The 57,671-nt window shown below is 31.9% G+C and carries 47 protein-coding genes, 2 tRNA genes, 1 riboswitch and 1 other annotated feature (1 of these 51 running past the window's edge); of the genes, 5 read left to right on the plus strand and 44 right to left on the minus strand.

Annotated features, from left to right (window positions below; genetic code table 11):
* Positions 1–28 precede the first annotated feature (28 nt).
* The 4 genes from LQ609_RS08850 to LQ609_RS08860 form a co-directional block, all read right to left on the minus strand.
* Positions 29–1,378, minus strand: a complete 1,350-nt coding sequence (locus LQ609_RS08850) for an Ig-like domain-containing protein (RefSeq protein ID WP_239734596.1) — start codon at positions 1,376–1,378, stop codon at positions 29–31.
* A 518-nt stretch (positions 1,379–1,896) separates the two neighbouring features.
* Positions 1,897–3,117 (minus strand): MFS transporter, encoded by a 1,221-nt coding sequence (locus LQ609_RS08855; RefSeq protein ID WP_239734597.1) that lies wholly within the window; start codon positions 3,115–3,117, stop codon positions 1,897–1,899.
* A gap of 16 nt (positions 3,118–3,133) precedes the next feature.
* Positions 3,134–3,256: a hypothetical protein gene (locus tag LQ609_RS12695; protein WP_275584148.1), complete on the minus strand. Its 123-nt coding sequence runs from the start codon at positions 3,254–3,256 to the stop codon at positions 3,134–3,136.
* Complete coding sequence (locus LQ609_RS08860; protein WP_239734598.1) at positions 3,243–3,548, minus strand: hypothetical protein; 306 nt, start codon at positions 3,546–3,548, stop codon at positions 3,243–3,245. The genes LQ609_RS12695 and LQ609_RS08860 overlap by 14 nt, the downstream gene beginning before the upstream one ends.
* 1,077 nt (positions 3,549–4,625) lie before the next feature.
* Here LQ609_RS08860 and LQ609_RS08865 point away from each other — a divergent pair.
* Together LQ609_RS08865 and LQ609_RS08870 are read left to right on the plus strand one after the other, a co-directional pair.
* Complete coding sequence (locus tag LQ609_RS08865) at positions 4,626–4,895, plus strand: hypothetical protein (RefSeq protein ID WP_239734599.1); 270 nt, start codon at positions 4,626–4,628, stop codon at positions 4,893–4,895.
* Positions 4,896–4,914: 19 nt separating this feature from the next.
* Positions 4,915–5,094, plus strand: a complete 180-nt coding sequence (locus LQ609_RS08870; RefSeq protein WP_239734600.1) for a hypothetical protein — start codon at positions 4,915–4,917, stop codon at positions 5,092–5,094.
* Between the two features lie 419 nt (positions 5,095–5,513).
* On the opposite strand, the gene LQ609_RS08875 is transcribed toward LQ609_RS08870, so the two are convergent.
* The 13 genes from LQ609_RS08875 to licT all read right to left on the minus strand — a co-directional run bounded on the left by LQ609_RS08875 (position 5,514) and on the right by licT (position 24,161).
* Complete coding sequence (locus LQ609_RS08875) at positions 5,514–6,983, minus strand: glycoside hydrolase family 1 protein (protein WP_239734601.1); 1,470 nt, start codon at positions 6,981–6,983, stop codon at positions 5,514–5,516.
* Between the two features lie 42 nt (positions 6,984–7,025).
* Positions 7,026–8,936, minus strand: coding sequence for a beta-glucoside-specific PTS transporter subunit IIABC (locus LQ609_RS08880; RefSeq protein WP_239734602.1), 1,911 nt, complete (start codon positions 8,934–8,936; stop codon positions 7,026–7,028).
* Between the two features lie 145 nt (positions 8,937–9,081).
* Positions 9,082–9,936 carry a PRD domain-containing protein gene (locus tag LQ609_RS08885; RefSeq protein ID WP_239734603.1) on the minus strand — a complete coding sequence of 285 codons (855 nt, stop codon included), beginning with the start codon at positions 9,934–9,936 and terminating at the stop codon, positions 9,082–9,084.
* 280 nt (positions 9,937–10,216) lie between these two features.
* Positions 10,217–10,768 carry a DUF488 domain-containing protein gene (locus LQ609_RS08890; protein ID WP_115336992.1) on the minus strand — a complete coding sequence of 184 codons (552 nt, stop codon included), beginning with the start codon at positions 10,766–10,768 and terminating at the stop codon, positions 10,217–10,219.
* Between the two features lie 193 nt (positions 10,769–10,961).
* Entirely contained in the window at positions 10,962–12,287 is a 1,326-nt protein-coding gene (gene gtfB / locus LQ609_RS08895; protein WP_239734604.1) for an accessory Sec system glycosylation chaperone GtfB, read from the minus strand.
* A complete protein-coding gene (gene gtfA / locus LQ609_RS08900) occupies positions 12,280–13,785 on the minus strand; it encodes an accessory Sec system glycosyltransferase GtfA (RefSeq protein ID WP_208143435.1) in 1,506 nt (501 codons plus the stop codon). The genes gtfB and gtfA overlap by 8 nt, the downstream gene beginning before the upstream one ends.
* Positions 13,786–13,822: 37 nt before the next feature.
* Positions 13,823–14,011, minus strand: coding sequence for a hypothetical protein (locus LQ609_RS08905; RefSeq protein WP_078357243.1), 189 nt, complete (start codon positions 14,009–14,011; stop codon positions 13,823–13,825).
* Positions 14,012–14,171: 160 nt separating this feature from the next.
* Positions 14,172–14,732 carry a TetR/AcrR family transcriptional regulator gene (locus LQ609_RS08910; protein ID WP_239734605.1) on the minus strand — a complete coding sequence of 187 codons (561 nt, stop codon included), beginning with the start codon at positions 14,730–14,732 and terminating at the stop codon, positions 14,172–14,174.
* Between the two features lie 295 nt (positions 14,733–15,027).
* Positions 15,028–19,233, minus strand: a complete 4,206-nt coding sequence (locus tag LQ609_RS08915; RefSeq protein ID WP_239734606.1) for an Ig-like domain-containing protein — start codon at positions 19,231–19,233, stop codon at positions 15,028–15,030.
* Positions 19,234–19,555: 322 nt separating this feature from the next.
* Positions 19,556–19,819, minus strand: a complete 264-nt coding sequence (locus LQ609_RS08920; protein WP_239734607.1) for a TDT family transporter — start codon at positions 19,817–19,819, stop codon at positions 19,556–19,558.
* A 23-nt stretch (positions 19,820–19,842) separates the two neighbouring features.
* Entirely contained in the window at positions 19,843–21,270 is a 1,428-nt protein-coding gene (ascB, locus tag LQ609_RS08925) for a 6-phospho-beta-glucosidase (RefSeq protein WP_078357240.1), read from the minus strand.
* Positions 21,267–23,141, minus strand: coding sequence for a PTS cellobiose/arbutin/salicin transporter subunit IIBC (ascF, locus tag LQ609_RS08930; protein ID WP_239734608.1), 1,875 nt, complete (start codon positions 23,139–23,141; stop codon positions 21,267–21,269). Before ascF ends, ascB begins: the two co-directional genes overlap by 4 nt.
* Before the next feature lie 177 nt (positions 23,142–23,318).
* Positions 23,319–24,161 (minus strand): BglG family transcription antiterminator LicT, encoded by an 843-nt coding sequence (gene licT / locus LQ609_RS08935; RefSeq protein ID WP_078357238.1) that lies wholly within the window; start codon positions 24,159–24,161, stop codon positions 23,319–23,321.
* Positions 24,162–24,332: 171 nt separating this feature from the next.
* On the opposite strand from licT, the gene LQ609_RS08940 reads away from it, so the two are divergent.
* Together LQ609_RS08940 and LQ609_RS08945 are read left to right on the plus strand one after the other, a co-directional pair.
* Positions 24,333–24,809 (plus strand): nucleoside deaminase, encoded by a 477-nt coding sequence (locus LQ609_RS08940; protein ID WP_239734609.1) that lies wholly within the window; start codon positions 24,333–24,335, stop codon positions 24,807–24,809.
* 108 nt (positions 24,810–24,917) lie between these two features.
* Complete coding sequence (locus LQ609_RS08945; protein ID WP_239734610.1) at positions 24,918–25,880, plus strand: tRNA dihydrouridine synthase; 963 nt, start codon at positions 24,918–24,920, stop codon at positions 25,878–25,880.
* Positions 25,881–26,052: 172 nt separating this feature from the next.
* Here LQ609_RS08945 and LQ609_RS08950 read toward each other — a convergent pair whose 3' ends face one another.
* From LQ609_RS08950 to LQ609_RS09005, 12 genes are all read right to left on the minus strand, one after another.
* Positions 26,053–27,030, minus strand: a complete 978-nt coding sequence (locus LQ609_RS08950) for an alpha/beta hydrolase fold domain-containing protein (RefSeq protein WP_411815213.1) — start codon at positions 27,028–27,030, stop codon at positions 26,053–26,055.
* 414 nt (positions 27,031–27,444) lie between these two features.
* Positions 27,445–29,172, minus strand: coding sequence for an NERD domain-containing protein (locus LQ609_RS08955; protein ID WP_239734611.1), 1,728 nt, complete (start codon positions 29,170–29,172; stop codon positions 27,445–27,447).
* 275 nt (positions 29,173–29,447) lie between these two features.
* The gene (locus tag LQ609_RS08960) at positions 29,448–31,148 is read right to left on the minus strand and encodes an ATP-binding protein (RefSeq protein ID WP_239734612.1); all 1,701 of its coding nucleotides are present in this window, start codon (positions 31,146–31,148) and stop codon (positions 29,448–29,450) included.
* Positions 31,141–32,457, minus strand: coding sequence for an SIR2 family protein (locus LQ609_RS08965; protein ID WP_239734613.1), 1,317 nt, complete (start codon positions 32,455–32,457; stop codon positions 31,141–31,143). The genes LQ609_RS08960 and LQ609_RS08965 overlap by 8 nt, the downstream gene beginning before the upstream one ends.
* A gap of 39 nt (positions 32,458–32,496) precedes the next feature.
* Positions 32,497–32,976 (minus strand): 23S rRNA (pseudouridine(1915)-N(3))-methyltransferase RlmH, encoded by a 480-nt coding sequence (gene rlmH, locus LQ609_RS08970; protein ID WP_239734614.1) that lies wholly within the window; start codon positions 32,974–32,976, stop codon positions 32,497–32,499.
* Between the two features lie 295 nt (positions 32,977–33,271).
* Positions 33,272–34,054, minus strand: a complete 783-nt coding sequence (locus tag LQ609_RS08975) for an MBL fold metallo-hydrolase (RefSeq protein ID WP_107509124.1) — start codon at positions 34,052–34,054, stop codon at positions 33,272–33,274.
* Positions 34,055–34,094: 40 nt separating this feature from the next.
* Positions 34,095–34,886 carry a two-component system regulatory protein YycI gene (locus LQ609_RS08980; RefSeq protein WP_078357214.1) on the minus strand — a complete coding sequence of 264 codons (792 nt, stop codon included), beginning with the start codon at positions 34,884–34,886 and terminating at the stop codon, positions 34,095–34,097.
* Positions 34,886–36,208 carry a YycH family regulatory protein gene (locus LQ609_RS08985; RefSeq protein WP_107509115.1) on the minus strand — a complete coding sequence of 441 codons (1,323 nt, stop codon included), beginning with the start codon at positions 36,206–36,208 and terminating at the stop codon, positions 34,886–34,888. Before LQ609_RS08985 ends, LQ609_RS08980 begins: the two co-directional genes overlap by 1 nt.
* On the minus strand, positions 36,201–38,042 hold the full coding sequence (gene walK / locus LQ609_RS08990) for a cell wall metabolism sensor histidine kinase WalK (protein ID WP_078357212.1): 1,842 nt from the start codon (positions 38,040–38,042) through the stop codon (positions 36,201–36,203). Before walK ends, LQ609_RS08985 begins: the two co-directional genes overlap by 8 nt.
* Positions 38,043–38,051: 9 nt before the next feature.
* Entirely contained in the window at positions 38,052–38,753 is a 702-nt protein-coding gene (gene yycF / locus LQ609_RS08995; protein ID WP_078357211.1) for a response regulator YycF, read from the minus strand.
* Between the two features lie 168 nt (positions 38,754–38,921).
* Positions 38,922–38,994, minus strand: a tRNA-Asp gene (locus LQ609_RS09000).
* A gap of 20 nt (positions 38,995–39,014) precedes the next feature.
* A tRNA-Glu gene (locus tag LQ609_RS09005) sits at positions 39,015–39,089 on the minus strand.
* Positions 39,090–39,197: 108 nt separating this feature from the next.
* On the opposite strand from LQ609_RS09005, the gene LQ609_RS09010 reads away from it, so the two are divergent.
* Positions 39,198–40,082 carry a YitT family protein gene (locus tag LQ609_RS09010; protein WP_078357210.1) on the plus strand — a complete coding sequence of 295 codons (885 nt, stop codon included), beginning with the start codon at positions 39,198–39,200 and terminating at the stop codon, positions 40,080–40,082.
* 518 nt (positions 40,083–40,600) lie between these two features.
* On the opposite strand, the gene LQ609_RS09015 is transcribed toward LQ609_RS09010, so the two are convergent.
* From LQ609_RS09015 to hutP, 15 genes are all read right to left on the minus strand, one after another.
* Complete coding sequence (locus LQ609_RS09015) at positions 40,601–41,887, minus strand: adenylosuccinate synthase (RefSeq protein ID WP_078357209.1); 1,287 nt, start codon at positions 41,885–41,887, stop codon at positions 40,601–40,603.
* 285 nt (positions 41,888–42,172) lie between these two features.
* Entirely contained in the window at positions 42,173–43,567 is a 1,395-nt protein-coding gene (dnaB, locus tag LQ609_RS09020) for a replicative DNA helicase (protein WP_239734627.1), read from the minus strand.
* A 99-nt stretch (positions 43,568–43,666) separates the two neighbouring features.
* Positions 43,667–44,113 carry a 50S ribosomal protein L9 gene (gene rplI, locus LQ609_RS09025; RefSeq protein WP_078357207.1) on the minus strand — a complete coding sequence of 149 codons (447 nt, stop codon included), beginning with the start codon at positions 44,111–44,113 and terminating at the stop codon, positions 43,667–43,669.
* The gene (locus tag LQ609_RS09030; protein WP_208144364.1) at positions 44,113–46,077 is read right to left on the minus strand and encodes a DHH family phosphoesterase; all 1,965 of its coding nucleotides are present in this window, start codon (positions 46,075–46,077) and stop codon (positions 44,113–44,115) included. Before LQ609_RS09030 ends, rplI begins: the two co-directional genes overlap by 1 nt.
* Before the next feature lie 14 nt (positions 46,078–46,091).
* Complete coding sequence (locus LQ609_RS09035) at positions 46,092–47,030, minus strand: DUF2232 domain-containing protein (RefSeq protein WP_078357206.1); 939 nt, start codon at positions 47,028–47,030, stop codon at positions 46,092–46,094.
* Positions 47,031–47,090: 60 nt separating this feature from the next.
* Positions 47,091–48,062: a homoserine O-acetyltransferase MetX gene (metX, locus tag LQ609_RS09040; protein ID WP_239734615.1), complete on the minus strand. Its 972-nt coding sequence runs from the start codon at positions 48,060–48,062 to the stop codon at positions 47,091–47,093.
* Between the two features lie 67 nt (positions 48,063–48,129).
* A riboswitch (SAM riboswitch) is annotated at positions 48,130–48,231 on the minus strand.
* A 66-nt stretch (positions 48,232–48,297) separates the two neighbouring features.
* Positions 48,298–48,624: an AzlD domain-containing protein gene (locus LQ609_RS09045; RefSeq protein ID WP_078357204.1), complete on the minus strand. Its 327-nt coding sequence runs from the start codon at positions 48,622–48,624 to the stop codon at positions 48,298–48,300.
* Positions 48,621–49,316: an AzlC family ABC transporter permease gene (locus LQ609_RS09050; RefSeq protein ID WP_078357203.1), complete on the minus strand. Its 696-nt coding sequence runs from the start codon at positions 49,314–49,316 to the stop codon at positions 48,621–48,623. The genes LQ609_RS09045 and LQ609_RS09050 overlap by 4 nt, the downstream gene beginning before the upstream one ends.
* A 256-nt stretch (positions 49,317–49,572) precedes the next feature.
* On the minus strand, positions 49,573–50,088 hold the full coding sequence (locus LQ609_RS09055) for a YceI family protein (protein ID WP_078357202.1): 516 nt from the start codon (positions 50,086–50,088) through the stop codon (positions 49,573–49,575).
* A gap of 124 nt (positions 50,089–50,212) precedes the next feature.
* Positions 50,213–51,490 carry a serine--tRNA ligase gene (gene serS / locus LQ609_RS09060; protein WP_078357201.1) on the minus strand — a complete coding sequence of 426 codons (1,278 nt, stop codon included), beginning with the start codon at positions 51,488–51,490 and terminating at the stop codon, positions 50,213–50,215.
* 64 nt (positions 51,491–51,554) lie between these two features.
* Positions 51,555–51,749, minus strand: a binding site (T-box leader).
* A 48-nt stretch (positions 51,750–51,797) separates the two neighbouring features.
* Complete coding sequence (gene hutI, locus LQ609_RS09065; RefSeq protein WP_239734616.1) at positions 51,798–53,039, minus strand: imidazolonepropionase; 1,242 nt, start codon at positions 53,037–53,039, stop codon at positions 51,798–51,800.
* Positions 53,032–54,699 carry a urocanate hydratase gene (gene hutU / locus LQ609_RS09070; RefSeq protein WP_078357199.1) on the minus strand — a complete coding sequence of 556 codons (1,668 nt, stop codon included), beginning with the start codon at positions 54,697–54,699 and terminating at the stop codon, positions 53,032–53,034. The genes hutI and hutU overlap by 8 nt, the downstream gene beginning before the upstream one ends.
* Before the next feature lie 17 nt (positions 54,700–54,716).
* A complete protein-coding gene (locus LQ609_RS09075) occupies positions 54,717–56,030 on the minus strand; it encodes a YjiH family protein (protein ID WP_078357198.1) in 1,314 nt (437 codons plus the stop codon).
* Between the two features lie 24 nt (positions 56,031–56,054).
* The gene (gene hutH, locus LQ609_RS09080; RefSeq protein ID WP_078357197.1) at positions 56,055–57,539 is read right to left on the minus strand and encodes a histidine ammonia-lyase; all 1,485 of its coding nucleotides are present in this window, start codon (positions 57,537–57,539) and stop codon (positions 56,055–56,057) included.
* 94 nt (positions 57,540–57,633) lie between these two features.
* Positions 57,634–57,671: the 3' portion of a hut operon transcriptional regulator HutP gene (gene hutP, locus LQ609_RS09085; protein ID WP_078357196.1), read on the minus strand. The gene runs 400 nt beyond the window's last position; the window shows 38 of its 438 coding nt (coding positions 401–438); its start codon lies off the right edge, out of view — the gene reads right to left on this strand; the stop codon is at positions 57,634–57,636.

The raw sequence follows: 57,671 nt of genomic DNA on the forward strand, positions 1-57,671 counted from the left end.
CTTCTGTTGTCGGTTCTTCAGTCGTCGGTTACTCTGTTGTCGGTTCTTCCGTAGTCGGTTCTTCTGTTGTTGGCTCTTCTGTCGTCGGTTCCTCTGTTGTTGGTTCTTCCGGAGGTGTATCAGCAACATTTGTAACTTCTAAATTAATTTCTTTATTTACTTCAAAATCTAAAACTATGTCATTAGGGAAATTGGCTTTATCAATTTTATAACCATCAGGAACTTTAATTTCTTTAAGTTTGTGTGTTCCACCTTTAATATCTTTAAAAATTAATTTACCATTAGCATCAGTTGTTCCTTTGCCAACTACTTCTCCATCGATGTTAACTAATTCAAATTCTGCACCTTCTAATTGCTTAGTATCACCTTTAGAATCAATACCAATTTTAGAAATTATAAGATCTCCACTATATTTTTGAAGATCACCTTCTGCTTTACCACCAGCATTAATATTCTGTATAGTTGCATTAGAATTTTCGCTCATTTGGTTTCCTGATTTATCTATATACGTTACTGAAGAATTATTATCAAACGATGCTGCATTACTATCTGTAATCTCAGTAGAATAATAAATCAATAATTCATTATAAGTTGGATTATTAAACCAAACAGTGAAACCATTCCCACTGATTTCAACATGTCCTAATCCTCTGCTTTCAAATTCTTCTTTTGTATAATACTGTGCTTCATTTTGTCCTTTAGTTCTTACTGAAAACTGAAATTTATCTGCTTCTAACTTTTGACCTGGACCTAATGTATCTTTAATAATTGCTGGACTATTTGGACTAAAATAATCTTGTTTATTATTAAATCTAATTGTCCATTGTACATGGTCAGTATCATTTGGTTCTATTTGACCATTCTTAAAGAAAATTTCATCTGATTCACCACTTGAACCAGTACTATTGCTTACAATAATTTCTTTATGAATTGTTGTATTTCCAAAATTTAAATCAACATTATTTTTACCTTCTGTAGATTTATTTATCTCTGCTTCAAAAAAGAAACTACCTCTTACATTATCGATATTTTTTACATTGTCATTAAAGGTACATTTAATACCATCTACTGTTACTTCACACGTACCAAGCGTAACACCTTGTTCATTCTTTAACTCAAAAGTTTTATTAAATCCTTTAAGTTCTTCAGGTAAACTGATATTTATTGTGTCACCAGGTGATACTTTGGCACCACCAAATTCCACTGAAATTTTAGCTCTTTCACGATGAGTGAACTCTCCAGTTGAACCATCTGATTTTTCAACTTTAATATCTTTGATTATTTGTTGCGTTAAGTCTTGCGCATAAGCATGGTTGCTATGTACAAATACATTAGAAATAAGTAATAAAACAGTAAGTAATACGCATAATTTTTTCATAAAACCCTCCAATATTTTCCATTTCCCCAATTATATTACATATATATTTAGTTGTAAATAATGATTTTAATTAATATTTAAAGTTTTATATATGATTTAAAAATACTTTTTCAAATTAATTAATTGTTAAAACATCTTTTTTAGAGTGTAAAAGACATTATTCATAATTCTACACTTAGCCCAACTTAAGAAAGCACGGCCAATTCACTTCAAGCCTCACAAAAAAGAACTGAGACTTTTAATTTGTCTCAGCTCCCAGGGTGTCGACAAAGTCTTAGACTTTGCCGGCATTTTTTATGCGCATGCTTTCCGCGGGCATGTTCTCAGCCTGTAGTCTTCGAATCATGCTTTTCCCGCAGGAGTCAGCGCAAAAAAATACCAAATTGCCTACTTTAAAAACTATAAGTTAGATCAATCTTTTTCTTTATCAATTACTACTAAAAATTATCAACTCTTCCTTATAAGAATCATCAAATTCAATTATATTTACATTCATTTTTTTCTCCTTGTTGTTTTATTTAAGATCGTGTATTATTGTGCTTTTCCTTATTAAAAGATAGCACTAGCAATACTAAAGAAAGTACCAAAAAAAGTCCGAGAAATTTATAAAAACCAATCATGAATACAAAGTATCCAGAAACTCCACTAGCCAAAGCTCCAGCCAATGCAATAAATATATCTATATTCCCTTGTATTTTTGCTCTATTTAATCCGCTAGTATATTTGACTAGCATAGTAGTCCCACTAATAAAGCCAATATTCCAACCTAATCCTAGAAGTGCTAATGATATCAACAACATTAAAAAAGAACTTCCTGGAGAAACTATTGCTATTATAGTAGAGATAATAAAAATTAAACTTGATAAAGCTATCATTATTTTCGTACCAAATTTATCGATGATTCTTCCTGTGATTAATGAAGGTAAGAACATTGATGCGATGTGGATTCCTATTACCAAATTTATAGAGTTCAAACTATGATGATGTCCGTTCATATGAATTGGGGTCATAGTCATTATACTAATCATAACTACCTGTACAATTATCATAACAAGTGCTGATAGCAATATATTTCTCTTTGCATTATTATCTTTTAACACATCTTCATCGACTTTTAACTTTGATTCTTTATTTTTCTTTATCGAGAGCATCAATGGATCGGGTCTCATAAATATAAAAATTATTAGAAATGATAAAAAATATCCTAGGCTAGCCAAAATAAACGCACTTAACTCTTCCTTTATTCCTATATGAAGGAGATTGCTACTAATGAAACTTAAAATAAAAGGTCCTGCTAATACACCTACGGTTGTAAAGACCATTGCAACACTAATTGAAGTTGCTTTTTTATTATCAGGTGCTAAATCAGTACCTGCATAGCGGGACAAGAGATTGGCTGCAGCTCCTGCTCCGTATAGAAATAGTGACAACATAATTAAAAATATACTATTTGTTTTATATGCAAAAATAACACCTGCAGACCCTAAACTACCAATAAAAAATCCTGTTGATAAACCTATCCTTCTTCCATGATTTCCAGAAATTTTACCAACTAAATAAGCAAAAAAAGCTGAACCTAATGTAAATAACATGGAAGGAAGTCCGGATAAACTCTCATTTCCTATAATCTGCTTAGCCAGTATTGCACCTACCGATATACCGGCTGATAATCCTAGTCCACTAAATATTTGAGAAAATATAACTACGATTAATGTTTTTTTATATTGATTATTAGTCATTGATGTATGGATCATATTAATTACCGTTTAATCTTTCTAATATTTCATTTAGTATTTTTTCAAAATAACCTTCAAATAACTTTACATTAGAACTTTGAAACATAGAATCATGATCACCAGAAACTTTAAAATAACTCAAAATAGTTATTATTATTCATGTTTTTTAATGAATGCTTAATTTTATCTGCTACTAGGTCAATAGGTTGATTTGTTTCCTTACAGTAATCGATTAATTGTATCCATATAGATGTATTATAAATATTATATTTACTATATCCTATATTTTCTCTTACATCTTCAATATAATTTTTTACTGATTCTACGTTAGAAATGTTATTTTTAAAAGCTGTGGGAGCTTCTACGCTCGCTAAAAATAAATACACTTTTTCAGAGTGAATCTTTAATATACTTTGTTTGTTTTTAAAATTCACAAAAGAAAATAGGAATTTATAAATGATTTTAATCTACTATTTCGAATTTTAAAAAATATACTTTCAATAAAGTTCCAAGAAGTAGCTAGAATACATTATTTTACTATTTAGTTCATTATATACTTTTTTTCCAAAAAAATACATATTAAGATATAAAGATACGTAAGAACGAATTTGGTAAGCCTTTTTTAGAAAATCATTCTGAATTCATTTCAACATCCTCTATTCAGAAAATTTAATCATTATTGCTATTAGTAATAAAAATATGGGAATTCATATAGAAAAAACAACACTTAGACAGTGACTTTCAAAATTTTTTCATTAGTATTATTAATGTACTGGTTTTCTGTATACGAATTTTCAGGAAACGGCTTTTGATTACTACTTTCATTCTCATCGACTAGATGACTTTCTATCTTTTCAGAGTCTATATCTTTATAAGTCAGCAAAATAGATTGTTTATTTTCTATTGCATAAATTTGAGCACCATTACTGAAAATCCTCAAAATACCAATCAACAACAAGGGGAAAATCAATCGGCAGAAGTAAATATATACCTGAAGTTAAAATGAATGAAGGTAAAAAAGGAAATCAATCAGCAAAAGAGGATAAGGAAAATGAACCGCCTAAAAAAGGGTTTTGGATCCGTTTTTTGGTAACTAATTATAGTAAACATTATTTGTGTAACTTAAATTAACCTTCATCTGTTGGCTTAAATGCTAAGACACTTCCATATAGCTTAACATTATGTGCTTTTTATTTTCAAAATATCAAGTATTTCTGAATTACTTACGTTATCCATTTTCTTTCAACGCTAAAAACAAATAAAAATATAAAATTTCTAAATCTAATGAAAATTATCCGAAATTTAGGTTATAATAGTTTTGTAAAAAATTACCAAAATTAGATGTTTTTATTGTGCAGTCAAAAAAGGAGTTTTTTCTCAACAGGTTTTTACTAACTTTATCTTTAGCACTAATTATTAGCCCATAAGCAGTTATTTAACCAGAATCTAATACCGCAAATGCAAAATTAGTAAAAATGAAAAGTTGAATCGCTGGGTATACTTGTTACAAAATGAATTACTACATAACACCAGGAAAAACAAAATCATTAGCAAAGCAAACAAAAAAACTTAATAATATACAAGCTATAACTAATTTCATCGGCTTAGCCGGATTAAACGCAAGTATTCTGTCATTAACTTTTGGTACAGCAGTATATACTAATAACGTCTTTAAAACAGCTGCTAAAAAAGGAAAAGGCGTACAAGTAAGCTATATCCTCTACTCCAGTAATACGACTACAGTAAAATACAACAGAAACGCAAAATATGTTATAAAATAAATAAAGGAGATGATTAAAAATGAAATTTGGTAAAATAACTATTTCATGTATCGCTTTAGCAATAGCTATTGGATTAATACTAATTTTATCTGGGGCCAGCAGTAGTCAACAAACAATATATTTCATAATTGCTATAATCATCACAAATACAGTAAAAATAATCGAAAATAAAAGAATTGAAAATAAAAACAACCTTTGATCAAAAAAGAAGAAGTAGCTTCTACTTCTTCTTTCAGACTGTGGACAAACTGAACTTAAATTTATAAGTTCAGTTTGTTTTTTTGGTTTTAATAAGTATATTTTATCAACTTTTCTTAACAAATGATTTTTTTGGTACCAATTCAGAAACAGAAATCATTTCATATTGGCCGCGCTTATCAGTAGATCTATTTAACATAGAATCAACTCCTAAATAAAATTTCATCTATATTATAAAATAATTTGTTAATATTTGGTGTTTTTTTGCGCTGACTCCTGCGGGAAAAGCATGATTTGAAGACTACAGGCTGAGAACATGCCCGCGGAAAGCATGCGCATAAAAAATGCCGGCAAAGTCTAAGACTTTGTCGACACTCTGAGAACTGAGACATTTAATTTGTCTCAGCTCCTAATTATCTATTACAATTCTTCGCCATTTGTTGCGATTACATTTTTGTACCATGCGAATGAATCTTTTTTATAACGGTTTAGTGTTCCATTTCCTTCATCGTCTTGATCAACGTATATAAAGCCGTATCGTTTGGACATTTCTGATGTAGACATGCTGATTAAATCAATTGGTCCCCATGCTGTATACCCCATTAAATCTACACCATCTTTAACCGCTTCTTTCATTTGTATAATATGTTTTTTTAAGTAATCTATTCGATACTCATCTTTAATTGACCCATCTTCTTCTACTTTGTCGTAAGCACCTAAACCATTTTCTACTAAGAATAGTGGTTTATTATATCGATTATAGAAATCACGCAATGTTACGCGCAATCCTATTGGGTCTATTTGCCAACCCCAATCTGATGTTTCTAAGTATTCATTTTTCACGCCACCTTTGACCATATTTCCTGACACTTCATTTTTTAAATTTTCAGTTGAAATTGTCATAGTCATATAGTAACTAAATGAAATGAAATCGACTGGATATTGTTTAAGTATCTCTTCATCGCCTATTTCTTTTTCTATTTGAATATTATTTTCTTCAAAATATCTATTCATATATTTTGGGTATTCGCCTTTTGCTTGAACGTCTGTAAAGAACAAGTTTAAGTCATTTTGTTGTTGTGCTTCTAATATGTCTTCCGGATTATTCGTATGTGGATATGTTTGCATACGTGCGAGCATACATCCTACTTTTGCTTCTGGCATCATTTCTTTTGCGATCTTAGTAACTAACGCACTTGCAACAAACTGATGATGTACTGCTTGATACGCAATTTCTTCTTTTGTTTTATGTGAAACTTTTTCTGTTAATATGCCACCGCCTGTATAAGGACTATGGACAATAACATTAATTTCATTAAATGTTAGCCAATATTTCACTTTATCTTTATATCGCTTAAATACTGTTTCTGCATAATTTGTAAAACAGTCTATCATTTGTCGGTCATACCAACCATTAAACCTATTTGTTAATGCGATTGGTGTTTCATAATGTGACAATGTAACTAATGGTTCGATGCCGTATTTTTTTAATTCATCAAAGACATTATCATAAAATTGAAGACCCGCTTCATTTGGCTCTTTATCATCTCCATTAGGAAAGATACGCGTCCAATTGATTGATAATCTAAATACTTTAAATCCTAGTTCTGCAAATAACGCGATATCTTCTTTATAACGATGATAAAAATCAATGCCGTCTCTCTTAGGAAATCGATCATTCGTTTCTCCAGCTATTACTTGTTTAATGTAGTCTGCCGTTACATCCATTGAAAGATTATGCTTACCTCTTTCATTTTTCGGAATGTATTTCACGAAATCTGCTGTCGACATTCCTTTATCATCTTCATTATATGCACCTTCAATTTGGTTAGCTGCTGTAGCCCCTCCCCATAAAAAATCTTTATTGAATCCATGAATTGTGCTGTCCATAATCTAACACTCCTAAATGTATTTTAGTGATGCCATTTCTAATTATTTAACTAAAGATAATAAATGTTCTCCTTCAAATATTTCACCGTTCTCATTAATTGGAAGTACATCTAAATATTCCATAGTATTAGTTATAATAATCATTGTTACCGTTTGAATATCTTTGCTTCGTATCGCTTCACGATCAAATTCTACTAATAAATCTCCAGCTTTAACATGATCTCCTACTTTAACGTGATCTTTGAAAAATGCTCCATTTAATGAAACTGTATCAATACCAATATGAATCAATATTTCTTCTCCATTATCACCTTTAATACCAATAGCATGTTTAGAATCTGGTAGTACCATAATTTGTCCGTCTATTGGTGAAACAACTTTATTTTCCTCTGGCTCTATCGCAATACCTTTACCCATAATCTCTTCAGAAAATGTTGCATCAGATACTTTTGATAATGGAACTAACTTACCTTTAAGTGGCGATAATACTGTCGTTGCTTTTGAATCAATCGCTGACTCTTCATTATTATTAGCGATATGATTATCATTAACTTCTTCTGTTATTAATTCATTAGGCTTTTCTTCTTTAAACCTGAAAATAACAACTAATATACATGCAAGTAAAATACTTAAAACATATAACACTGCTGCAACAATTAAACTTTCCATATTACCAGATGGATTAGCGAAAATAGGAATTGCGAATACACCCATTAAACCAGTCATAGTAAATGCTTTTAATCCATACCATCCTGCAAATGCACCAATTAATGATGCTGAAATAATCGCTAACACAAATGGCTTTTTCATTTTCATATTAACACCATACATTGCTGGTTCAGTAATACCAATGGCTGCAGATAAACTACTAGAAATACCTAAATATCTCATATCTTTATTTCTTGTCACAATCGCTACCCCAAGAGCAGCACCAGCTTGAGCAGCATTACTGATTAAAAATGCTGGTCCAACCATGTTGTCAAAACCAATTGTTGTTAAACTTGTAATCGCTATTGGAGCTAGCGCATAATGCATACCCGTCATTACAATAAGTGGCATTAAACCTGCAATTAACAATCCTGCAAAAAGACCTGAGAAATCGAATAACCAAGTAAATGCACCGGCCAATAATGCACCTAATCCATTACCTAATGGTCCTATTAACCATAAAGAAAGTGGTATAACAATTAAAAATGCAATCATAGGTGCAAACATTAATTGTAAAGCTGAAGGCATCACTTTTTTCACTGCGTTATATACATACTTCAAGAAAATCACACTAATAATAATCGGTATTACTGTTGTTGCATAACTTGCAAACGGTATATTGAAAAATCCTAATCCTAGAAAATCAAGTGATTTAGGACCACCTTCACTCATTTTACTAAATGATTCCATAAATGTTGGATACATAAATGTACCTGCAACAACTAGCGCTAAATATTCATTTGTGCGTATTTTTTTAGCTGTAGAAACCGCTAAGAAGAATGGTAAGAAGTAAAATATACTATCTCCTATAGCATTTAAAACAAAATATGTATCACTCTTTGGTGACATCCAACCAGCTGTTACAAATACCGCAAGAAGACCTTTTAATAAACCTGCGCCTGCTAATGCTGGTAATATCGGTGTAAATACGCCTGAGATAAAGTCCATAATAGAAGATACAATACCTTGTTTATCTTCCGAATTTCCATCACCTTGATTACCCACCATGTTATCTATTTCCTCGTACACATCTGATACACGATTTCCAATAATCACTTGAAATTGATTACCGGAAAATTGCGCACCCATTACACCATCAATATTTTTAACTTTTTCTATATCTACCTTGTCTTCATCCTTTAATTTAAATCTTAATCGAGTGGCACAATTCCAAACTTGATTAATGTTGCTCGAGCCGCCTATTTTATCTAATACTTGTTGTGCCATGTCTTTTGTAGTAGCCATTTTTTTATTCCTCCTTCAATATGCTTATAACTTATTTTTTAAAATTTCATTTTATCCAAAAAAAATTACCTAAATAGAGCTAAGTCCTGTAAACTTAGTCTATTTAGGTAATGCCTAATGTATCATTAGTAACAATCCATACGAGCTATTCACTTCTTTGTTGATTTGTCACACGCCAAATATGTAACGTTAAATATAATTTTTCATTCGATGAAACTGTCCAATTATATTTTTGTTTAAATAGTGCAGCAATTTTTTCTGTTGCTTGATAGGCTTTTTCGTACTTATTCTTTGCTGCTTCTAGAACTGTTTGATCCATGTCCTCATCATCTGTCATCGTTTGTTTAAATTGACGGATAAAGAAATATCTTAAATGCGTAATAAATCGTGTATAGTTAAATGAATCTTTATCAAGACTGATTTGAAAATGATATTCTACAATTTTGATAATACGATTTATAACCTCAGTCATTTTGAGTGTCTCTTCAATTTGTGTTCTTTGCTTTTGCTGTGCATTCACAAAGTGATAACACAAAAATGTTTCTTCGCTTTTAGGAAGAAGTACATCAAGACGATCAAAGATAAGTCGTATTGTTTCTTGTGCTGCCTCATACTCTTTCGGGTATAAATTTTTAACTTCCCAACGATTCATGTCAGGATAATCAATGTTATCGTGCGCACGTTTCACTGCAAAATTCAAATGGTCTGCGAGAGTTAAATAAATATTATTATTAAATGTAACATTGAGTTGGGATTCAGCATTTTTGATACTTTCAACAGAAGCATCTAATACATCTGAATCAATATCACTTAGGACTTGTAAAAATGGCCTTCTATCTGGTGATTGTTCAGCAACAAACTTTCGACGTACAATTGAATCATCAATTAAATCGCCTTTGCTTTTTCTAAATCCTACACCTGTGCCCATAACAATCCATTCTAACCCAGAAGAATCTTTAACTAATGCCACATTGTTATTAAAAGCTGTGATATATTTCAAAGGTCATTCTCCCATCTATTAAAAATGCCTTATAATACAAAAGTATAATTACCATGGTAATGCCTGATCGAGTCAGTAACAATCCATAACGAACAATTAAACTATGTCAGTAAACAAAATACCATGACAGTAATTTAATGTCAATTTGTATTATAATTTGAAAATCTCGGAGAATCGCACGAAGACTCCAAAGATATCGTGCGTTTTAGTTCAAATCCATCCGAATCGCACGATACTTCTATAATCTATATTTTCACATATTACTTTTCATTCCAACTTGTTAAGTTTGCTTAGGATAAACTACTTCTCCATCATCTTCAAGAATTGGCATGGCACCCCATTTTCCTAATTGATGTGGTACGACTTTAATGCCTTCTTTACTATTAAATATAATATGGTTCACTTCTATTTTATGTGCTACTAACCAATTACTTATAATTAATCGATGACATCTTGATGGATGTTGCTCAGCGCACAGTATTGCTACTGTTTCTTCTTTACTCATTTCAATTAATTCATTAACACCAATTTTAAATTCATCTGTTAATGTATAATCTGCATAATTATGAAATGATTGATTGTCCCATCCTTCATTTAGAGAATCACCAATTTCTTGTGATTGCTTTCGGCGTCCACCTAATAGCTGCATATGTTGATATTTTATATGGTGATTTTCTAACCATTTTTCAAATGATTCTTGATTATATTGAGGGTGACGTTTACTATTAGGAAATGCTCGAACATCAGCTATCATAGTTATGTTAGCTTCTTCCAACATTTGCATAAATGTATCTAACTCATAATCATAATGACCTATAGAAAAAACAGACAATTGTTCAACCTCCGCTTCCTAACATCACATATTATTTACGATTTTTCTTTTTCTCTTCAAATATAGCTAAGACAATAAAGCCTATAATAAATACTGGAATAAATGCAGCAATAAACATCATATTAATACACCTCTTATATACATGTTAATTACAAGTTTAGCTAATTAGAAAGATTAATCAAGTTATTAAGAATCACTTCTCCAATGACTGAATAAATTCTGTTGTGTTAATGGATCCTGCTGTTTGTAATTGCAATTGAAGTCGTTGATCTAACACTGATTGGTCTGTGCTTATTTGTTCTAGTGTCGTGCTTAAGGCTGCGTAACTTTCTATGTCGAACAAGTTATGCTCTGCTGTGACATCCTTGTTATGTGCGAGTTCGTTATATCCTAGGATTAATAATTGATAATCAAATGCTGCTCTTACTGCATCTAATATTTCATTTCCTTTATTTATATCTAAATAAATATCACATGTTTTATAAAGTGAAACAAACTTTTCTCTTCGTGCGTTTGGATATAAATTTACATTTGGATATTGATTCAATTTCATTAAATTCATAGACATTTCAGTTAACGCTGTGATATGAAATTCTAGTTCTGGATGTGATTGTATAATTTCTTCAATATGTGGCAATTGATCCGAGTTGGTCAATGTTAATACTTGATTTGAATGTTGATTAGATTTTATAAATTTATAAACATAACCAGCTTGGTGAATTCGATCTTTATATTTTCCATCTATTAATGATAGAGCTTTTTCATAAGATGACTGACTAGGTAGCAACAGTTTATATTGTCTTTTTTCTTTTGCTAATGCTTTTTCCAAATGACTGATGATATTTTCTGTAATATCACCTTGCCAGAAAATCTGATCATTTCCAGGACCAGCTAATCCGTTAAGCACTGCTGATGGTATTGAAAGTGAATTAATCATGAAATCTTCAGTTTCTAATTGTGCTACTTTAAGATAAAAGTTCACAAACTGAATTTTTGAATGGAAAAAGTATTCTTTATTCTTCCAATTTAGCGTAATATCATTTGTTATAAAGTTTTCTATCATAAATAAGTCATTGTTATGGTTGAAATACCTTTTCAAAATTCTCTTTTGAGTTTGAACATCTAACACGACTTGCGCGTATTTTAATCCAAATTTATTATAGTAATCTATATATTGCGTATGTCCGCGTTTATTCAACCATTCCACACGCTCTACAATTCTTTGTTTATAATTCTTCTTATATATAATTCGTGCCTTAACTTCATCAACATTTTTAATAAATGCTGTATTATTATTACCTTCAATCGTCCAAAATCTCGGAATTGTCACTTCATTAAAAAATAAAGGACTTATTGTTGAAGTAGGATTATTCGCAAAAAATTGATAAGGCGTTAATACACCATCTGGTAAAAATCCGTTTTCTTCAATAACAATCGTTGTTCGTTGATTACCAGCATGTTTGAATGAATTATATAAAACGATCGCTTTTTTATCAAAAACATCAAATAAATTAATCATATAACACCTCACTAATTAGCTTTTTCCACTTTTGTGCTATAACTGGTTGCGTGAATTTTTCTGCAATTTCATAAGATACTTGGGTAAAACGATGCGTGTCCTGTTCAAAATATCGAACAATACCGTCTGCGATATGATTTACAATTTCTGATTCTTTTTGTTCATTTAAATTAATTGGTATTAAATAACCATTTTGTTCATCTTTGATAAAAGTAGGATTTCCATAATTCACATCAAATCCGATCATTCCTAGTCCTGATCCTATCGCTTCCATCAATGTTAATCCAAAACCTTCGCTTGTAGAACCTGATAAGAACAATTCATAGTCTTTATATACTTGGCTTAAGTTAACGTGACCTTGTAGTTGAATGTATTCTTCTGCATTATTTTCTTTAATCAAATCCTTCAATAAACGCTTTTGACCACCTTCGCCATAAACATCAAACGTAATTTCTGGAATTGTTTCTTTTGCTTTCACTACTGCTTTCACTAACCAATCTACATGCTTTTCGTTTGCTAACCTTGAAGCTGTAATAATTGAATACGGCTTTCGTTGCTCTGGTTTAACTAAAGTACTTAAACTCCCAACTGGAATTGTATATATCTTAGGATACTTATGGTAATACTTTTCAAATTGCTCAGCTAATAGTTGGTTTTGAATATCGGTAGCAGTAATAAAGAAATCTATTTCATGTGCATTCATAAATACATATTCATAATAATTGTTCCATAGAATATTAGAATCATTAGTCGCCGTTTGATTATAATGTTCAGCATGAATCACGATACCTAAACGTGCTGCACCTTTATTTTGAACCACTGTCTGTCCAATATCTTTAGAACGATCAACTATAAGTAAATCTTCTTCAGTTAAATTAAGTTTTTCTAAAAAATAAGTTATAAAATCTTGTTTCGTATATAGCACTTTATCTTTAAAGACAAACATGCTTTCATCTTCATTTACATATTCATTGTAAGCAATTGAGCCATCTTCATTATAAAAAGTTCTCATATATAACTTTGCAGCATTATCTTCAGGCGCATAGTATTCTGATAAGATTCGAACATACGAGTAATAATCTCTTCTAATTAACTTTCCTCTAGAAATATATTCAACTCTATCGACAATATCACTGTCTTCATTCTTTAAATGACAATTTATATAGTTATGATCACTATTGTAATAAATGCGTCTCACTTTGCCTTTATCTTCAATTTTTGTAACCTCTGAATGTAATTGACTAGTAATTTCCTCAATTGTCACACTTGTAGGTGCAATTTTTATATCTGTAAAATACTGATACAACCATATTATTTCATCATCTTTAAATCCTATATTCTCAGTTAATGTTTGAATGTTTTCATTTTTAATAAAGTCTAAAAAGACGAATTTAATCGTTTGCTCGCACTTTCTTAATAACTGCGCTCTATATAATTGCGCATACTCAACACCACTACTTGCCCATCCAATTCCAAGATTAATATTATAAACTGTCACCTGTATCACCTCACCTTATATTTTTATCAGTTTTGTATTATATAAACAATCTAACTAAGCTTGATACCATTAAAATCACTAAAAAGAATGTACACATAAACTTTAGAGTAAAGAATTGTTTCTTTTCTTGTTTTTTCTCTTTTTTAAAATCATATTCACGTAATTCATCTTCAATTTCTTTATTAAGTCGTTCTAATTCTTCTTTACTTATATCAACATTATTCATTTTATTTACCTTCTTACTTTTTAAAATTATGATTACTGACCACGAGTCAGTTATATTCTAAAAATTAGTATTTAACAAATTTATTTATTTGCTAAATACAAACCTTTTAGATTATACAATAAATTTTATGGAAAATATACACTAAATTAAAAATTTTTTATTATTTAAAGTCGTTTTCAGAAACAGAATCGATTCCACTCATGATCATTTTTATATAAACCGATAAAATACGGTCATCTTTAGCAATATTATTATCTAAAATCTCTTCTTTAATATAAAAATCTACAATCCCCATTATATATTTTACTTTAAATAATGAGCTTGCTGATTCATCGTTAAACAACTTAAGTGCAATAACTTTTCTAAATGGCTTATAACCTGTACGCAAACTATTCATCCATTCACTTTCACTCGTAGCAGCTAATAAATTATTCATTATTTGTCGTTTTTCAATCGAAAAATCTATAAAAATATTAAAAAGATCAATAATCATAGCATCAGTGCTTTTCTGATTATCTAGTTGATTAATTTGATATTCTATTTCGTTGATTAACATCATACCGATAATATCGATTAATTGGCTTTTATGTTCAAAATAGTAATAAAAAGTCCCTTTACCTAAACCAGCAGTTCGACAAATATCAGCTACCTTTAAATCATGGTATCCCCTTTCAACTAATAATTCCTTTGCAGTTTCTATAATTAAATTTCTTGTTTCCAAAAAAATTCATCCCTTTTCTTTGTAAGCTTTAATTAAACATCTCATTTAACTAAATATCCATTTAAAAATACTTCAACTCAACAATGTCTATAAATTATACAACATATCTATTAATTATCAATTTATTTTTTATATTTAAAATATAAGTTTTGGTTTTGAAATTTTCTTATAAAAACTAGATATAAGCGCATATTCAATCTATTCATCTACTAACAATATAATATTAGAGGCTGAGACATTTCCTTGTCCCAGCCCCTAATAAATTTCCTTACTTGAAGAAATCCACCAATATAAATTAATTATTATCCGTATTTTTTCTACGTCTACCTCTTAATAAAGCAATACCAGCAAGCGCGGCAAGGCCAGAAACCAATCCATTATTAGTAGCAACCTCACCTGTATCTGGCAATTTATTACCATGATCTTTGTTGTGATCATCTTGTTGTTTATTCGTGTTAGAAATCTCATCATCCTCATTTAAAGCATCCGAAGATAAAGTTTCAAATTCACTTAATGAGTCATTTTCACTAATTGATTCGGACTCACTCAATGACTCGAACTCGCTAATAGACTCTGATTCGCTATATGAATCACTCTCACTAATAGACTCTGACTCACTATAAGAATCACTTTCACTAACAGATTCTGATTCACTAATTGATTCGGACTCGCTTAATGATTCACTCTCACTATTTGGTTCTGATTCGGACTCACTTAATGAATCTGATTCGCTAATTGACTCGGATTCGCTTAACGATTCTGACTCACTAATTGATTCTGATTCGCTTATTGATTCTGATTCACTCAATGATTCACTTTCACTAATTGATTCTGACTCACTAATAGATTCCGATTCACTGATAGACTCGGATTCACTTAATGATTCGCTTTCGCTGATCGATTCGGATTCACTAATAGATTCCGATTCGCTTATTGATTCTGATTCACTGATAGATTCCGACTCGCTTAATGATTCTGATTCGCTTAATGACTCGGACTCGCTAATTGATTCTGATTCACTTAATGATTCGCTCTCACTAATAGATTCTGACTCACTGATTGACTCTGATTCACTTATTGATTCGCTTTCGCTAATAGATTCCGATTCACTGATCGATTCTGATTCGCTTATAGATTCAGATTCGCTAATTGATTCTGATTCACTTATTGATTCTGATTCACTGATAGATTCTGATTCACTAATAGACTCGGACTCACTTAATGATTCTGACTCACTAATTGATTCTGACTCGCTGATTGATTCGGATTCGCTTAATGACTCGGACTCGCTAATTGATTCTGATTCACTGATTGACTCTGACTCGCTGATTGATTCCGATTCACTGATCGATTCTGACTCACTAATTGATTCTGACTCGCTTATTGATTCTGACTCGCTTATTGATTCTGATTCGCTAATAGATTCTGATTCGCTTATTGATTCTGATTCACTTAATGATTCTGACTCACTAATTGATTCAGACTCGCTGATTGATTCGGATTCACTAATTGATTCCGATTCACTAATTGATTCCGATTCACTAATAGATTCCGATTCACTAATAGATTCCGATTCACTAATAGATTCCGATTCACTAATAGATTCCGATTCACTAATAGATTCCGATTCACTAATTGATTCCGATTCACTAATTGATTCCGATTCACTAATTGATTCCGATTCACTAATAGATTCCGATTCACTAATAGATTCCGATTCACTGATTGATTCTGATTCACTTATAGATTCGGACTCGCTAATAGACTCGGATTCACTGATTGATTCTGATTCACTTATAGATTCGGACTCACTAATTGATTCACTTTCGCTTATTGATTCTGACTCACTAATTGATTCGGATTCGCTTATAGATTCAGATTCGCTGATTGATTCGCTGATTGACTGTGACAAACTAACTGACTCTGAGTCACTCAAAGACACACTTTGACTGATTGATTCGGATTCGCTTATAGATTCAGATTCACTGATTGATTCTGACTCACTTATAGACTCTGATTCGCTTATAGATTCAGATTCACTGATTGATTCTGACTCACTTATAGACTCTGATTCGCTTATTGATTCTGACTCACTTATAGACTCTGATTCGCTTATTGATTCTGACTCACTTATAGACTCTGATTCGCTTATTGACTGTGACAAACTAACTGACTCTGAGTCACTCAAAGACACACTTTGACTGATTGATTCGGATTCGCTCAATGATTCACTTTCGCTGATTGATTCGGATTCGCTCAATGATTCGCTTTCGCTAATTGATTCGGACTCACTCAATGATTCACTTTCACTAATTGATTCACTTTCACTAATTGATTCTGACTCACTCAATGATTCACTTTCGCTAATTGATTCTGACTCACTTAATGATTCACTTTCACTAATTGATTCTGACTCACTTAACGACTCACTTTCACTAACTGACTCTGAGTCACTTATAGATATACTTTCACTGATCGATTCGCTTATTGATTGGGATTCTCCTTCACCTTCTGCTGAGTTATCCGTTAATTCAATATAGTTATAAAAACTCACTGAGTTATATATTCCATTTTGACTTGTAGAGTGCATATCTACTGACTGTATTAAGTCTTTATTGACCGCTTCATTTTCTTTAGAGATTACTTTTATTATATATGTTGTGCCATATATATTACCAAAGTTTATGCCAACAGCATTTTGATAATTTGTAAAATAAAATTGATCAGTTACATCAATAAGATTCTCAGCATCATTGTAATAACTGTCATTTAAAGCAACGCCATTTTTAACTTTATAAATCACAATTTGAGTATTTGAATTTATTTGGGCTGAACTATCACCTAAATCATTCTTGTAACCTCTAATGTACACTTCAGAATAATATGCATTCTTTTTCTTAGGATTAATATAAATCGTTTGTTCGTATTTTTTTGTCTCGCTATTATAGTGCGTATACGATGAACCAATATTTGATGATGCTTCTTCTATAATACCGTTTTCGTAAATAACTCTAACATTTTTTGATACTACATTATCACCAAAAGTATAAGTAATCGTTTCGTTTGAATTATTTCGAACAGTATCTCTATTGATATATTGTGAAAATTTCAAACTACCACTAATACTCGCTTTATCTTCTACAAAATCAGTAAATGTATATTTATATTCTCTTGTTTTAGGATCATATATCCCTATAGCTATAATATTGCCATTCTTATCTTTAATTACTGGTGCACTTGAATTTTGATGATTTAAATCGTCATTAATAGTGTTAGCAGAACCTTTAATAATAAAATAATCACCTTTTTTAACTGAAGAATTAGTTTTGAACGAAGTTAAAAGATTATAACTTTCAGCATTTAAAGGTTTAACTGTATTATTTTTTACGTTTATTGTAGTGTTAGTAAAATCTATTTGATTTGTCACATTATTACCACTTGCATTAGCACTTAGACTTCTTTTAGATCTCAAACTTGAACTTTCTTTTTTTACAGAACTTGTTGTTACAGTTGGTGTAGTCTCTTCTTTCAGAACATTATATTTCAAAGCAAGCATCAAAATTTGCTTTTTAATTTCTTCTTCTGATAATTCACTTATATTTTTAGGTAAATATTTATTAATCTTAGCTTGGTCATCTTTGCCAATGTTGTTCTCTGTATAGAAACCATTCACTATTTTCTCGTTTCTACTAGCAGGTTGAGAAACAGTGCTTTTCTCAGAAGGCGTATTGCTTCTACTTTTCGATTTTTCTTCTGTTACTTGAATTGGTTCTTTTTTCACTGTTGTTTCATTCGATTGTTCTTCTTCTTTAGTAGTTACTTCTGGTTTTTCTTGTTCTTTATCTTGAACTACTTTATTGTCTTCTGGTTTTTCTTCCGGTTTTACTTCTTCTGATTCTTGCACTACTTCTTTATCTTCTGTGTTTACTTCCGGTTTTACTTCTTCTGTTTCTTGGACTGCTTCTTTATCTTCTGTGTTTACTTCCGGTTTTACTTTTTCTGTCTCTTGTACTACTTCTTTATCTTCTGTGTTTACTTCTGGTTTTTCTGCTTCTGTTTCTTGCACTGTTTCTTTATCTTCTGTGTTTGCTTCTGGTTTTACTGCTTCTGTTTCTTGTACTGCTTCTTTATCTTCTGTGTTTACTTCTGGTTTTACTGCTTCTGTTTCTTGTACTGCTTTATTATCTTCCGAGCTTACTTCCGGTTTCACATCTTCTGTTTCTTGTACTGGTTCACTAGCTTTTTGATCTATGCTTGGCTTTATTTCTTCTCTAGCTGGTGATATTTCAACGTTCCCATTATTACTTTCTTGATGAACCTTATTGAAATCTACTACTTGCTGTTCTTCCGATGCCTCTGCCTTATTATCATTTGATAATGCAATGACCATTAATGCACCTACAAGTGCTGATGCTATCCCGTTTGAAAATTTACGAATTGAGTACTTATTAATGCGATTAGGCAAAAAATCAAGTCGTTTGTTGTTCTTTTTATTGTTCAAAAACCCTACCTCCATATTTTTTATTTAGAATAAATCTCCCGTAATTAAGTTAATAAATATCACAAAAATAAAATTTATAATTTATTTTGTGTTTTACATGATATTTTATTCGCAATAATTTGTCGTCTAAAAAATCGTGCTTTTTTATATTACATAATTGTCTTGTAATTTTCCACTACTTTTTTTAATAAATATCAAATTTTATTAATAATCTACATATTTTAAAAAGTGTAGATTATTTTTTAATATTTAGACAATTAATACAAAAGCTCTCTACCTCAATTTATTTATCAAGGTAGAGAGCATATAATAAATGATCAGTTTAACTATAAACGACATCTTTAGTAATTAAGAACATCATATATTTGTATAGGACATAGAGCACGATGATTCCTGCCCATATAATTTCTATAACGAATAGCACATTGAAACCGTTAGATAATATATCAATAAAATAAATTTTATGATTCACATTGTATAATGAAGCTGCCGTAGTGACCCATGGGAATGTTAGTGCTGAAAAGGAAACTTTAAATCCATTTTGAATAATTTTAGGTAAAAATATTAAAGCAAAACTTCTGCGCAATCCAGAAGTTTTGCCTTAACTCATCAATTTATTTCTATTCCATTTTGTGCTATCACTTGTTTATACCAATCAAATGATTTTTTCTTTCTTCGTTCTAATGTTCCGTTACCAGCATTATCTTTATCAACATAAATCATACCGTATCGTTTACTCATTTCGCCTGTTGATGCTGATACTAAATCAATAATTCCCCAACTGATATAACCTAGTAGTGGTACGCCATCTTGTATGCCATCATACATTGCGTCGATGTGTTGTTGCATATAATCAATTCGGTAATCATCTTGTATAGTACCGTCCGCTTCTATTTTATCTTTTGCTCCTAATCCATTTTCTACGACAAATAGTGGTTTCTCAAATCTTTCATATATTTGATTCATTGTAATTCTTAATCCAAGTGGATCTATGACCCATCCCCAATCACTCATTTTTAAGTAAGGGTTTTTGGCGGATACAATAATGTTGCCTTCGTTTGCTTCTACTCTTGATATATCTGCAATAGATGTTCGAGATGCATAATAACTAAACGCGACAAAATCAACGGTTTGCTTTAATATTTCTTTATCACTTTCACTGATTTCAATATTGATTCCTTTAGATTTAAAGAATGCATCCATGTAATAAGGATATTTTCCTTTTGCTTGTACATCTACAAAGAATGTATTTGTTCTCTCATCATTCATTGATTGCCAAACATCTTCTGGGTTACAGCTATAAGGATAGAAACTACCGCCTGCGATCATACAACCAATTTGTGCTTTCGGTGTGATACGATGACAACTTTCTACAGATTTAGCACTTGCAACTAACATATAATGTGCTGCTTGATATAATAGTTCTTCTCTATTTTCAGTTTCATCAAAGTTTAAGCCACCGCCTGAAAATGGACTGTGTAACACAACATTGATTTCATTAAATGGAATCCAATAGTTCACGTATTCTCCAAAGCTTTCAAAACATGTTTCTGCAAATTTAACATATAAATCGATTGTTTCTCTATTCTTCCAACCGTTGTACTTTTCAACAATCCCCATCGGAATATCAAAATGTGCAAGTGTTACGAGTAACGCCATATTATGTTCTTTACATGTCTTAAATAAATCAGTGTAATAATCAATACCTGCTTGATTCGGTGTTGATTCATCACCATTCGGATAAATTCTACTCCAAGAAATAGATGTTCTAAAAACTTTCAATCCCATTTCAGCAAGCATCGCAATATCTTCTTTATAATGATGATAAAAATCAATACCAGTATGGCTTGGATAATATTCTTCATCACTTAGTTCGGATTTTTTATTTCCTATTTTAATGTCTCGTCGATTAGCACCATGAGGGATTAAGTCTATATTACTTAACCCTCTGCCACCTTCAGTCCATGCACCTTCAGTTTGGTTGGCTGCTATAGCACCACCCCAAAGGAAATTTTCTGGAAAAGTCTTTATTGTCATGATTTAACCGCTCCTAATATTGATGTATATGCTTCAACGTCCGCTCTGTCAAATGATGTAATAGATTCATAGTCTTCTGTATTTGTAATGACTACGATTGTTGTAGGATCATAACCCGCTTCAATAATTTGAGCTAAATCATATGTTCCAACTACATCACCAACATTGACATGGTCTCCTTGTTCAACTGCAGTTGTGAATGGTTCACCATTTAATTTCACTGTATCAATACCTACATGAATTAATACTTCTATTCCACTATCACCAGTAATACCAATAGCATGGTTAGTAGGGAAGACTGAAGTCACTGTACCCGTTACTGGTGCATATATTGTATTACCTGTTGGTTCAATCGCGATACTCTTTCCAATTACTTCTCTACTAAAGACATCATCTTGCACACTTGAAATTGGTTTGATTATACCTTCAATTGGTGAAGCAACCGTAATATTATCTTTCGTACCTAAATCTAATAATTCATCTTCTGATTCTGGAATATCTTCAAATCCAATCACTAAAGTTAAAATAAATGACAGTACAACTGATAATACCATTACAACAACTACCCATAAAATACTCATTGGATTATCTTGATCTATAAACTGAACACTCGTAAATAGTCCAGGTGCTGCCATAGAATGACTCGCAAGTCCTGCTAAACCGGCCACTGCACCTGCCACAAAGCCTGTAATAACTGATGCAATCATTGGACGTTTTAGTCGAATCGCTACCCCATATAATGCAGGTTCAGTAATACCAGCGATAATTGCAGATGACGCTGCTGCTAATGATGTTTGTCTTAATTCCCTATTTTTTGTCTTAAGTGCTACTGCAAGTGAAACCCCACCAAGAGATAAGTTTGCACCAATCTCAGATGGCATAACCATAGCTTCTTCACCAGTTTCTGCAATTGTTTGAACAATCGTTGGTGTGAACACACGGTGCATACCTGTCATAACTAATAATGGCCATAACGCACCAACAATTGCTACTGCTAAGAATCCTAATTTATCATGTACAAAGAATACAATTTCAGATAACCCTGTACCTATTAAAATACCCGTAGGTCCAACAATAATAATTGCAATAGGTGCTGCAATTAATAAGATTAACATTGGTTTTAAGAAATTCTTCATTACGATTGGTGTAATACGATCTGCAAAATCTTCAATATATTTCAGCAACCATGTCATAACAATTGCTGGAATAATTGTATACGTATATTTTACTGACATAACTGGAACAAATGCGAATGTTGCTTCTTTTCCTTCAGCTGCTTTTTCCATAATTTCCATAAATACTGGGTGAACCATGACGCCTGCTATTGCGAGTGCTAAGAATACGTTACTGTTAAACTTCCTAGCTGCAGATACTGCGACTAACATTGGTAAGAAGAAGAATGGTGCATCTCCTATAGTATTTAAAATATTATAAGTTGAACTATCAACAGATAATACGCCTGTCATATTCAAAAGCATTGCTAATAATTTAATCATAGACCCACCAATAATGGCAGGAATTAATGGTGACATCGTACCAATAATAGCATCTAATATATTAATACCAACTTGTTTAAATGTTAATTTTTTCTTTTCAACAGGTTCGTTACTTTTAGCGCCACCGCTTACACCTAATTTCATTAACTCAGTATATGTTTGTGAAACGTTATTACCAACGATAACTTGGTATTGTCCACCCTGTTTACGTAAACCCATTACCCCATCAATATTTTTTATGTTCTCATCTTTTGCTTTACTCTCATCCTTTAACACAAATCTTAAACGTGTCATACAATGTGTTAAATTCTTTACATTACCACTTCCGCCGATATTTTTTAGTATTTCATCAGCCATTTTTTGATCATTTGCCATTACTTTCACTCCCGTCTTGTTTAGAACAATAAAAAAAGACCTAAACCACAAATAGATACACTTATCCTAAGATAAATTCATCTATTAATGGTTTAGGTCTCGCCTGCCGAACAGTTACAATCCTAAACAATTAATTGTTTATTTTGTTTTTCTTAACATAAATATATCACAAAATCATCAATTGTCAACGCTTACATTTCTAGATATTAATCTTTGTATATGAATCGTTAAATATAAAGCTTCGTCGTGTGTCATTTCATATTGATATTTTTTCAATAAAAATACTTCAATCTTCTTCACACATTTATACGCATCTTTATACTTCTCTTTCACAATATCGAACAGTTCAAATTCGTTTGTATTCAGCGGTTTCTTAGAAATGATACGCTGTGCAAGAAATTTCAAATGCGTCATAAATCTAAAGTAAGTTAAACTCTCTTCATCAAAATCCAACCTAAAATGATACTTCACTAAACTTAAAATATTCTGCACCATTTCTGTCACTTGATTAAAATCTGCAAAATTATTATGTTCTGCATTTAATAAATGTATTGCGATGAACCCCGCTTCATCAGTTAATAATTTAACGCCTACAATTTCTTCAATCCAGTCCAAAGCACGTAAACCAATCTCATACTCAGTAGGATAGAATTTCTTAATTTCCCATAACAAGCCATTCTTTATAGCCATACCTTCACGTTGACGTTCAATAGCAAAGTTAATATGATCAGTAAGTGCAACATAAATCGTATCACTTAAATCTTTATTATATTCATTCTTCGCAACCTCAATAATCTTTTCGACCGCTTGAACAACTTCAATTGGTACTTCAATTAATAACGTTTTAAAGCGCTCAGATATTTCTTGGTTATTCAATTCAAAAATCTTTTCAATCTTTGACTCCTCTACAATATCGCCTTCTTGCTTACGAAACCCAATCCCTTTCCCCATCACAACACGTTCTTGGTTGTTTTGGGTGACACTAATCACATTATTATTAATGATTTTATTTATCTTCATATGACACCCCTTATTGTAGTAAATACATTTTCCCATAACGATAGAATGAATATCAATATAATAACGGATTTAGTTGTCCAATGTCTATGTTTTGATTATCTAAATAAATACTATTCATTTGTAATTACCTATGTATTTCATTAAAATTATAATAATTAAGGAGGCTATTAGATGATTAGTCAATCTGATATTACTTATTTAAAACGATGTGTAGCGTTAGCAGAACAAGCATTGAATAAAGGTGATGAACCGTTTGGATCTATTTTAGTAAGTTCTGAAAGTGACATTATATTTGAAGATCATAATCATGTTAGTGGTGGTGATCATACAAGACACCCTGAGTTTGAAATAGCAAAATGGGCAGCAAATCATTTATCACCTGAAGAACGCAAGCTAGCAACGGTTTACACTTCAGGTGAACACTGCCCGATGTGTGCCGCTGCACATGGTTGGGTAGGTCTTGGTAGAATCGTTTATGCAAGTTCTTCTGAACAACTAAATACATGGTTAAGTGAAATCGGTGCACCTCCATCACCAGTAAAAAGTTTACCAATCCATCAAATTATTGAAAATGCAGACGTCGATGGTCCAGTTCAAGAATTAGCAGAAAAAGTTCACGCGTTACATTTGAAATTACACAAGAAATAATTCGATTTTTTAATCATCAACATCCTTTTGTGTAAATTGAAAATTTGTGGTAATATCATCATGGACAAAAAGTCGAGATATTAATAGAAAAGAAGGTTTAAATATATTATGAAAGAAAATTTTTGGAGTGAATTACCACGTCCATTTTTTATATTGGCACCTATGGAAGATGTAACTGATATCGTCTTTCGTCATGTTGTCAGTGAAGCTGCTAGGCCAGATGTGTTTTTCACTGAATTTACAAATACTGAAAGCTTTTGTCACCCTGAAGGTATTCACAGTGTTCGTGGTCGCTTAACTTTTAGTGAAGATGAACAGCCTATTGTCGCTCATATATGGGGAGACAAACCTGAGCATTTCCGAGAAATGAGTATCGGTATGGCAGAGATGGGCTTTAAAGGTATTGATTTGAATATGGGTTGTCCAGTAGCTAATGTTGCTGGCAAAGGTAAAGGGTCTGGCTTGATTCTACGACCTGAAACTGCAGCTGAAATTATTCAAGCAGCTAAAGCGGGTGGTCTACCGGTGAGTGTTAAAACTCGCCTCGGTTACTATAAAATAGAAGAGTGGAAAGATTGGCTAAAGCATGTCTTTGAACAAGACATAGCAAACTTATCTATACACTTACGTACGCGTAAAGAAATGAGTAATGTAGATGCACACTGGGAATTAATCGAAGAAGTCAAAAATTTGCGTGACGAGATCGCACCAAATACATTGCTAACGATAAACGGTGATATACCAGATAGAAAAACAGGTCTTGAACTTGCAACAAAATATGGCATTGATGGTGTAATGATTGGAAGAGGTATTTTCCATAATCCCTTTGCCTTTGAAAAAGAACCACGCGAACATACGAGTAAAGAATTATTAGATCTGTTGAGATTACACTTAACATTGTTCGAAAAATATTCTACAAATGAAGCTAAACAATTTAAAAGTTTACGCAGATTCTTTAAAATCTATGTACGTGGCATGAGAGGTGCTGGCGAACTGCGCAATCAATTGATGAATACAAACACAGCAGACGAAGTTCGAGCATTACTCGATGAGTTTGAAGCACAAATGTAAACTGTTATATAAATTTTAATTATAGCGATTCGAAGACTACAGACTGAGAACATGCCCGCGGAAAGCATGCGCATAAAAAAATGCCGGCAAAGTATAAGACTTTGTCGACACTCAAAAAGAGCTCATCTGACATTATAGATGAGCTCTTTTTTATATACATAATTAATTTCCATTATTCAGTTCTCTCGATAATATCTTTAATTTGATCTAAAAACTGCGTTCTTTCCGGTATATTTAATATTGGATGAACGTGGAACAAATTCAGTCCTGGTAAGAAATCATGCACGATGTTTTTTAAATTTAACATGTTAGAAAATTTAACTGCGTCTGGATATAAAGCTTCTTTCGTACCTATTGAAATTGTAATATGACCTAAGCCTTCTAGATCTCCGAACATTGGAGAAATTCTCCAATTATCAATCGGCGTATCTCCTGCCCAGAGTTCTATAATATATTTGCTTCCTGGTGTAGCTAACATTGGATCGATTTTTTCATATACATACGTTTCGGGATTAGATAATGTAGCATCGAGAATTGGCGAAATTAATACAATATTACTCGGTTGCGCTAATCCTAACGTTTTAATATATTGAGAAAATGATAATGATATTTGTCCACCCGCAGAATCTCCCATGATTATAATTTGACTTGTGTCCTCATTATTCAAAATATCATTTTTGTAAATTTCTTCGAGTAAGTCAAATGTTTCTTTGTACGTAGCGTGAGGTGTTTTAGGATATATAGGCATCATCACTTTAGCGTCAATTTCTGTCGCAAGTTTATCAACAAATTCAAAATGAGCTTTGAAAGGATCTTTAAACCAAGCACCACCATGTATATATAAAACAACCTTTTGCTTCGAATTAGGTTTATCATTCACAATATATATCTTCGACCCTTGTAACGTTTCTACTTGGACACTATTTTTGAATTTATAATTTGTCCCTTCAAATTCTCCAGCCGTTTGATACTTTACTTTATTAATTTCATTTTTAGCATTTTCTATACTTAAGTAAGGTTTCTTCATTTTCATTATTCTAATCATCATTTCATAAAGAAAACTTTTAAAACTACGCTTTTCTTTCAATCTAACATAACCAAACAAAGCCATAACACTTAAACTAATGAATACAATTATCTTCTTAAACAAAATATAACCCCCATATCATTCATTATATCGTTGCACCTTGTTCATTTAAAGCTTTAGCATATCTTCATAAGTATCAGTGAAATCGACATTTTTTTAAAAAAAGTATAAAGTAGTAAAAACCAATCACTTATTAGTTAATTTGCTAAAAACTCAATCAATATAAGTTAATTATACTTGCTACTCTTATAACCTTAATTCACTAACTACATGATTTAGCTCTTCCAAATTATAATTACTTACTTCATTCTTTAAATTTTTGTTTATAGTTAATGATTGTTATCTATTTATAAATTAAATCATTTCAATATTCGAATTATTTGACCATCTGGATTTTATTATTGCAATTATATTACCTTAAATAAATATTTTTTATAGTACACTTTCACTAAATATTTTATAAAGAGTACACGAATTTTATTCAATTAACTTTATAGAATATTTTTCAAAAAGTTTATTCTTCATTGGCTCATCATTAGTTCCTAATGATTGTTTGAAATTATTTTTTTGTTTTTGACTAAACAACAAAAAACTTTCTGTTATATGTCTTGCTCTTGATAATGCAATGTAATATAAGTTTTTTTCTTTTTCATTATCAAAAATAGAATCAGGAACATCTATAATAAATACAACTTCCGCTTCCAACCCTTTGAATTTTCTAGCAGTAGTTAACAAAATTTGATTATCCTTTTCCTCAATACTTACATTTAAACCTTCAAATCTTTTTTCATCTAATTCATAAGAAGAGTTTAATGATAGTATAACCATATCTTTATAATCTATACCTTTATCCTTATAAAAAGAGATTTTTTCTTTAAGTTTATCAAATAAATCCACTGGATTATCTTGAATATATAGTTGTGGATACATACCTCTTACTTCATATTTAGATTTTGTTTTATCTATAAAATTTAATTTTGAAATAGCTTCAGTAATTTCAACTGTATTTCTACAATTATTAAACAATTTGCATCTAGGTGCTTCGAATTCAAGTAACCATTCATCAGAATTATTATCATTATGTTTCTGGTTAATATCATAAAAAACATAGAAATTCCCATTTTTTTCTTTAACAATATTAGAAAATAAATCTAATATTTCATAACTAAAATCTTGGGCTTCATCGATAATAATATTAGAAAATGGAAAATCATTAATATTTGAAAGGATATTTGTTAATAAATCTATCTGTACTTCTTTAGTTAGTTTTTTACAGAATGATTTATGATAATAATAATATAAATTATGTAAATTCATAACTTTAACGCCACTATCATTTTTATCTAAGTAATTCACAAAATATTCTTTTAAAAAACGATTAAAACAAATAATCAAAGTATCTTCATTAGACTTAGTTAAATCCTTTGCCTTTTCCAAAGCTAGAATAGATTTTCCAGTACCTGCCATTCCTTCTACAAGTACAACTTTGTTTTCTTCAAACATTTTCATTGCTTCCATTTGATCTAGAGTCATCGCTTTAAAAACTTCTTTGTGCAATTGAAATAATTCATTCATTGGTACAACAGCAGAAAAATGTGGAGCTATTGTATTCAAAACTGCATTAATTGCACTTTCATTTCTCTCTATATATTTTTTCTTAATTTGTTGATTTTTAAATATTGAAATTAATGTTTCTTCAACATTATCTATATCATCTTTCCATAAAGTACGTTTATATAAACGATAATTTATTGGTAGCTCTCCAGAAGTATTCTTTTTAGTAATATCAGTAAACCAGACGCATGAGTTTATTGCATAACTTGAAAAACCTTTAGGATAATTCTTCTTTAATTCTGCAATCAATTGATATTTAGCGCTTCTTATTTGAGCCAATGGATCAATATACTTATAACCATCTTTTTCTTTTGTGACGATATTCGCATTCTGTTGCTGTTTTATTCTTCCATTTTCACAAATTATATTTCCACTTTTAACTTCAATACATAAAATTCCATAATGTGGATTAAAAACAATAAAATCAAATTCTTTATCTAATAAATATCCATCTATTTTTACAGGTATATGCATAGAATGAAAAATATAAAAGTCATCACTTAATGATTTAAATTTCTCATATAATATTTTTTCACCACGACTTTGATTAAACTCTGTACTAAACCTATCATCAGGAATTAAATAAACCATAACAATTCTCCTTTACTTTATATAATTCTCTTAATATAAATTATTGAACTTTTATAAGTATAATAATCTTAAAAATGGAATTGCCTTCTCTGATAATAAGATTACAAAGAACTTTATAGCAAACCCTTTTAGCATGAAAATCTTTTCTATATATAACATTTGCAGTTTCGCACTCATTTTCTCTAAAATACTGCTATTCACTCTACCTTCTAGATTCTGATATTTTTACTTTCAATATCATTCATATAAATCATCTTCAACCAATATGACCAAGACTATTTTTTAGAGCTTTGTATATAAACTATTTCGGGCGTTAGAGTGATATTTTTAGAAAATTCTTCAAATATATCTATTTCCACTGGAATTGGGAACAACTCACCTACTATATAGGCTGTCCCTGTGGGTAAATAAGAAAAACGATTTAATTGAAATTTGTTTATGTAAGGGATAGTGTTTAATAAATAATCTAAATCCACGTTATTTTTTATCCTATGAACTATATAATTATTACATTGTGATAAAACAGTAGATGATAGTTCACTTGGCCTTTGACTTGATAACATTAAAAAACACCCGAATTTCCTACCCTCTCTGGCTATTTTTTTAAACACTTCTACTTCATTAAATTGACTACTTTCTTTTAATTTGGATATATATCTATGTGCCTCTTCAAAAATGAAAACGTTAACTGAACGATTTTCTAATTCCAAGACTTTATTTTTTTCAAATTCTTTTTTTAAAATATATGTAGTAAAAAATAATAATAAATCATCATCTAATTCCGAAACTGAATAAACAATTGATTTCTCATCTATATCAGTATCTTTATTTCCAAATAATTTAGAAAATCGCGTTTGTACATTTTTTATGCGAGTTTCAAGTGTTGCAGAATAAGCTCTTGCTTGGTTATTTCCTTTACTTTCCTCAAGTAAAAATACATAGTTTAATCCCTCTAATAATTTATTGAAATTAGATACATTATATGTTGCCTTTTCAACTACTTCACTTAAAACAGTAATACCATTGACATCATTTACCACGTTTTCTAAACTCTCAATGAAATTTTTTTCTTCAACATTATTCATATTTCCATATGTAGAATCATATGCTTCCACATTAATATTTGTTCCTTGCAATATACTCAAAATCTTAGTACGCTTTGTTACAGCATCTGTTTGTTGATTTCTATATAATTCTAATGCTATATAACACTTCAACCACTTTTCAGTGATTATTTTATTCTCAAGAGCACTGGCATACTTTAATGCCATTTGTAAAATAGGTAATTGTACCAGTTCGGAAGGTTTAATCAAATTTATCCAGTCTTGCATCTCTAATTTTTTAATATTAATTTTAAAATCATTTAGCACATCGACTCTTTTAACTCCGGATATTTTTTGATATTCATCATGAACATCAAATATGTGAAAATATAAATTTTTAGTGTTTTGATTATTAATTTTTGAAATAATTTGGCGCACTGTTGTAGATTTCCCCGACCCTGTATTTCCAATTATTGCTGTATGATTCGTTAATAATTTTGTTGTATTAAAACGAGCAGGATATTGATCATCTATGAGTCCAATTGTTATATCTTTTTCATTATGAGAATGTGAAAATACTATTTTCATTTCTTCTTGACTAGTTAAATATACTTTATCTTGTAAAAAAGGATATTTCTTTAAATTAAACTCAATTTTTCCACCCTTAATCATTCCTACTGGTACACACTCGAAATTACCATGATATTTAAATTTAGAGTCCTCTTCATTAGATAATGTGATTTCTTTATCTTCTACTTTTACAACTTGGTATATAAATTTTTCACTATATTCATTTCTTATCGTTACATAATCTATTACACCTTTAGTTATGTATATTTGACCTAACAAGTTGTAATTTAACTTTTCAAAATCACTGACTTCGAATATTAGTTTTTCAAATGTAACGCTAGTAACTTTTCCAATACTATGCATTTATTTCCTCTTCTCCTTTGAGATTATCCAAACCATTATTTTTCAAAAATTTTTCCACAATAAACTGGAAATAATGTACTTTTTGGTCGCCTTTACCTATATTACCGCCAATGACATGTAAATTAAAATTCTTAAAATTATCATAAAAATTCTTCAAGTTTTCTTCTTCAATATCACCAAATATTATTAAATTAAAGTCTTGGTTCTTTAAATTTTGGGCTATTATATTATTGATATGTTCATCTGGAAATCCATATCCTATAATAATCAAAGTAGTATCTTTTTTTTGTAAACAGTTAGAGAATTCTCTGAACAATTCTGAATACGGTGCTTGTGCTGTTTCCTTGTGTTTTAACATAGTTGGGTAAATAACTACTTGATCCTCTTCATCATTAAAATCGATTTGTTGTAATTCACCTTCTTCATTCGATTTCCAATTTATTGAACCATGTATTTTATATAAATTTGCCTCTTTAGCCACTGGTTGCCACTTTTCTTTATACCTATTTGTATCATCTACAACTCGATATTTAAATTGATTAATATCAAATTTTTTAAGTATTGTATTTTGTATACCCGTGGTATAGATAATATTATTATTCTCAAGTGCATACTCATTAAACAAATCATAATTTGTAGTAAAAATTGATACTTTAAATTTTTGCTCAGTTCTTTTATCAAAGACATAACGATAAAAATTTCTATATATTTCATACGTTTCCATACTATATTTTTCATCACCGACTTTAGGAATAGTTTTTATAAACTCTCTTTTTAAAGTAGTAAATACGTTTTTCAATTCTTCATTATTACTATCATAATGAAGTCCATTTTGTATCCAATTTAGTAATTCTTCAATATTATTATAATTAAGATAATAGCAATCTATTATTTTCAATATTTCCTCTTTTAGTTCAAAATCTTGTTCATTTAACCAATCTATATATTCTTTTAAGGTTTTAAATTCTTCATGACATAAATGACTATTTATCATATCTAGCGTTTTTATTTCTTTCTCTTGTGTTTTTTCAGTTACTCTTGCTTCTAGATAATTTGTAAACTCTTTAATTTCTTTTAAATCCAGAAAATTTTTAACATATTGTAAAACTATATCTCTTTCTTCTAATATGCTTTTCATTGTAATAGACATTAAAGGAATTGCACCTGTCGAACATCCTGAACCGATAAATACCGCTAAATTATTTGCTGAAAGTTGTTTATTTATAAATGTAGAGACCTGTTCTTGTTTTTCTTTTGTATTTAAACCTTCCAATAAATCTTTATCCCCATTTAAGTGATAAAATTCCATTTCTTAAATCCTCCCTTAAGTTTTTATAATTTTTTAGTTTCACTTATGATAACTTTCCCCTCGCATTATCTTAAATGCTCTATATACTTGCTCCATCAACACGACTTTCATCATTTGATGTGGGAATGTCATTTTACTGAATGATAGTGCGTAGTTGCTACGTTGTAATACTTTGCTATGTAATCCGTTTGATCCGCCGATGATAAATGTGATGTGTGAGTTTCCTCTTGTCATCAGGCTATCGATTTCTTTACTGAGTTGTTCGCTTGTGAGCATTTTACCTTGTATTTCCAGGGTAATAACGTAACTGTCTTGTTTGATTTTAGACATGATTCTGTCCGCTTCTTTTTCCTTCACGATTTCTATGTCTTTTTCACTCATATTGTCTGGTGCTTTTTCGTCTGCTACTTCGATTAATTCAGTTTTGGTATAGGCGCCTAGTCTTTTATTGTATTCTTCTACGGCTTGTTTCCAGTATTTCTCTTTTAGTTTACCGACTGTTATGATTGTTATTTTCATCATTATCCACCTTTATTCATTATCTTAAAAGTTATCCACAAGTTATTAACTTATACACAGTTTTATTTCTTATTATATCAACAATCGAAAATTTGTGAATGTTTTCTTAATATTTAGTTGTTTATTTTTATACATTTTGTTGTGATTTATCCACTGAATTATATACATTGTGGATAAATCAGTGGATAACCTACTTACTTATACACAAATTGTGGACAGTTGTGTATAACTGTGGGTATATATGTGCACAAACTAAAAAGATATCCCCAATTCTGAAATTGGGGATATCTTTTGTTTATATATAATATATTGGTGTTGCTTTTTCTTTATCTGTGTCACACAGTATGACTTCTTTATTTGTATCTATATCATTTTCATTTAATACTTGTCCTACGCTCATTCTTGCTAAGTCTTTCATATTATTATCTAGACTTAAGTGAGATAGATAAATACGTTTCGTACTTCCTGTTATCACATCACACATGGCATATGCTGCATCTTCATTTGATACGTGACCCATATCACTTAATATACGTTGTTTGGTCTTCCATGGGTATCTACCCATTCTTAACATATCTACATCGTGATTGCTTTCAAATACAAATGCATCACTTCCATGTATCATACCTTTCATTCTGTCTGACACGTATCCTGTATCTGTAATCATTGTTAATTTCTTATAGTCATGATTAAAGATGTAGAATTGTGGATCTATTGCATCATGTGACACACTGAATGATTCAATATCAATACCTGCTAATGTCTTTGTTTCATATGGTTCAAAGTTGAACTTTTGATCAAGTGGTATATTTTTATCTTTAGCATCTATCATTTGCCATGTCTTCTTGTTGGCATAGATAGGCAATTTATACTTTCTTGCAAGCACACCTAATCCTTTTATGTGATCGATATGTTCGTGGGTTACTAAGATGCCTTCTAAGTCGCTGATATTACGGTCTATTTGTTGAAACAGGCCTTCTAATTTTTTACCTGTTAATCCAGCGTCTACGAGTAGGCTTCCATTATCTGATTCTATATAAGTGGCATTTCCTGTACTGCCACTTGCGAGTACGCTCATTGCGATCACAAGTGTTCATCTCCTTTAATTACTGCTTCTCTTAAGATTCTTCTAGTACGGTTGATTCAGGTTTGATTGCATCGATGTACAATACTTTTGTTTTACTTTTGCCGTCTTCTTCGGATTTAATTTTCACTTCCCATGAAGGTACTAGTACTTGTCCTCCAATTTCTTTAACGACACTGTAATAACCTAATCTCACGGATTCTACTTTATCACCTTTTTTTAGGTATGTGTTGTAATACAATGTTTCTAAAGCTGTCTTAGCGTTTACAATTTTTTGCTTATTGTTATTATCTCCATTACCAGGTTTAAGTTTATCTAAATATGTTTGTGTATATTTATTTGCTTTACCGTTTTCCATTTCAAAGACGATTTGACCTTTACTATTATTTAGTATTGGCAAATCTTCATAATTTTGTTCGTAGACTACTTTATTTTTATTCGAGTTGTTGTTCTGATATTGATATTCTTTACCTTTAAAAGATTCTTTGTTGATAAAGTTTTTGAACGATTCTTGTTTACTATCTTTATCTAGATCTACATTTATATCTTTATTAATCTGTGTGTCTTTTTCAGTTAGTGAATACACACCTTCAAGCTCATCAGCATTAAATGACTTACTGCTTCCTGTTATAGCTTGCATTTCTTTATCTTTATAATCTGGTAACTGTGGAATATCTATTCCTTCTTTTGAAAAGTTTACCTCTGATTGTGCATTAGATTCTTGGACTATCGAGTTGTTCACTTTATTAAAGTAAACAACAACTAATCCAATGTTGATTAGAATGAACACAATAATGAAGAGTGACTTGGCATGTTTCCAATCCATTAAGCTAGCCCTCCATTCTCGTATCTTTTCCATTCATCGTCATATTTAATGTACCATTTTGGCGTGAATTCAATTGTATCTTGTAAGTTATCAAGTTCATCATTTGGTAATGATAAATCATATCCAATTGCCATATTCGTAACTTTATTGAAATCTATTTCTCCATTAGAAGCTAAACCATATCTAACTTCTTCAGATGATGGTAATTCATCTGCTTCTTTTTTAGATGGTACAGCTACACCAGTTGTAATCAAGCCTCTGTTGTATTCATTAATGGCATTTCTACCCCACACAGCTTCAATTGAAGATAACTTATCATCATTAAATACTGGGTAGTTGTTTAAGAACATTTGGTAATCTATTTTACCTGTCTTTTGATCTGTATTAAATAATCGGAATTCATCAGTATACCCTGCATGTTCATTAATAAATTTAAATGAATTCGTAATAGACTTAGAAATATCTTTTTGCTGATTTTCATCTTCGGATAAATTTGTATAACGGTATGTTTGCTTCTCTTCGTTTACTGTAGAAATACCCGTGTTATTATTATACGTTGAAACTTGATCTTCGTTACTACGCGCAATAACAGAATCTCCAAGAATGACATCATTTAAATCAGATACAGATATTTTGTTAGTCACATAACGATATACATTCATGCTATAAGCATTTTCAGGTGCATAAATTTGATTAATTTCATTCGTCGTTGTTTCATTCGTAATAATGCCTGTATAAGGTTTTAAATCTTTCGCAACTTCTTTATTCATTTGATCAAATTTATGACTTTTCATCGTTGTCTGTAACTTTACTGCTTTTTGCTTATTCTCACTTAACAAATAAACATTCGCTTCATTTGTTGACTTCGTATCTACTAAAATTCTATCAAAATTAACACTAGGATAATAACTCATATTCATACCTAATACTTGATTCAAATACATTTCACTAGGGACACTGTCAGGGAAGTCTAAAATTGTATAGCGTTCAGATAAATCTTCAAGTTGCACAACTGACTCGCTACTTAAGACATCTACCTTCTTAACTTCTTTACTCAACATTTGATCCGTTACCTTTTTGATATCTTTCATATTAGACGTCCCTTTCACGTCCGTACCATTACGATTAATCATTCTAAAAGGCATAATCACACTATCGATAGGCTTACTAATCTTAGGTCCAATAGAAGGTGTATCAGCATTAACATCCGTTTCCAAGTCAGTCAATTCAGGTGTAAATGTCCATACACGGTATGTCATAAACACACTAATTAGAACGAGGATTATGAGAATAGCAGATTTAATAACTTCTCTATTACGCATCCCAATCACCAAACTCATCTTCTATGAATTCACATGGCAAAGTAATATAAATGGATGTGCCTTGACCTTCTTTACTATTCGCCCATATTCTACCTTTATGTGCTTCTACGATTTCTTTAGTAATCGCTAAACCTAATCCAGTGCCGCCCATCTTACGTGCTCTTGCTTTATCTACTCTATAAAATCGATCAAATATTTTATCAACTTTATTAACTGGAATACCGATACCATTATCTTTAATCTGTATCGTCATTCTGTTATATAACGTATTTTGTTTCACATGAAACTCTACACGTTTATGAGATTCTTGAGAATATTTAATCGCATTTGTAATAACATTATCAAACACTTGAGTCATTTTATCAGGATCGATTTCAACAAATAATCCTTTAACAGGTATGTCACGTATAAACGTTACATTCTTACCTTGAGTCATTTCATGTCTATTGATAATTTTATTAATGAACATATTAAAGTCAATTAACTCTGAATTCATCTGATCACTCGAGCTATCCATTTTAGATAGTTGTAATAGATCGTTAACTAAACGAATCATACGATCTGTTTCTTCACGCGTAACATTTAAGAATGTTGGCGCAACTTCTGGATCACGCCAAGCCCCTTCTTCTAGTGCTTCTATATAACTTCTCATTGATGTTAATGGCGTACGTAATTCATGTGAAACATTCGCAACAAATTCGCGTCGTTCATTTTCTAGAATGTGTTGTTCAGTAACATCGTGTAATACCGCAATATAACCATTTATAAAGCCTGTATCTTGTATGATTGTACTGAAGTTAACACGAGCGATTATGCCTTCTTCTTCGTTTACATCAATAATGAAGCTATCATTATTCTCCTGTAAATCATCTAATGAATAATTATCATCAATATTAAGAATGTCTAGTATATGTTTAGCTTCTACATCTGAACGCTCTAAACCTAACATTTTAAGCGCCATTTCATTGATAATACGTACACGACCACGTCTGTCTGTCGCTAATACACCATCACTCATATGTGTAATAACTGAATCAAGTCGTCGTTTCTCACTTTCAGTATTCGCTTGAGCTTCTTGTACACGCTTCGATAAATTATTGAATGAAAGTGCAAGTTCGCCAATTTCATCATTCCCATATATTTTAACGCGCTGTGTATAGTTACCTTTAGACATTTCTAAAGTTTGGTTACGCATATCTGATATTGGTTTCGTAATTGTTCTCGCAATAAAGAAACCGAGCACAATTGTGATCAATAATGAGATTGCTGTACCTATAATGAAAATTTGGTTAATGTTGTTTAACTGTTCATATACAGAATCAATATCTGATTCTACATAAATATCCCCAACAACTTTACCTTCGTATTCAACAGGTTTATTTTTAATCCATACTCGGTTACTATCCGAGGAATCATTTTTCAAAACGATTTTATCATTTGCTTTGCCTAATGATAACGCCTTTTTTACAGAGCTATCGTTTACTTTTTGATTGACGGTATTTTGATTTGTAGCTTTAGATGTCGCAACGATGATTTGATCTTGGTCAATAAACCTAATCTCATCAATTTCAGTTCGGTTTGCGTAGTCATCTAATATACTTTGTATCTCTTTTTGGAAGTTCCGATTAGGATCTTCTGAATTGTACGTTTTCTTTATGTTGTAATTAATCTGTTTCACGTGTTGTTCAATGTTCGTCTTGAAGTTACGTGTCAGTTCCTTCTCAAGGCTGTTTGTAAAATATAAACCGATAATTTGCATACCAATAATGATTAATAAAACATAAATGACGACAAGTTTAATGTGTAAGGACTGAAATTTCTTTAGCCAATTCATATGATCAGCCTACTCTTGAGTTTGTAGGAAATAACCCACACCCCTACGCGTAACGATATATTCTGGGTGAGATGCATCGTCTTCGATTTTTTCACGTAGTCGACGTATTGTCACGTCAACAGTACGCACATCACCGAAGTAATCATAACCCCACACTGTTTGAAGTAAGTGTTCACGCGTCATAACTTGTCCAATATGTTTAGCTAAGTAATGGAATAATTCAAACTCACGATGTGTTAATTCGATATCCACACCACGTTTTTTAATTGAATATGCATCCGGGTATACTGTAATATCTTTAATAACAATTTCATTTGTTTCTTCATCTTCAGTTTGAGTAGGTTGTGAATAATGTCTACGCAAGTTCGCTTTAACACGGGCAATCAATTCACGTGTTGAAAATGGTTTAGTTACATAATCATCTGCACCAAGCTCAAGACCTAAAACTTTATCAATTTCTGAGTCTTTAGCTGTTAACATAATGATTGGCATTTCAAATTTCTTACGAACCTCTCGACATACTTCCATGCCATCTCTACCAGGTAACATAATATCTAAGAGCACTATGTCTGGTTCTTCTGCATATATTAAATCTACTGCGTCATCACCGTCATACGCGCAATAAACATCATAACCTTCTTTTTTTAAGTTAAATTCAAGTATATCTGCAATTGGTTTTTCATCATCAACGACTACTATTTTTCTAGCCATGCTATTTACCTCATTTCTTTTTGAAAATAAGTATCTTCAAGCACACAATTGTGCATGATATCCTATACTATAATTTAACACTATTTGTCCATTAATTCTATTGTTTGATGTTATTCTATAATTGAACAACAAAAAAATGCTTATCGTTATTACGATAAGCATTAAAAGCGGTCCCGACGGGAATCGAACCCGCGATCTCCTGCGTGACAGGCAGGCATGTTAACCGCTACACCACGGGACCTTATATGTATATAATTTAGATGGTGACCCCTACGGGACTCGAACCCGTGTTACCGCCGTGAAAGGGCGGTGTCTTAACCGCTTGACCAAGGGGCCTATATTAGACACAAGATTGATTATAGCATGACTATTATACAGAAGACAAGATTTTATTTTAAATTTTTTATATAATATAAAATAGAAGTAATAAAAAGGGATGATGATATGGAGCAAGCGCAAGTTATTAAAAAAGGACACCGTAAATTAAGTAAAGGAGAAATCCTTAAACGGTTCATTTTTATCACAATCGGGAGTGTTTTAATGGGTGTCGGGTTAGAACTATTCCTAGTACCAAACAAATTACTCGATGGAGGAATTGTAGGGATTGCGATTATTTTAAGCCATTTAACAAATTTGAAACTCGGACTATTTATATTCTTACTAAATATCCCCTTTTTCTTTTTAGGTTATAAACAAATTGGTAAAACATTCACGATTTCAACAATATATGCCATAACAGTCTTATCAATTACAACTGCTTACTTACATCATTTTGACCCATTTATCAAAGAGACATTTCTAGTTACTATTTTCGGTGGGGCAATTATAGGACTAGGCGTCGGTCTAGTTATTAGATATGGTGGATCTTTAGACGGATCAGAAATCAGTGCAATATTGATAAGTAGTAAAGCACCGTTTTCAGTCGGAGAAATCGTGATGCTTATTAATTGTTTCATATTCACAGCTGCAGGCTTTGTATTCAATTGGGAGTCAGCTATGTTTTCGGTTATAGCATATTTTATAGCAGCTAAGATGATTGACGTGACAGTACAAGGATTTGATGAATCTAAAGCAGTATGGATAATCAGTGATACATATCGAGACATAGGAGAAGCAATCAACGACCGTCTAGGTAGAGGTGTTACATATCTTAATGGAGAAGGCGCATATACAGGAGAAGATAAAAAAGTAGTGTTCTGCGTAATCACACGATTAGAAGAATCTAAATTAAAGGATATCGTTACAGAAATAGACAATACAGCATTCCTATCAATAGGAGATGTTAGCGAAGTAAAAGGTGGACGCTTTAAAAAGAGAGAAATCCATTAACAAATTGAATAAAAACGCATGAGAATTAATGATTACACTATCGTTTTTTAGACATCTATGTGAGCGGGTAGTCTAAAAAATGGTTAGTTACATAGTGGATGGTCGAGATTCATGTCTACAGTCATAGTTGTTCTTACAAATTGAGTTCTTGTGCTTTTTTATTTCAATTTTATGTAGTGATTAATATATTATGAAATTTACAGGCCGATAAATATTTTTATCGGCCTGTATTTTTGATTTTCGGGTCGCTATTTATTTTTATCGGCCTGTATTTTCGATTTTCGGGTCGCTATTTATTTTTATCGGCCTGTATTTCTCGTTTTCGGGTCGCTATTTATTTTTATCGGTCCGTATTTCTCATTTCTGGACCGGTATTTTTATTTATCGGTCCGTATTTCTCATTTCTGGACCGCTATTTATTTTTATCGGTCCAGAAACACTAAATACGTCTTATCCAAACAAAAAAGAAGCAATTCAGCTATATGCTGAATTGCCTCCTACTTTATCTATATAAAAACTTAGTTCCATAAGTTTTCTAATAAGTTTGTTTGGTTTCTATCTGGTCCTACTGAGAAGATAGAAATTTTCACGTTACATAATTCAGAGATGCGTTCTAAGTAACGACGTGCGTTATCTGGTAGTTCATCTAATGAACGACAACTTGTAATGTCTTCTTCCCAACCTGGTAGTTCTTCGAAGATTGGTTTACAACGTTCTAATTCGTTTAAGTTTGCTGGGTATTCTGTAATTTCTACGCCATCAATTTCATATGCTGTACAAATTTTAACTGTTTTAAGTCCTGTTAATACATCAATTGAGTTGATTGATAAGTCTGTAATACCACTTACACGACGTGAGTGACGTAATACTACTGAGTCAAACCAACCTACACGACGAGGACGTCCTGTTGTTGTACCATATTCACGACCTACTTCACGGATATGATGACCATCTTCATCAAATAGTTCTGTTGGGAATGGACCGTCTCCTACACGTGATGTATAAGCTTTACATACACCGATAACTTTTGATACGTATGTTGGACCAACTCCGCCACCTACTGTAACGTTACCAGCAATTGGATTACTTGAAGTTACGAATGGATATGTACCATGATCGATGTCTAACATAACACCTTGTGCACCTTCAAATAAAACTTTTTCTTCGTTTACGAAAGCATCGTCTAATAATTTAGCTGTGTCAGTAACGTAATCTTTCAAACGTTGACCTGCAGCAAAATATGTTTCAAAGATTTCTTCAAAAGTGAAACCTTCAGCATTGAACATTTTTTCAAATAGTTCATTTTTATATTCAAGATTATTTTTTAAAAGCTTTTCAAATGTTTCTTTATCTAATAAATCAGCCATACGAATACCGATACGTTGTGCTTTGTCTACATAAGCTGGACCGATACCTTTTTTAGTTGTACCAATTTTGTTATCACCGCGTTTTTCTTCTTCTAGTTCATCTTGTTTTAAATGATATGGCAAGATTACTTGTGCACGGTTAGAAATTCTCAAGTTGTTTGTTTCAACTCCGCGTTCGTTTAAAGCATCTAATTCTTTTAATAAAGCTACTGGATCAACTACTACGCCATTACCGATAACACTTGATTTCTCTTTATAAAATATACCTGATGGTACTAAGTGTAATTTATAAGTTTCTCCATCAAATTTTATTGTATGACCTGCATTGTTACCGCCTGAAAAACGTGCAATAACGTTTGCATCCTCTGCTAAGAAATCTGTAATTTTACCTTTACCTTCGTCTCCCCATTGCGTCCCAACTACTACGATTGATGACATGTGAGCACCTCCGCTTTTTCTCATTAACCATTAAGTATTCTATCAGTCCTATAACTAAATTGCAAACTAAAAACGAACATTAGTTATGAGTGTTTTTTTACATTTTGTAATCACATCACAATGTCTAATAAACGCCTTAACCATAGTAATTAAAAGGTTTTTAACCAAAATCACTAACTATAAAAACACAAACATAAAGAAATAATAGTGTCTTTACACAAAACAAAAGACGTACATTATAATAGAAAGTTCTATAAATGTACGTCTTTAAGCCTAAAAACTTTTTTATCCAAATTCCATTCCTGCATGTTGATAATCGATATCTGTGAATTTGTTGTATTGTTTCATGAAATGCAGTTTAACTGTGCCGGTTGGACCGTTACGTTGTTTAGCAATGATAATTTCTATTTCACCATTATCATCTTGTGCATCAACTGCTTCACCATCTTCGTCTTCTCCGCCTCTTGAATAATAATCATCTCTATACAAGAAGGCAACAATATCAGCATCTTGCTCAATAGAACCTGATTCACGAATATCACTCATCATCGGTCTCTTATCTTGTCTTTGCTCAACGCCACGAGATAACTGACTTAATGCGATAACTGGACACTCTAATTCCCTTGCTATTGCTTTAAGCATACGAGATATTTCAGATACTTCTTGTTGTCTGTTATCTGAACTTCGTGAACCGCTACCTTGAATTAACTGTAGGTAGTCAATCACAATCATATCTAATCCATGCTCTTGTTTCAGTCTACGACATTTTGCACGAATATCCGTTATACGAATACCTGGTGTATCATCAATAAATATTTTTGTACGAGACAGTTTACCTACTGCAACTGTAAATCTGCTCCAGTCTTCTTCTGTCATTGAACCTGTACGCAATCTATTTGAATCAACATTACCCGTACTACAAATCATACGTGTTGCCAGCTGATCTGCACCCATTTCGAGCGAGAAGATTCCAACAGAGTATAAATCTTGATGTGTTGCTACTTGTTGAGCAATATTTAATGCGAAGGCAGTCTTACCGACAGAAGGACGTGCCGCAATAATAATTAAATCATTGCGGTTAAATCCTGCTGTCATTTGGTCTAAATCTCTATATCCTGTTGGTATTCCTGGCGTTTGACCACTGTTTTGGTCTAGTTGCTCAGCATTATCAAATACTATACTTAAGACATCTTTTATGTCTTTGAATCCTTCTGTACCTCTTGAAGCAGAAATCTCTAATATTCTTTTTTCTGCGTCACCTAACAATGATTCTAAATCAAGCTCTGGATTATACCCATCTTCAGCAATACTATCTGCTACACGAATCAATTGACGTTTCACTGCATGTTTAAACACTATATCTATGTAGAAATGAATATTTCTAGTTGTTGGGACATTGTTTGCTAATTCAGCTAAGTATGCTGGGCCACCCGCTTCTTCTAACAAAGATTCAGCTGCTAACTCATCCATCAGTGTTACCGAATCAATTTCTTTATTCTGCTCACTTAACATCAACATTGCTCTAAAAATATGTTGGTGATTTGCACGATAGAAAGCTTCAGGTATTAATGTTTCACCTGTTGAGTTAATCAGTTCAGGATCAATCAAGATTGCACCGATAACAGATTGTTCAGCCTCTATACTATGGGGCATTTGTTTCGCATTCATCATATTATCCATACCATCCATACTGATTACTCCTTTCCGTTTTTAATATTTTTTATTATAACGCATTAAAATAGGTCGGTAAATCAAATACCGACCATTTTAATGGATTACTTAAGCTTCAACAACGTGTACTTTTAAAGTTCCAGAAACTTTATTATGAAGTTTAATAGGAACATTTGTATAACCTAAACTATGAATGCCATTAGGTAAGTCCATTTTGCGTTTATCTACTTTAATTTGGTGTTGTTTTTCTAATGCTTGTGTAATTTGTTTAGTACTTACTGAACCAAACAATTTACCACCTTCACCTGTTTTAGCAGAAATTTCAACTTCTAATTCTTTTAATTTTTCTGCAAGTGCTTTTGCATCATCTATTTCTTGTTGTTTTAACTCTTCTTGGCGTTTATTTTGTTGTTCTAATTGTTTCATATTACCTGGAGTTGCTTCAACAGCAAAATTATTTTTTATTAAGTAATTTTGACCATAACCTACTGGTACGTCTTTTACTTCGCCTTTTTTACCTTTACCTTTAACGTCTTGTGTGAAAATAACTTTCATTATTCTTCCACTCCTTTTTCGTCTGATTCAACAACCTTAATTAATTCTTCGATTGCTTTCTCTACTGATGTATTTTTAATTTGTGTTGCGGCATTTGATAAATGACCGCCTCCACCTAATGCTTCCATTGTTAATTGTACATTCACTTCACCTAACGAGCGTGCGGAAATACCAATTGTATCTTCAGATCGTCTTGCTACTACATAAGATGCTTCCACACCTTCTAAGCCTAGCAACTCATCTGCAGCCTGTGCAACTGTAACAGGGTGATAAGTTTGATGATCTTCTCCATGAGCAATTGCGACACCATTGCGTAACAGTTTAACTGTCTTAATTAAATCCGAACGTTTAATGTACGTATCTATATCATCCTTTAAGAAATGCTGACAAAGAATTGTATCTGCGCCATGACTTCTTAAAAAGCTCGCTGCATCAAATGTTCGTGATCCTGTTCTTAACGTAAAGTTACGTGTATCGACAATAATACCTGCTAACATGATGGTTGATTCTATTCTCGTTAAACGATGTTCTGTTGGTTGATATTCTAGCAATTCTGTTACAAGTTCAGCAGTTGAACTTGCGTAAGGCTCCATATAAACAAGTAGCGGACTAGATATAATGCTTTCTCCTCGACGATGATGGTCGATCACTACTTTTCTATTTGCTTTATTCAACAAGTTCTCATCTATTACTAGTTCAGGTTTATGCGTGTCTACAACTACTAGCGTTGTACGTGGTGTCATTTCATGCCATGCTTCTTCTGAAGTAATAAATCTTTCCTTAAGGTCAGGCTTCTCGTCTATTTCAGTCATAACACGTTCTAATGTACTATCAATATCAGAGTCATTCAACACAATATAAGACTCTAAATTATTCATTTTGGCTATACGAGAAACACCGATTGCTGCACCGATTGCATCCATATCAGGTGATTTATGACCCATAATAATAACCTTGTCACCTTCAATTAAGATATCTCTTAATGCATGTGAAATAACACGGGCACGGACTCTTGTTCTTTTTTCCATTGGGTCTGTTTTACCACCATAAAATCTCACATTACCATTACTATTCTTAATTGCAACTTGGTCTCCACCACGTCCGAGCGCTAAGTCTAAACTTGATTGTGATAGCTCACCTAATTCAATTAAGTTCTCACTACCTTCACCAATACCGATACTCAATGTTAACTGGTGTCCAATTTCTCTTGTTCTATCTCTTAAGTCATCTAATAAATTGAACTTCAATGTTTCAATATCTTCTAGAATGCTGTTATTTAATAATGCTATAAATTGATCAGAACTATATCGTTTAATAAATAGTTGATAACGTGATGACCAATCGTCTATAACACGTGTAATGATACTATTGACTTCAGAACGTTGAGAATCATTCATGTTCTGAGTAATTTCGTCATAATTATCTAAGAAAATTGTCGCTATGATCGGTTTTTCATTTTCATATAATTCATATACATGTGAAGACTCTGTTATATCAAACAGATAAATAGCTTTTTCATCTTCAGTATATGTAACTTTATATTTATAAGAACCTTCTTCAATCTCTACTTCATGTGTGTTTTCTAATCTTTTTAAAATATTTGGAAAAACTTCATTAATTGGTTCGTCTAAAACATCTCGTTCTATACGTTTATTTATAAAATTATTAATCCATTCGATATGATCTTTTTTATCTAATAGTATTACACCTATTGGTAAGTCACTGACAGCACTCGTTTTACTTTTAGTAATTCTTCCGGCTAAACTCCCAATATATAAATCTAATTTTAAGAAGCTCTTTCTAATAAAAAATATGCTCACTGCAATTAGAATTACTGTAACAACCGTCGAAATAATCGCCCAATATATAGAATTAAAAAAACTGAATACAAGTATCACTAAAGCTAATATCATCATAATTATGTACGGAAATATTAGGGCTTTCTTAACTGATTGACGGTTCATAAACTCACCTCAATTTACTTTTTTATGCGTTGTTTTAAATTAAACCAAATATCCATCAATCCAAATAAGTACGCAAATGGTTTAAACACAAATGCCAATACAAATATCAAAACTCCCACAACAACAGGTAGTTTTTTCACTTTTACAAATAAATGGAACAACGATAATGCTTGAATAAATATAACCCATTCTAACACAAATTGTAAGTTAGTGACTATGCCATACATCACAACATTTTCTTTCGTTACAAACAAACTTATCAGCACGGTTATCACAAATACAAAAGCTACACTTCTATTAATTTGCCACATAAATAATGGTCTAAATACTGGTGTCGCTACTTTGAATTTTCTTAGTATAGGGAATGTCACAAGTAAATTAACAAATACTAATAAAAATACCCATAATACTATATACCCAGGAATACTTGCTTGTAATATTTCTAATGAAGTTTGTAATGTTTCTTCAATTTCAGTCGTTAAATTTCCACCCATTTCAAAGTAAGAAATTAAAACATCATGATACTGACTGAAAAACTTGCTTGTTAAAGGTAGGTTTCCCGTAATTTGTAAAATTAATACACTACCTATTGTTAAAATACTCATAAACGTTGTCACTAAGTATAGAATACGTTCTTTTGATGTACGTTCAACGAGCAATTGACCTATGAAAACACTCATAAATATCATAAGCGTCATGACTGTTAATAAAAATACATTATTAAATAATACGGTCGCACATAAGGTCACGACGACTGTCACAAAAAATGACGGTTTAGATCGATACCAGAGTATTGTTCCGGGTATCGTAATGAACGGTAATATAATAATCGCTAAATATGGTACAAGACTCATGACAATCACACTAAGCACAAGTACTAATGTTGCAATAATTGTCGCTTTTATATCGACTTTAAAAGACAAATTTTTCACTTCCCAATCTAATTTAAACATCTTTCTCTATTTTACAGATTTTTAACGCTTAAAACAACGTACGTGACTTTTTAGATGATATTAACGCGCTTTAAATTTATGTAATTTTAAGAAGTGATATACGTAAGGTGCCCAATCTCCAAAGTTTAATAGAAATCCATCATGGCCAACATTGTCTGGTACGAAGAAATGTCTATGATATTTAAAGAATCTACCTAAAGCTCTAACTTGATCATCTGGATACAATAAATCATCAGCGAACCCTAAAGTTAATACTTTCGTTTCGAGTTGTTGTAATCTTACTTCGACATCATCACGACCTTTAAATATGTCATGACTATCTAATACATCTAACAATGTTAAATAACAATCTTTATTGAAGACATCTTTAAATTTATTACCTTGATATTTTTGGTAACTCACTACATCATCCGCTGAAAATCTTGATTCATAATCTTTACTTGAACGGTAAGTTAAGAAGCCTATCTGTCTTGCGATACTTAAGCCATCTTGTCCATTCATATTTATAACTTGTCTAGCAATCTCATTAAACGCTCTACTATATGATGAAGTCTTCTCTGTAGCTGCTAATATAACTGCTTTTTTAACTTCAATAGATCCGTCATAAAGCATTTCTAAAGTTTGCATTCCACCTAGAGAACCACCAATTAATACATCTATTTTTTCGTAGCCAAAATGTTTTAACGCTAAAATATTTGCTTTAGAAATATCTCTCATAGACAATCTCTCAGGAAAGTCGGGCGTATTCAATTTAGAGCTTGAACCATAAGGGCTACCAATCACATTGAATGTTATAAACTGATAATCATTGATTGAAAGATAACCACCATCAATAATTTCTCTCCACCAACCTGGATTTTCATCATCTCCATAAGTAAGATGATTCCCTGTTAAAGCATGACAAACAACAACTAAAGGCTGTCCTTTGTGACCTACATATTCATATTGAAGCTTTAAATTATCTATCACTTCACCAGATTCTGTTTCGAAATGTCCTAGTTCAACTAAACCTGTGTCTCGAGAAATAAGCATATTAGAACCTCCTTGTTATTAAATAGAAAGACTTCTTACTCGTTAAAGAAGTAAGAAGTCCTCATCATCCTTATTATGCGAGTAAACTCGTTGGTAGTAGCACCGTATCTTAAACGACCGGTTGCTGAAGTGTCATCGGGCCAAATCCCTTAACTTCTCTGAATAAGCTTTGCTATATAATTTATATTAAGAATACTAGAAAAGTGCATTTCTTTCAATAAGTTAACGAATGAAATTAAAAGACTAATCGAACAATCGCCATGATGAACATTCCTGCTATAACTGATATCGTTAAACTTCTAGAAATTAAAGCTATCATCAATGTTGGAATGGCAACGAAAATACTTTCGTAGTTGAATGTGAACCCAGAATGACCTTCTTGATTTAACATACCTTCAACAATCAATGCTGTAAATAAACATACAGGCACATATTGCAGCCATTTAATCACACTTTTAGGAAATTCAACCTTTGATAAAAATGCAAAGGGCGATACCCTTATAACCCACGTTAAAATAAAACAACCCAAAATAATAAGCATTAAATACATTGAAATACTCATTTATCAAACACCACCCCTGCGACTGAAGCAATGATCGTCGCTAAAATAATAGATAAATAAGTCGGCATAAAACATGTAAGAATTATCATACAAATGGTTGTTAAGACAATTAAAAATATATAAAAGAAAACTTTGGTTTTATGTATTGTTTCAAACTGTGCGACAAGTAAAAATATAAACATCGCTGTTAAAGCGTAATCTAAACCAAAAGCTTCAGGCTTCGGAATCAAGTTTCCTACTAAACCACCTATTATTGAAGTCAATATCCACAATAAATAAGCAGAAATATTTAAACCGTGCATCCACGTAGCATTTAAAGCTTTTTCTTTAGCATATTTTGTTATTGCAACACCAAATGATTCGTCGGTCACGAGTGTTCCTATACCGATATTAGACCAAAATCCATTACCTTTAAACGCTGGGACTAACGCTAAACTTTGAAGAAACATTCTAGAATTAACAAAGAATACAGTTAATAAAATAGCTGATATAGGAGATTGAATTGCAACTAACGCACAAATAATAAATTGAGCCGCACCTGCATATACAAAGATAGATAACAAAGCAATTTCTAAAATAGATAAGCCTGATGAAACACCTACAATTCCAAATGCTAATGCAACACTAAAATATCCAAGCATCGTAGGTATACAATCTTTAACACCTTGAAGAAATAAAGTTTTATTCGTCATACTAGAACTGGTCAATTGCCTACCTCCAAACTACATAACGCCAATCGGGTTAGTCTAACGTTTGTCTAACCTCAGTCTGACTTATCTCTTTTTTTATTTTTAAATATGTCTTATTTTTATCATACATACCGCACTTTAGCAATAAGACCTGATTGTATATTAAATCAATTTTCATAACCTTTTTTCCAAAAAACAAAAAGGAGGCTGAGACAAATTATTTGTCTCAGCCTCTAATCATTAAATTATCTATTTTAAATTATTCGCTTAAACCGAATTCTGCACTTGCTTCGAATTTAACTTCTCTACCGATCATTACGCCACCAGTTTCTAGTGCTTGGTTAAATGATACGCCATATTTTTCACGATCAATTTTACCGTTAACTACGAAACCTGTAACTGTTTCACCGTTTAATGGGTTTTTACTAACGCCATTGAAGTCAACATCGAATGTTTCTTCATGAGTTGTACCAGCCATTGTTAAATCACCAGTGATTGAATCTTCACTAATAGATTTTGTTTCAAACGTAATGTTTGGATTATCATCTGCACTGAAGAAATCTGCTGATTTTAAGTGTGCGTCACGGTCAGGATTTTTAGTGTTAATTGAGTTTGATTTAATTGTTACTGTTGCTTTTAATGATGAAAGATCATTTATATCTCCCGATACTGCTACATCATAATCTTCAAAAGTACCTTTTACGCGAGATACCATTAAATGTTTTACTGTAAATTCTAAACTACTGTGTGCTTTGTCAAAATTGAAATTAGTCATGTGTCAAAACTCCCTTTATTTATATTGTATACTTAGTATATCAGATATAAAAAGTATATTCAAGCATTAAATCTAAAAAAAGGTAACCAATATATGATTACCCTTTTTCAAAGTTTTAATTCAATTATAATTCAATTATTTTTTGTCCGCCCATAAATGGTACTAATGCTTCAGGGACAGTGATTGATCCATCTTCATTTTGATAATTTTCAACGATTGCTGCAAATGTACGACCAACTGCTAAACCACTACCATTTAATGTGTGTACATATTCAGGTTTCGCATCTTTATCACGTTTAAATCTAATATTTGATCTTCTTGCTTGGAAATCAGTCATATTTGAACATGAGCTAATTTCTTTGTAATCATTGTAGCTTGGTAACCATACTTCTATATCGTATGTTTTAGTACTTCCAAAGCCTATATCACCTGTACATAGATTAACTGTTCTATATGGTAATTCTAACGTTTTAAGGATATTCTCAGCATGCTCTGTAAGCTCTTCTAATGCTTTAAATGAATCTTCAGGTCTTTCATATCTAACCATCTCTACCTTATTAAACTGATGTAATCTAATTAAGCCTCTTGTATCTCTACCAGCTGAACCTGCTTCACTTCTGAAACATGCTGATTGACCCGTAAATTTAATTGGGAATTGTTCATTTTGTAGTACTTCATTACGATAGAAATTTGTTAACGGTACTTCTGCTGTAGGAATTGTATATAATCCTTCTTTTTCAACTTTGAATAAATCTTCTTCAAATTTAGGTAGTTGACCAGTTCCAAACATAGAATCAGCATTTACAAGTTGTGGCACCATCATTTCAGTATAACCATGTTGTGTTGTATGCATCGTTACCATGAAATTCATAAGTGCTCTTTCAAGTTGTGCACCTTTACCAGTTAAAAATACGAAACGTGCACCAGAGACTTTAGCAGCTCTTTCGAAATCTGCCATTTTCAAGCTTTCAACTAAATCCCAATGTGCTTTAGATTCGAAATCAAATGTTCTAGGTGTACCCCATTTACGAACTTCTACATTGTCATTTTCATCTTTACCAACTGGTGTTTCGTCACTAATTAAATTAGGGATTCTAACTAATTTATAAGTAACATCATCATTTAATTGATTTAAAGTTTGATCTATTTCTTTAATTTGGTCTCCAACTTGACGCATTTCTAAAATAACATCATCCGCATTTTCTTTATTACGTTTTTTCTGAGCGATTTCTCCACTTACTTTATTACGACGAGATTTAAGTTCTTCTGTTTGAGCAATTAACTCACGACGTTTTTTATCAAGTTCTAGAATTTCATCGATGACTTTTGGGTCATCACCTCTTTTTGCTACTTTGTCTTTAACGAATTCTGGTTCAGATCTAATTAACCTAATGTCTAACATAATATTTCCTCCCTCTTATTCCAATATTGTTTAAGAAAAAAAGCACCACGTTCCTTGTTATTACACAAGGGACGTGGTGCTTACGCGTTGCCACCCTATTTAACAGTCACTAAGACTGCACTCTAAGTCATATAACGGTTTAAACCGATTGTTATTCTTAAAAGGATAGATTCATTTAAGTTTCATGTCTTGTTTCCACCAACCACAAGCTCTCTTTACATTACGTCTTAAATTACTTATTCCTAAACAATATGGATATTAAATTAACCTAAATATATCAAATCGACATCACATTTTCAAGATATACTTATGATTCAGTTAATAAGCCTGTATTTTCGTACACTTTTTTACCATTGATAATAACGGTTTGAGCATGATTAACTCCGTAATGATAAGGTAAATATTCATGGTTTGGAATATCCCAAACGACAACATCAGCTTGATCGCCTTTTTCAAGAGTTCCTGCATCAGCATCTATTGCTTTAGAAGCATTCACTGTAACAGCATTCCATATTTCATTAGGCGTAAGCTTTAATTTTAAAGCAGCAATACTCATCACTAGTTGAAGGTTATCTGTTACACAACTACCCGGATTGAAGTCTGTCGCAATTGCAATTGCACCATTTTGATCAATCATCCCTCTAGCATCTGCATATTGATCTTTGCCTAAATAGAATGTTGTACCAGGTAATAATACAGCAACTGTATTACTATCTTTTAAAGCAGCTTTATCTTCTTCACTTGAAGCAACAAGATGGTCTGCTGAAATTGCACCTTCATCAATTGCTAGTCCTAATCCACCAAGAGGATCAATTTCATCAGCATGGATTTTAACTTTTAATCCTTTTTCTTTTGCTGCTTTCATATAACGTCTTGATTCTTCAATTGTGAATACACCAGTTTCACAGAATATATCTGCAAAATCAGCTTTATCTTTCACATCATCTAATAAATCTATCATTTCTTGTAAAAATGTAGCATTATCTTTAGCATATTTAGGAACTGCGTGTGGTCCGAGGAAAGTGTGTTTCATTCTGATAGGTGTATCTTTATCCAATTGATGCGCAACATTTAATTGTTTTAATTCGGTTTCTTTATCCAATCCATAACCGCTTTTAGCTTCAACTGTCGTTGTGCCAAATTGGATCATTCTAACAATTTCTTTTTTAGATTTATTGTAAAGTTCTTCTTCAGTTGATTTGCGCGTTGATTCAACTGTACTTAAAATACCGCCACCTTGTTTCAATATATCTAAGTAACTCACACCTTGTTGTTTAAGCGCCATTTCATGCTCTCTAGACCCACCGAACACTAAATGTGTATGTGCATCTATTAAACCTGGAGAGACAACTTTGTTTGAAGCATCTATTACTTCTTTTGCTTCATATTCTTCAGAATGCTCCCCTGCATATATAACTTTGCCATCTTTAACAGCTACAGTACCATTTTTAATTACTGTTAATTCGTTTAATTCTTTACCTTTAAGAGGTCGGTCAGTCTTTTTTGGTAAAATTAATTCGCCTATGTTTTGAATTAAAATATCATTCATTGTTATCTTTCTCCTTTAACATTGGAATATCTACATTTTTTTCTTTTGCAGTATCGATTGCAATGTCATAACCTGCATCTGCATGTCTTACTACACCCATACCCGGATCTGTTGTTAATACTCTTCCTAGACGTCTATCAGCACGTTCACTACCATCTGCTACAACTACCATACCAGCATGTAATGAATAACCCATACCTACGCCACCACCATGGTGAACTGAAATCCAAGAGCCACCTGCCGCAGTATTAACAAGTGCATTTAATATTGCCCAGTCACCTACAGCGTCTGATCCGTCTTTCATTGATTCTGTTTCTCTGTTTGGAGATGCTACAGATCCAGAATCTAAGTGGTCACGACCAATTACAATTGGAGCTGAAATTTCACCATTTCTAACAAGTTCATTTAAAGCTAAGCCCATTTTTGCACGTTCTCCATATCCTAACCATGCAATTCTAGAAGGTAACCCTTGGAATGCGATTTTTTCAGCTGCCATGTCTAACCAACGCATTAATTTTTCATCTTCTGGGAATAACTCTCTCATTAGTTGATCTGCTCTTTCAATATCTTTTGGATCTCCACTTAATGCTGCAAATCTAAATGGACCTTTACCTTCACAGAACAATGGACGAATATAAGCAGGTACAAATCCTGGGAAGTCAAAAGCATTTTCTAAACCTTCATCAAATGCTACTTGTCTAATATTATTTCCATAGTCAAAAGCTACTGAACCTTTTTCTTGGAATTTCAACATTGCATCGACATGTTTTTTCATAGATGCTGAAGATAATTTAACGTATTTTTTAGGATCACTTTCTCGTAATTTGTCCGCTTCTTCTAATGAATAACCTTCTGGAACATATCCATTTAAAGGATCATGTGCTGAAGTTTGGTCTGTTACGATATCAATCTTAAATCCTCTATTTAAGATTTCATGATGTACTTCAGCTGCATTACCTACTAAACCTATTGCAAGTGGTTTGCCTGCTTTTTTAGCTTCTTCAGCTTTTTCTAAAGCTTCATCTAAAGATTCCGTAATAATATCACAGTATCTAGTCTCAATTCTCTTTTCGATTCTTGAAGGATCGACGTCTACACCAATTACTACCCCTTCATTCATTGTTACTGCTAATGGTTGAGCACCGCCCATTCCACCTAATCCAGCAGTTAAAGTGATTGTACCTTTTAATGAACCACCAAAATGTTGATTTGCAAGTTCTGCAAATGTTTCAAAAGTACCTTGAACGATACCTTGAGAACCGATATAAATCCAACTACCTGCAGTCATTTGACCATACATCATAAGCCCTTTTTTATCTAATTCATGGAAATGTTCCCAATTTGCCCATTTAGGTACAAGTACAGAGTTTGATAATAATACTCTTGGTGCTTCTTCATGAGTTTTGAATACAGCTACTGGCTTACCTGATTGTACAAGCATTGTTTCATCGCTTTCTAATCTTCTTAACGTTTCAACAATCGCATCAAAGCTTTCCCAGTTACGAGCCGCTTTACCAATACCACCATACACAACTAATTTCTCTGGATGTTCTGCCACTTCAGGATCAAGGTTGTTATATAACATTCTAAGTACCGCTTCTTGTTCCCAACCTTTACATTCAATTTCTAAACCTTTTTTAGCTTTAATTTCTCTAGACATTTGTCATTTCCCCTTTTCTAAAAAATTAATAAACTGAACGGTATCGCAATTAATAATGTGAGTGCGACACGAATAAACCAAATTACTACCAATTTCCAAATTGGAATTTTGATATCTGTTGCCAAAATACAAGGTACCAAAGCAGAGAAGAATATAATTGCTGAGATACTTGTAATAGCTGTAACAAACTTAACTTCTATCGCTGCTTTCACAACAAGTAATGATGGTAAGAACATTTCTATGATTGATATTGTAGAAGCTTTTGCTAATAATGCTTTATCATCGATTGGGAACAGATATATAAACGGATAGAATATATAACTTAACCAGTCAATAATAGGCGTAAAATTAGCTAACACTAATCCTAAAAATCCAATTGATAAGATTGAAGGTAATATTGCCATTGTCATTTCTATACCATCTTTTAAATTTGCCATGATGTTTTTAAATAATGTTAATGATTGATGTGATTGAAGCTTTGCTTCTCTGTAAGCTGCCTTAAAATAATTGCCTTTAACTTTAACTTCTTTTTGACCTTCTTGATTATTATAATAAGATTCTGACTCACCTGAAATTGGTGGTAAGTGTGCAGAAATTGCCGTTACAATAAAAGTAATAACCAATGTACTCCAGAAGAATAAATTCCACATACTCATTAAATCTAAAGTATTAGCTACGATAACCATAAATGTAGCCGATACAGTTGAAAATCCAGTTGCAATAATAACCGCTTCTTTTTTGTTATACATTCCGTCTTTATAAACTCTATTTGTAATGAGTAATCCTAAAGAATAACTTCCTACAAATGAAGCAACTGCATCGACGGCAGACTTACCAGGCGTCTTAAATATTGGTCTCATAATTGGTTGCATCAGCACACCGATAAATTCTAATAGTCCATAACCAACTAAGAATGATAAAGCAATTGCACCAACAGGTATAAGTACACTAAGTGGTAACATTAATTTATCAAAAAGAAACGGCCCATAATCCGGTTTAAAGAGTAATTGTGGTCCTACCTTAAAGACATACATACACCCAATTACTGCTCCCATAACTTTAAACAATACTAATATAAAGTCAGTTATAGATTTCTTAAAGTCCATACGTACAATTGGTAATATCGCACCTATTAAAATAATGATGAGTGCATAATAAGCCATAAAATCACCAAGTAAACTGCGTATACCTAGATGTATATGATCGACTAAAATCGTACTCTGTCCACCAATCTCCATCGGTATAAAGAACAACACAATTCCTAATAAGCTAAATACATAAAATCTCCACATATCCTTACCTTTGTTGTCTAATTTCTGATTATTCACCATAACACCCCTTTGTTTGTTCAATAATTATCTTAAATATTCACAAACTTTTTCTATATCATGATGGAATACTCTATCGTGTGTGATGGAAGGAACGACTGCTCTTAGTTCGTCGTATTTCGCTTTTGTCTTAGGTGATAATTTATCCACACCTTTGATTTCTACAGCTTGTAATGCAATGATGCACTCTATAGAAATCACTCTTCTTACATTCTGAATGATTTGATAAGCATGTCTTGCTCCAATAGTCCCCATAGAAACATGATCTTCTTGATTTGCTGAAGAAGGAATTGAATCTACACTTGCTGGGTGAGCTAATGTTTTATTTTCTGATACTAATGAAGCAGCTGCATATTGCATAATCATCGCGCCACTTTGTAATCCTGGTTCTGGACTTAAGAAGGCTGGTAGACCACCATTCAACTGAGGGTTTACAAGTCTCTCAAGTCTTCTTTCTGATACATTAGCTAACTCTGCAACACCAATTTTTAAGAAATCGACTGCAAATGCAATTGGTTGACCATGGAAGTTACCACCTGAAATAACAAGTGTTTCATCATCATTATCAAAGATAAGAGGATTGTCGTTTGCTGCATTCATTTCTAGTTCTAATTTTTCTTTTACGTAATTAAGTACTTGGAAGCTTGCCCCATGAATTTGTGGAATACATCTTAATGTATAAGCATCTTGGACGCGAACTTCACCTTGACGGGTTGTTAACTTAGATCCTTCCAACCAGTCTCTCATTCTTTCGGCTACTTCAACTTGTTCTTCAAAATTTCTCACAATATGCACATGTTCATCATAAGCATCTACAATACCGTTAAGTGCTTGATGTGTTAATGAAGAAATCCATTCAGCATTGTAAGCAATATTTTCTGCTTCTATATAAGCAATTACCCCTTGTGATGTCATTGCTTGTGTCCCATTAATAAGTGCTAATCCTTCTTTAGCTTGTAATGAATGAGGTTCTAGTCCAACTTCATGTAACACTTCTTTCGCATTACGCGTTACACCTTCGTATTGAACATCTCCTTCACCAATCAATGCCAATGCTAAGTGAGATAACGGCGCTAAATCTCCAGAAGCACCTAGTGAACCTTGCTCTGGTATAACAGGTATAATTCTTCGATTGATAAATTCTACAAGTAATTCCACGAGTGATTCTGTAACACCAGAGTGTCCCTTTAACATTGTGTTTAGCCTTAAGACCATCATGACTAATGACACATCGTTAGGAAATGCTTTACCAATACCACATGAATGTGAACGAATTAAGTTTACTTGTAAATCGTTATATTTTTCTTTTTCTATTAATACATCACTAAACAATCCAAATCCAGTTGTGATACCATAGATCGTTTCTTTATTTTTAATGATTCTTTCAACTGTTTCACGACTTTTTCTAACATTTACTAATGCTTCTTCTGAAATCGTAATTTGACCATTTTCTTTTAAAAATTCTTTAATATCTTGAATTGTTAAATCTTTACCATTTAGTACTAAAGCCATTTAAAACACTCCTTTTTCAGGACACAAAAAAATACAACAAATAACCATTTGTTGCACCTTTCTTATAGCTAATGTCTAGTAGGTGTTTCTATGTCTATATATGATTTATACCTAATCCGATTGTTTCATGTT

It is taken from the genome of Mammaliicoccus sp. G-M28 (assembly GCF_022386595.1).
In the GTDB taxonomy this organism is placed as follows: domain Bacteria; phylum Bacillota; class Bacilli; order Staphylococcales; family Staphylococcaceae; genus Mammaliicoccus; species Mammaliicoccus fleurettii.

Coding starts and splice junctions, on each gene's coding strand:
- serS (WP_078357201.1), bottom strand. CDS start 51,490: ATGTTAGACATTAGGTTAATTAGATCTGAACCAGAATTCGTTAAAGAC.
- ascF (WP_239734608.1), bottom strand. CDS start 23,141: ATGGCAAATGATCAAAAAATGGCTGATGAAATACTAAAAAATATCGGC.
- LQ609_RS08850 (WP_239734596.1), bottom strand. CDS start 1,378: ATGAAAAAATTATGCGTATTACTTACTGTTTTATTACTTATTTCTAAT.
- LQ609_RS08960 (WP_239734612.1), bottom strand. CDS start 31,148: ATGCATAGTATTGGAAAAGTTACTAGCGTTACATTTGAAAAACTAATA.
- LQ609_RS09075 (WP_078357198.1), bottom strand. CDS start 56,030: ATGGTGAATAATCAGAAATTAGACAACAAAGGTAAGGATATGTGGAGA.
- licT (WP_078357238.1), bottom strand. CDS start 24,161: ATGAAGATAAATAAAATCATTAATAATAATGTGATTAGTGTCACCCAA.
- LQ609_RS08945 (WP_239734610.1), top strand. CDS start 24,918: ATGAAAGAAAATTTTTGGAGTGAATTACCACGTCCATTTTTTATATTG.
- LQ609_RS08975 (WP_107509124.1), bottom strand. CDS start 34,054: ATGAGCGTACTCGCAAGTGGCAGTACAGGAAATGCCACTTATATAGAA.
- LQ609_RS08875 (WP_239734601.1), bottom strand. CDS start 6,983: ATGGACAGCACAATTCATGGATTCAATAAAGATTTTTTATGGGGAGGG.
- LQ609_RS08855 (WP_239734597.1), bottom strand. CDS start 3,117: ATGACTAATAATCAATATAAAAAAACATTAATCGTAGTTATATTTTCT.
- LQ609_RS09050 (WP_078357203.1), bottom strand. CDS start 49,316: ATGACGAATAAAACTTTATTTCTTCAAGGTGTTAAAGATTGTATACCT.
- LQ609_RS09010 (WP_078357210.1), top strand. CDS start 39,198: ATGGAGCAAGCGCAAGTTATTAAAAAAGGACACCGTAAATTAAGTAAA.
- hutU (WP_078357199.1), bottom strand. CDS start 54,699: ATGTCTAGAGAAATTAAAGCTAAAAAAGGTTTAGAAATTGAATGTAAA.
- ascB (WP_078357240.1), bottom strand. CDS start 21,270: ATGACAATAAAGACTTTTCCAGAAAATTTCCTTTGGGGTGGTGCTATA.
- LQ609_RS08965 (WP_239734613.1), bottom strand. CDS start 32,457: ATGGAATTTTATCACTTAAATGGGGATAAAGATTTATTGGAAGGTTTA.
- LQ609_RS08955 (WP_239734611.1), bottom strand. CDS start 29,172: ATGGTTTATTTAATTCCTGATGATAGGTTTAGTACAGAGTTTAATCAA.
- LQ609_RS08880 (WP_239734602.1), bottom strand. CDS start 8,936: ATGGCTACTACAAAAGACATGGCACAACAAGTATTAGATAAAATAGGC.
- hutI (WP_239734616.1), bottom strand. CDS start 53,039: ATGAATGATATTTTAATTCAAAACATAGGCGAATTAATTTTACCAAAA.
- LQ609_RS08865 (WP_239734599.1), top strand. CDS start 4,626: ATGAATTACTACATAACACCAGGAAAAACAAAATCATTAGCAAAGCAA.
- gtfB (WP_239734604.1), bottom strand. CDS start 12,287: ATGATTAATTTATTTGATGTTTTTGATAAAAAAGCGATCGTTTTATAT.
- yycF (WP_078357211.1), bottom strand. CDS start 38,753: ATGGCTAGAAAAATAGTAGTCGTTGATGATGAAAAACCAATTGCAGAT.
- LQ609_RS08905 (WP_078357243.1), bottom strand. CDS start 14,011: ATGAATAATGTTGATATAAGTAAAGAAGAATTAGAACGACTTAATAAA.
- LQ609_RS09035 (WP_078357206.1), bottom strand. CDS start 47,030: ATGTTTAAATTAGATTGGGAAGTGAAAAATTTGTCTTTTAAAGTCGAT.
- LQ609_RS08980 (WP_078357214.1), bottom strand. CDS start 34,886: ATGGATTGGAAACATGCCAAGTCACTCTTCATTATTGTGTTCATTCTA.
- dnaB (WP_239734627.1), bottom strand. CDS start 43,567: ATGGATAATATGATGAATGCGAAACAAATGCCCCATAGTATAGAGGCT.
- LQ609_RS09015 (WP_078357209.1), bottom strand. CDS start 41,887: ATGTCATCAATCGTAGTAGTTGGGACGCAATGGGGAGACGAAGGTAAA.
- LQ609_RS08940 (WP_239734609.1), top strand. CDS start 24,333: ATGATTAGTCAATCTGATATTACTTATTTAAAACGATGTGTAGCGTTA.
- LQ609_RS09055 (WP_078357202.1), bottom strand. CDS start 50,088: ATGACTAATTTCAATTTTGACAAAGCACACAGTAGTTTAGAATTTACA.
- metX (WP_239734615.1), bottom strand. CDS start 48,062: ATGCTTATTTCTCGAGACACAGGTTTAGTTGAACTAGGACATTTCGAA.
- hutH (WP_078357197.1), bottom strand. CDS start 57,539: ATGGCTTTAGTACTAAATGGTAAAGATTTAACAATTCAAGATATTAAA.
- walK (WP_078357212.1), bottom strand. CDS start 38,042: ATGAATTGGCTAAAGAAATTTCAGTCCTTACACATTAAACTTGTCGTC.
- rplI (WP_078357207.1), bottom strand. CDS start 44,113: ATGAAAGTTATTTTCACACAAGACGTTAAAGGTAAAGGTAAAAAAGGC.
- LQ609_RS09030 (WP_208144364.1), bottom strand. CDS start 46,077: ATGAACCGTCAATCAGTTAAGAAAGCCCTAATATTTCCGTACATAATT.
- LQ609_RS08985 (WP_107509115.1), bottom strand. CDS start 36,208: ATGCGTAATAGAGAAGTTATTAAATCTGCTATTCTCATAATCCTCGTT.
- LQ609_RS08870 (WP_239734600.1), top strand. CDS start 4,915: ATGAAATTTGGTAAAATAACTATTTCATGTATCGCTTTAGCAATAGCT.
- LQ609_RS09045 (WP_078357204.1), bottom strand. CDS start 48,624: ATGAGTATTTCAATGTATTTAATGCTTATTATTTTGGGTTGTTTTATT.
- rlmH (WP_239734614.1), bottom strand. CDS start 32,976: ATGAAAATAACAATCATAACAGTCGGTAAACTAAAAGAGAAATACTGG.